General features: G+C 46.5%; 53 protein-coding genes, 1 pseudogene and 3 riboswitches (1 of these 57 running past the window's edge). Of the genes and pseudogenes, 15 read left to right on the top strand and 39 right to left on the bottom strand.

The genetic code is table 11. From position 1 onward, the window contains the following. Positions 1-228 carry the start of a glutamate--tRNA ligase gene (gene gltX / locus ACZMB2_RS02370; RefSeq protein ID WP_487595335.1) on the bottom strand. Its footprint begins 1,224 nt before the window's first position, so only the first 228 of its 1,452 coding nucleotides appear in the window; it begins with the start codon at positions 226-228; its stop codon lies off the left edge, out of view. Between the two features lie 192 nt (positions 229-420). Between gltX and ACZMB2_RS02365 the strand changes: the two genes are divergently transcribed. Further along, entirely contained in the window at positions 421-1,086 is a 666-nt protein-coding gene (locus ACZMB2_RS02365; RefSeq protein WP_487595334.1) for a site-2 protease family protein, read from the top strand. 44 nt (positions 1,087-1,130) lie between these two features. Here ACZMB2_RS02365 and ACZMB2_RS02360 read toward each other — a convergent pair whose 3' ends face one another. After that, on the bottom strand, positions 1,131-1,895 hold the full coding sequence (locus ACZMB2_RS02360; protein WP_308460163.1) for a type III pantothenate kinase: 765 nt from the start codon (positions 1,893-1,895) through the stop codon (positions 1,131-1,133). Positions 1,896-2,017: 122 nt separating this feature from the next. On the opposite strand from ACZMB2_RS02360, the gene coaBC reads away from it, so the two are divergent. Beyond that, positions 2,018-3,202, top strand: coding sequence for a bifunctional phosphopantothenoylcysteine decarboxylase/phosphopantothenate--cysteine ligase CoaBC (gene coaBC, locus ACZMB2_RS02355; protein ID WP_487595333.1), 1,185 nt, complete (start codon positions 2,018-2,020; stop codon positions 3,200-3,202). Positions 3,203-3,242: 40 nt separating this feature from the next. Here the strand turns inward: coaBC and ACZMB2_RS02350 are convergent, their stop codons facing one another. The 3 genes from ACZMB2_RS02350 to fucO all read right to left on the bottom strand — a co-directional run bounded on the left by ACZMB2_RS02350 (position 3,243) and on the right by fucO (position 6,153). Further along, the gene (locus ACZMB2_RS02350; RefSeq protein ID WP_487595332.1) at positions 3,243-3,950 is read right to left on the bottom strand and encodes a hypothetical protein; all 708 of its coding nucleotides are present in this window, start codon (positions 3,948-3,950) and stop codon (positions 3,243-3,245) included. 1 nt (position 3,951) lies between these two features. After that, positions 3,952-4,833, bottom strand: coding sequence for a ComEC/Rec2 family competence protein (locus ACZMB2_RS02345; RefSeq protein WP_487595331.1), 882 nt, complete (start codon positions 4,831-4,833; stop codon positions 3,952-3,954). A gap of 171 nt (positions 4,834-5,004) precedes the next feature. Beyond that, positions 5,005-6,153, bottom strand: coding sequence for a lactaldehyde reductase (fucO, locus tag ACZMB2_RS02340; RefSeq protein ID WP_118769739.1), 1,149 nt, complete (start codon positions 6,151-6,153; stop codon positions 5,005-5,007). 196 nt (positions 6,154-6,349) lie between these two features. Then, a riboswitch (THF riboswitch) is annotated at positions 6,350-6,447 on the top strand. A gap of 118 nt (positions 6,448-6,565) precedes the next feature. Here fucO and ACZMB2_RS02335 point away from each other — a divergent pair. Further along, positions 6,566-7,120, top strand: coding sequence for a folate family ECF transporter S component (locus ACZMB2_RS02335; RefSeq protein WP_487595330.1), 555 nt, complete (start codon positions 6,566-6,568; stop codon positions 7,118-7,120). 78 nt (positions 7,121-7,198) lie between these two features. Here the strand turns inward: ACZMB2_RS02335 and ACZMB2_RS02330 are convergent, their stop codons facing one another. The 8 genes from ACZMB2_RS02330 to ACZMB2_RS02295 form a co-directional block, all read right to left on the bottom strand. Beyond that, positions 7,199-7,531: a DUF1622 domain-containing protein gene (locus ACZMB2_RS02330; protein WP_487595329.1), complete on the bottom strand. Its 333-nt coding sequence runs from the start codon at positions 7,529-7,531 to the stop codon at positions 7,199-7,201. 1 nt (position 7,532) lies between these two features. Next, complete coding sequence (locus ACZMB2_RS02325) at positions 7,533-8,888, bottom strand: AAA family ATPase (protein WP_118769736.1); 1,356 nt, start codon at positions 8,886-8,888, stop codon at positions 7,533-7,535. Then, on the bottom strand, positions 8,885-10,195 hold the full coding sequence (locus tag ACZMB2_RS02320) for a vWA domain-containing protein (RefSeq protein WP_487595328.1): 1,311 nt from the start codon (positions 10,193-10,195) through the stop codon (positions 8,885-8,887). Before ACZMB2_RS02320 ends, ACZMB2_RS02325 begins: the two co-directional genes overlap by 4 nt. Before the next feature lie 17 nt (positions 10,196-10,212). Further along, positions 10,213-11,184 (bottom strand): leucine-rich repeat protein, encoded by a 972-nt coding sequence (locus ACZMB2_RS02315; protein ID WP_487595327.1) that lies wholly within the window; start codon positions 11,182-11,184, stop codon positions 10,213-10,215. 3 nt (positions 11,185-11,187) lie between these two features. Continuing rightward, positions 11,188-12,351, bottom strand: coding sequence for a CdaR family transcriptional regulator (locus ACZMB2_RS02310; protein ID WP_487595326.1), 1,164 nt, complete (start codon positions 12,349-12,351; stop codon positions 11,188-11,190). A gap of 39 nt (positions 12,352-12,390) precedes the next feature. Beyond that, the gene (locus ACZMB2_RS02305; protein WP_487595461.1) at positions 12,391-13,176 is read right to left on the bottom strand and encodes a sirohydrochlorin cobaltochelatase; all 786 of its coding nucleotides are present in this window, start codon (positions 13,174-13,176) and stop codon (positions 12,391-12,393) included. Between the two features lie 165 nt (positions 13,177-13,341). Beyond that, on the bottom strand, positions 13,342-13,704 hold the full coding sequence (locus tag ACZMB2_RS02300) for a DUF6465 family protein (protein ID WP_118769733.1): 363 nt from the start codon (positions 13,702-13,704) through the stop codon (positions 13,342-13,344). 100 nt (positions 13,705-13,804) lie between these two features. Next, entirely contained in the window at positions 13,805-14,692 is an 888-nt protein-coding gene (locus tag ACZMB2_RS02295) for an AraC family transcriptional regulator (protein WP_487595325.1), read from the bottom strand. Between the two features lie 148 nt (positions 14,693-14,840). On the opposite strand from ACZMB2_RS02295, the gene ACZMB2_RS02290 reads away from it, so the two are divergent. From ACZMB2_RS02290 to ACZMB2_RS02275, 4 genes are all read left to right on the top strand, one after another. Further along, on the top strand, positions 14,841-16,016 hold the full coding sequence (locus ACZMB2_RS02290; protein ID WP_487595324.1) for a galactokinase: 1,176 nt from the start codon (positions 14,841-14,843) through the stop codon (positions 16,014-16,016). Between the two features lie 46 nt (positions 16,017-16,062). Next, positions 16,063-17,553, top strand: coding sequence for a UDP-glucose--hexose-1-phosphate uridylyltransferase (gene galT, locus ACZMB2_RS02285; RefSeq protein ID WP_487595323.1), 1,491 nt, complete (start codon positions 16,063-16,065; stop codon positions 17,551-17,553). Between the two features lie 110 nt (positions 17,554-17,663). Continuing rightward, positions 17,664-17,764, top strand: a riboswitch (ZMP/ZTP riboswitch). 68 nt (positions 17,765-17,832) lie between these two features. Beyond that, positions 17,833-18,546 (top strand): IMP cyclohydrolase, encoded by a 714-nt coding sequence (locus ACZMB2_RS02280; protein WP_118769730.1) that lies wholly within the window; start codon positions 17,833-17,835, stop codon positions 18,544-18,546. Between the two features lie 17 nt (positions 18,547-18,563). Further along, on the top strand, positions 18,564-19,742 hold the full coding sequence (locus ACZMB2_RS02275; RefSeq protein ID WP_487595322.1) for a phosphoribosylaminoimidazolecarboxamide formyltransferase: 1,179 nt from the start codon (positions 18,564-18,566) through the stop codon (positions 19,740-19,742). A 65-nt stretch (positions 19,743-19,807) separates the two neighbouring features. Here ACZMB2_RS02275 and ACZMB2_RS02270 read toward each other — a convergent pair whose 3' ends face one another. From ACZMB2_RS02270 to ACZMB2_RS02255, 4 genes and pseudogenes are all read right to left on the bottom strand, one after another. Further along, entirely contained in the window at positions 19,808-20,827 is a 1,020-nt protein-coding gene (locus tag ACZMB2_RS02270) for an alpha-hydroxy-acid oxidizing protein (RefSeq protein WP_487595321.1), read from the bottom strand. A 24-nt stretch (positions 20,828-20,851) separates the two neighbouring features. Then, positions 20,852-21,436 (bottom strand): DNA-deoxyinosine glycosylase, encoded by a 585-nt coding sequence (locus ACZMB2_RS02265; protein ID WP_487595460.1) that lies wholly within the window; start codon positions 21,434-21,436, stop codon positions 20,852-20,854. A 312-nt stretch (positions 21,437-21,748) separates the two neighbouring features. Then, positions 21,749-22,243, bottom strand: a pseudogene (locus tag ACZMB2_RS02260) (glycosyltransferase family 2 protein); the annotation flags it as partial. A gap of 15 nt (positions 22,244-22,258) precedes the next feature. Beyond that, a complete protein-coding gene (locus tag ACZMB2_RS02255) occupies positions 22,259-22,441 on the bottom strand; it encodes a DUF6472 family protein (protein ID WP_118769726.1) in 183 nt (60 codons plus the stop codon). 125 nt (positions 22,442-22,566) lie between these two features. On the opposite strand from ACZMB2_RS02255, the gene ACZMB2_RS02250 reads away from it, so the two are divergent. Then, positions 22,567-23,370, top strand: a complete 804-nt coding sequence (locus tag ACZMB2_RS02250) for an aldose 1-epimerase family protein (protein ID WP_487595320.1) — start codon at positions 22,567-22,569, stop codon at positions 23,368-23,370. A 50-nt stretch (positions 23,371-23,420) separates the two neighbouring features. On the opposite strand, the gene ACZMB2_RS02245 is transcribed toward ACZMB2_RS02250, so the two are convergent. The 8 genes from ACZMB2_RS02245 to tgt form a co-directional block, all read right to left on the bottom strand. After that, a complete protein-coding gene (locus ACZMB2_RS02245) occupies positions 23,421-24,659 on the bottom strand; it encodes a DUF1015 domain-containing protein (RefSeq protein WP_487595319.1) in 1,239 nt (412 codons plus the stop codon). After that, complete coding sequence (locus ACZMB2_RS02240; RefSeq protein WP_487595318.1) at positions 24,659-25,822, bottom strand: phosphoglycerate dehydrogenase; 1,164 nt, start codon at positions 25,820-25,822, stop codon at positions 24,659-24,661. The genes ACZMB2_RS02245 and ACZMB2_RS02240 overlap by 1 nt, the downstream gene beginning before the upstream one ends. Before the next feature lies 1 nt (position 25,823). Beyond that, complete coding sequence (gene serC / locus ACZMB2_RS02235) at positions 25,824-26,906, bottom strand: 3-phosphoserine/phosphohydroxythreonine transaminase (RefSeq protein WP_487595317.1); 1,083 nt, start codon at positions 26,904-26,906, stop codon at positions 25,824-25,826. Positions 26,907-26,984: 78 nt separating this feature from the next. Beyond that, complete coding sequence (gene ilvB, locus ACZMB2_RS02230; protein ID WP_487595316.1) at positions 26,985-28,667, bottom strand: biosynthetic-type acetolactate synthase large subunit; 1,683 nt, start codon at positions 28,665-28,667, stop codon at positions 26,985-26,987. 18 nt (positions 28,668-28,685) lie between these two features. Continuing rightward, complete coding sequence (gene ilvD / locus ACZMB2_RS02225) at positions 28,686-30,353, bottom strand: dihydroxy-acid dehydratase (RefSeq protein WP_487595315.1); 1,668 nt, start codon at positions 30,351-30,353, stop codon at positions 28,686-28,688. A 58-nt stretch (positions 30,354-30,411) separates the two neighbouring features. Continuing rightward, complete coding sequence (gene leuB / locus ACZMB2_RS02220; protein WP_487595314.1) at positions 30,412-31,494, bottom strand: 3-isopropylmalate dehydrogenase; 1,083 nt, start codon at positions 31,492-31,494, stop codon at positions 30,412-30,414. Positions 31,495-31,561: 67 nt separating this feature from the next. Then, the gene (gene yajC, locus ACZMB2_RS02215) at positions 31,562-31,855 is read right to left on the bottom strand and encodes a preprotein translocase subunit YajC (protein ID WP_487595313.1); all 294 of its coding nucleotides are present in this window, start codon (positions 31,853-31,855) and stop codon (positions 31,562-31,564) included. Positions 31,856-31,957: 102 nt separating this feature from the next. Continuing rightward, positions 31,958-33,088, bottom strand: a complete 1,131-nt coding sequence (tgt, locus tag ACZMB2_RS02210) for a tRNA guanosine(34) transglycosylase Tgt (RefSeq protein ID WP_487595312.1) — start codon at positions 33,086-33,088, stop codon at positions 31,958-31,960. Positions 33,089-33,273: 185 nt separating this feature from the next. Here tgt and aroC point away from each other — a divergent pair, with 185 nt between their 5' ends. Then, positions 33,274-34,392, top strand: a complete 1,119-nt coding sequence (gene aroC, locus ACZMB2_RS02205; protein ID WP_487595311.1) for a chorismate synthase — start codon at positions 33,274-33,276, stop codon at positions 34,390-34,392. 214 nt (positions 34,393-34,606) lie between these two features. Here the strand turns inward: aroC and ACZMB2_RS02200 are convergent, their stop codons facing one another. After that, on the bottom strand, positions 34,607-36,280 hold the full coding sequence (locus ACZMB2_RS02200; RefSeq protein WP_487595459.1) for an alpha-amylase family glycosyl hydrolase: 1,674 nt from the start codon (positions 36,278-36,280) through the stop codon (positions 34,607-34,609). A 282-nt stretch (positions 36,281-36,562) separates the two neighbouring features. Between ACZMB2_RS02200 and cobI the strand changes: the two genes are divergently transcribed. From cobI to ACZMB2_RS02180, 4 genes are read left to right on the top strand one after another with little or no spacing between them, the layout of a single operon-like run. Beyond that, positions 36,563-37,255: a precorrin-2 C(20)-methyltransferase gene (gene cobI, locus ACZMB2_RS02195; protein WP_487595310.1), complete on the top strand. Its 693-nt coding sequence runs from the start codon at positions 36,563-36,565 to the stop codon at positions 37,253-37,255. Next, complete coding sequence (locus ACZMB2_RS02190; protein ID WP_487595309.1) at positions 37,248-38,090, top strand: ABC transporter ATP-binding protein; 843 nt, start codon at positions 37,248-37,250, stop codon at positions 38,088-38,090. The genes cobI and ACZMB2_RS02190 overlap by 8 nt, the downstream gene beginning before the upstream one ends. Beyond that, positions 38,090-38,824: an ABC transporter permease gene (locus tag ACZMB2_RS02185; protein ID WP_487595308.1), complete on the top strand. Its 735-nt coding sequence runs from the start codon at positions 38,090-38,092 to the stop codon at positions 38,822-38,824. Before ACZMB2_RS02190 ends, ACZMB2_RS02185 begins: the two co-directional genes overlap by 1 nt. A 32-nt stretch (positions 38,825-38,856) precedes the next feature. Beyond that, positions 38,857-39,417, top strand: a complete 561-nt coding sequence (locus ACZMB2_RS02180) for a hypothetical protein (protein WP_487595307.1) — start codon at positions 38,857-38,859, stop codon at positions 39,415-39,417. A 66-nt stretch (positions 39,418-39,483) separates the two neighbouring features. On the opposite strand, the gene ACZMB2_RS02175 is transcribed toward ACZMB2_RS02180, so the two are convergent. From ACZMB2_RS02175 to ACZMB2_RS02120, 12 genes are all read right to left on the bottom strand, one after another. After that, positions 39,484-40,581 carry an ABC transporter ATP-binding protein gene (locus tag ACZMB2_RS02175; protein ID WP_118769710.1) on the bottom strand — a complete coding sequence of 366 codons (1,098 nt, stop codon included), beginning with the start codon at positions 40,579-40,581 and terminating at the stop codon, positions 39,484-39,486. 4 nt (positions 40,582-40,585) lie between these two features. Further along, on the bottom strand, positions 40,586-41,605 hold the full coding sequence (locus ACZMB2_RS02170) for a FecCD family ABC transporter permease (RefSeq protein WP_487595306.1): 1,020 nt from the start codon (positions 41,603-41,605) through the stop codon (positions 40,586-40,588). 4 nt (positions 41,606-41,609) lie between these two features. Beyond that, positions 41,610-42,749 carry an ABC transporter substrate-binding protein gene (locus ACZMB2_RS02165; protein WP_118769708.1) on the bottom strand — a complete coding sequence of 380 codons (1,140 nt, stop codon included), beginning with the start codon at positions 42,747-42,749 and terminating at the stop codon, positions 41,610-41,612. Then, positions 42,749-43,300 (bottom strand): hypothetical protein, encoded by a 552-nt coding sequence (locus ACZMB2_RS02160; RefSeq protein ID WP_487595305.1) that lies wholly within the window; start codon positions 43,298-43,300, stop codon positions 42,749-42,751. Before ACZMB2_RS02160 ends, ACZMB2_RS02165 begins: the two co-directional genes overlap by 1 nt. Before the next feature lie 64 nt (positions 43,301-43,364). After that, positions 43,365-43,955, bottom strand: a complete 591-nt coding sequence (locus tag ACZMB2_RS02155) for a hypothetical protein (protein ID WP_118769707.1) — start codon at positions 43,953-43,955, stop codon at positions 43,365-43,367. Between the two features lie 25 nt (positions 43,956-43,980). Further along, positions 43,981-45,237: a sirohydrochlorin cobaltochelatase gene (locus ACZMB2_RS02150; RefSeq protein WP_118770082.1), complete on the bottom strand. Its 1,257-nt coding sequence runs from the start codon at positions 45,235-45,237 to the stop codon at positions 43,981-43,983. Positions 45,238-45,408: 171 nt separating this feature from the next. Further along, positions 45,409-45,595: riboswitch (cobalamin riboswitch) on the bottom strand. A 107-nt stretch (positions 45,596-45,702) separates the two neighbouring features. Further along, positions 45,703-45,960 carry a spore coat protein gene (locus tag ACZMB2_RS02145; RefSeq protein WP_118770081.1) on the bottom strand — a complete coding sequence of 86 codons (258 nt, stop codon included), beginning with the start codon at positions 45,958-45,960 and terminating at the stop codon, positions 45,703-45,705. A gap of 16 nt (positions 45,961-45,976) precedes the next feature. Continuing rightward, on the bottom strand, positions 45,977-46,162 hold the full coding sequence (locus ACZMB2_RS02140) for a hypothetical protein (RefSeq protein WP_118769706.1): 186 nt from the start codon (positions 46,160-46,162) through the stop codon (positions 45,977-45,979). Between the two features lie 85 nt (positions 46,163-46,247). Continuing rightward, on the bottom strand, positions 46,248-47,684 hold the full coding sequence (gene glgA, locus ACZMB2_RS02135) for a glycogen synthase GlgA (RefSeq protein ID WP_487595304.1): 1,437 nt from the start codon (positions 47,682-47,684) through the stop codon (positions 46,248-46,250). A 77-nt stretch (positions 47,685-47,761) separates the two neighbouring features. Next, on the bottom strand, positions 47,762-48,562 hold the full coding sequence (spo0A, locus tag ACZMB2_RS02130; protein WP_487595303.1) for a sporulation transcription factor Spo0A: 801 nt from the start codon (positions 48,560-48,562) through the stop codon (positions 47,762-47,764). Between the two features lie 220 nt (positions 48,563-48,782). Beyond that, positions 48,783-51,836 (bottom strand): efflux RND transporter permease subunit, encoded by a 3,054-nt coding sequence (locus ACZMB2_RS02125; protein ID WP_487595302.1) that lies wholly within the window; start codon positions 51,834-51,836, stop codon positions 48,783-48,785. Beyond that, the gene (locus ACZMB2_RS02120) at positions 51,836-53,488 is read right to left on the bottom strand and encodes an efflux RND transporter periplasmic adaptor subunit (RefSeq protein WP_487595301.1); all 1,653 of its coding nucleotides are present in this window, start codon (positions 53,486-53,488) and stop codon (positions 51,836-51,838) included. The genes ACZMB2_RS02125 and ACZMB2_RS02120 overlap by 1 nt, the downstream gene beginning before the upstream one ends. 184 nt (positions 53,489-53,672) lie before the next feature. Between ACZMB2_RS02120 and ACZMB2_RS02115 the strand changes: the two genes are divergently transcribed. Next, positions 53,673-54,347 carry a response regulator transcription factor gene (locus tag ACZMB2_RS02115; protein WP_308459924.1) on the top strand — a complete coding sequence of 225 codons (675 nt, stop codon included), beginning with the start codon at positions 53,673-53,675 and terminating at the stop codon, positions 54,345-54,347. Next, a complete protein-coding gene (locus ACZMB2_RS02110) occupies positions 54,344-55,420 on the top strand; it encodes a HAMP domain-containing sensor histidine kinase (RefSeq protein WP_487595300.1) in 1,077 nt (358 codons plus the stop codon). Before ACZMB2_RS02115 ends, ACZMB2_RS02110 begins: the two co-directional genes overlap by 4 nt. Here the strand turns inward: ACZMB2_RS02110 and glgB are convergent. Then, complete coding sequence (gene glgB, locus ACZMB2_RS02105; RefSeq protein WP_487595299.1) at positions 55,359-57,212, bottom strand: 1,4-alpha-glucan branching protein GlgB; 1,854 nt, start codon at positions 57,210-57,212, stop codon at positions 55,359-55,361. The genes ACZMB2_RS02110 and glgB overlap by 62 nt on opposite strands. Between the last annotated feature and the right edge of the window lie 459 nt (positions 57,213-57,671).

Raw genomic sequence — 57,671 nt, 5'->3', positions numbered from 1 at the left:
TTTGTCAGGACCCTCGTCATGGACAAGACCGGTTGCCTGCATGGTGCGGTAAATAATATCGACCGCTCCCTCTACCAGACGCTCCTGGTCAGTATCCTCAATACGGAGAAGGAAATCTCCTCCCTCATGTTTTGCGATCAAATATGCATACAGCGCCGTTCTTAAATTTCCTACGTGCATACGCCCGGTCGGGCTCGGCGCGAATCTTGTACGAATCTTATCAGCCATCTTTCTTCTTATCTCCTTGTTTCTTAACTATCATTAGGGCAGATGCCCATATTGATCTATATTATAAACGATTGATTCAGGATTTACAAGAGCCGGGAAAGTGGAACTTTTCTTTTCATCAGAAATAAGGTAGAATAATACGATAACCCGCTGTACATTTCTGGCGGAAATTTTGTGAAAGAAGGAAATTTTATGCTGCGTTATTATATTGCCCAGCTGCAGGTGATCCTCTATGTGGCACCTGTCATGCTGTTGGCCATTATCTGTCACGAATGTGCCCACGGCTTCGTCTCCGACCGCCTGGGTGATCCAACGCCACGGATGTCAGGCCGCCTGACTCTAAATCCGCTCAAACATCTGGATCCCATAGGTACCTTGTGTCTTCTGTTCTTCCATATGGGATGGGCCAATCCAGTGCCCATCAATCCCTACTATTATAAGGATCGGAAGAAAGGCATTATCCTGGTCTCCCTGGCTGGTCCTGCTGTCAATCTGCTGCTGGCTTTTGTGTCCCTGTTTATCGAAGGACTGTTTATGCTCTACGGTTCCTCCAGCTCCTCCATTGTACAGACAGCCATGAGCCTTGCTTACTATTCCGCCGTTCTGAACATTGGTCTTGGCATTTTTAACCTGATTCCGGTACCGCCCCTGGACGGTTCCCACGTGTTGGGAGAGCTGTCTCCAAAGGCTGCAGAACTTTATGGACGCTATGCCCGTTACTGGGGACTCGCTCTGATTCTTCTCCTGGCATCCGGTGCCTTGAGCCGCCCCCTTGGTTTCTTAAATGATGCGGTTTTAAACGGTATGTGGAGCATCATCCGCATGATTCTTCTGCGGCTCCCTCAACCTATGATTTAAGGCAGAACAGGCAGCCTGGTATTTTGTAACCGGCTGCCCGTTTTTTATTTATTCTTCTCGTAGATGATCTTCAGACCTTTCAACAGCAGAGCGTCATCCAGAATGATGTCATGCTTACAATAAGGAATCAGTGCCTTTGCCAGCCCGCCAGTCGCGATAATGGTAAGCTTCTGTCCCATCTCTTCTTCGATCTTATCCAGCATTCCATCAATCAGAGCTACATTTCCATAGAACACACCACTCTTCATACAATCTACCGTATTTTTACCAATGAGCTTCGCCGGTGCCTCCAGACTGATCTTTGGAAGCTGGGCAGTTCTGGCAGTTAAAGTATCTGCCGCAATCCGCATACCCGGAATGATGGCTCCGCCAATGTAATTCTTTTTACCATCCACCACGCAGATGGTGGTCGCTGTTCCCATATCGATGATTGCCGCCGGAACCGGATACTCATGTACCACTGCCACCGCATTGACGATACGATCACTTCCCACCTGGCGCGGATCATCCATCAGCACATTCAGTCCGGTCTTTACACCCGGCCCAATGAGCATCACTTTCTGATTCAGAATCTTCTCCATGGAATGCTTCACAATGTTCGTCACCGGAGGAACTACCGAAGAAATGATACCGCCATCCAGCTCTTCAATGCTGACACCGTACATTTCCAGCACGTTCTTAAAACTAATGGCATATTCCAGTTCCGTTCGGGTGGATACCGTAGACAGGCGCTCCACAAAACAGATCTCCTCGCCGTGAATGCAGCCCACCACAATGTTTGTATTTCCAATATCTACTGCTAATATCATATTTTTATCCCTCATTTCGTTATAATCAAATGCCAAATTATTTCTTATTTTACCATCTTTTCCTTTACTTTTCCATGGCTTTATGCCATATTTATGATGATTACAAACCATGGAGGTTTTCTATGTTAAAGAATAAATGCGTAGTTCTCGGTGTGACCGGGAGTATCGCCGCTTATAAAATTGCATCTTTAGCCAGTGCCCTGAAAAAGCAGCACTGCGATGTGCAGGTCATTATGACCAGAAATGCAGCACAATTTATCACACCGGTGACCTTTGAGACCCTCACTGGAAATAAATGTCTCATCGATACCTTTGACCGGAATTTCACTTTCGAGGTGGAACATATTTCCGTAGCAAAGAAAGCGGATCTGGTACTGGTTGCCCCGGCTTCCGCCAATATCATTGGAAAGCTTGCTCACGGCATTGCCGACGATATGCTCACCACCACCATCCTGGCCTGCAAATGCCCGAAGCTTCTGTCTCCGGCCATGAACACTGCCATGTTTGAAAATCCGGTCGTTCAGGATAACCTGTCCATCCTCAAAAAGTACGGTTGGGAAGTGATCAAGCCTGCCAGCGGATATCTGGCATGCGGTGACACCGGTGCAGGTAAAATGCCGGAACCGGAAGTACTTCTCTCCTATATTGAGCAGCATCTGGCATGCGAAAAAGATCTGCTCGGTAAGAAAGTGCTGGTCACTGCCGGACCTACCCAGGAGGCATTGGATCCGGTCCGCTATCTTACCAACCATTCCACCGGAAAGATGGGATATGCCATCGCCCATGCCGCTTCACTTCGCGGTGCAGATGTCACCCTGGTATCCGGTCCCGTCTCCATTGCTCCACCGCCCTTTGTGAACGTAATCCCCATCACATCTGCGCAGGATATGTTCGAGGCAGTGTCTGCTCACGCAGCCGAACAGGATGCCATCATCAAAGCGGCCGCTGTAGCTGACTACACCCCTGCCGACGTCAGCTCCGAAAAGGTAAAGAAAAAAGACGGAGACATGAGTATTCCGCTGAAACGAACCACCGATATTTTAAAATATCTGGGCGAGCACAAACACGACGGTCAGTTTCTGTGCGGCTTCTCCATGGAAACGGAGCATATGCTGGAAAATTCCACTGCCAAGCTTACGAAAAAGAATGTGGATATGATTGTGGCGAATAACCTGAAAACCACCGGTGCAGGCTTTGGCACCGATACCAATGTAGTCACCCTGATCACCAGAGAAGGCGCGGAAGAACTGCCGCTTATGAGTAAAGAAGAAGTGGCGCATCAGATTTTGAATAGAATTTTTAAGTAAAATAATCCCCGGCAGTTTATACGCTGCCGGGGATTTCACATTACTCTAGGATCATCACTTTCTGTACCTGATTCTGATCGTCATACCAGATGGCGCATGCGGTTCCTTTCTGTACATCCTGCATCTTCACAATATTTTTGGTAAGATACGGCACTACCTGGGCATCTTCTGTCACTTCATAAACCGTTCCGTCAGTTGCCTTCAGTGTCCAGATGCCGTTCGTTTCTGTCGGGTCTTCAGCTGCCACAGCGTAGGCCGGCATGGCAATGTCTTCCGGAACATTTACAAATACGATATCCGGTGTATTCTGCGGCGGAAGGGACATGGTCATAGCATCCCCAAGATAAGCTTCAAAGCTGTCTCCTGCCTGTACATCCTTCACATCCACCGGAAGTCCGGTTGATGCATCCAGAAGATACGTATGATCCGGGTCAATCATCAGGATGATCTCACCTTCTGAAGAAACACCGGACTGATTATCTACTATAATTTCATTTTCACCTACATCGGTGATGACTCCAAATACAGCTGCAGACGTTTCTTCAGAATCTACACCAAATTCCGGGTCCATTTCCATATCCTCATCCGGTATAGCAGCTTCTTCAGAACCCGCTGCCTGATCTTCTGTATTTTCTGCCTGCTCGGTATTTTCGGTCTGTTCTGCGGTATCTTTCTGTCCGCATCCTGTCATCATTGCTGCGCTCAATGCTACAGCCATCATCCATACTGCCAGTTGTTTTTTCTTCATATTATTCATTCTCCTGTCTGATTTCTATTTTCTTTCCATCGGTTATAGTTTCCACCAGGCCATTTTCTGTCTCCCAGCTGTAAATTTTTCTCTTTTGAAGTGCTTCCATCGTCTTATCTTCCACCGGTTGTTCCTCTGCATCACAGATCACTGCATAAGTCGGTTTTACCGCTTCCAGCAGTTTTTCTGTCTTTTTCTGATAACGGCCGTGATGCGGCATCTTGATCCAGTCCGCCGTCCAGTCCACACCAGAGTCCAGCATCTGACGGATTCTGGTCTTTTCAATATCACCGGTAAATAAAAATTTCCGTTCGCCACAGGTAACTTTTGCAACCAGAGACATGTCATTGTCATATTCACCGTCTGTATCCTGAATTTCTTCCGGATCATCCGCCGCATAAATCGCAAGAGATGTGTTCACCGATCCTGCAGGAATTTCCAGTGTTTCCGTTCCAGTTATCCGCTGTACCTCCGTCTCCGGATGTGCCTCCAATGCCGACAGAAATGCCGCATACTCGGGTCTTGTTCCTTCATAATCCGGCATCAGTACCTGATCCGCTCCAAGCGTCCCCAGAAGCTCTGCCGCACTGCCCACATGATCCTTATCAAAATGAGTGACCAGCAGAAGATTCAGGTGATCAATGCCTGCCGCCTCCAGTGTCTCACGGATATAGGAACCATCCCTTTCCTCTCCGGTGTCAATCATGGCCGCCCAGTCATCCGTCTTAAGAATCAGTGCATCTGCCTTTCCTACCGGCAGCGCCGTAATCGTAAGCGCCGGATGTGTGATCTGCTCCGTTCCGGACAGCTGCCGTACCCCCAGCCATACCGCTGCCAGTGCCGCCAGAAGGATACCCACTGCTATTATTCTTTTCTTTTCCATTTACAATTATGCTCCTCCTGTGCCGCCTATTGTATCAGATTTACGGAATAAATCAAATGAAGATTTTCTTAAGTTTCCAGAAACATGAAAATGCCGCTTTACCGTCTTGGTAAACGGCATAGCGGCATTTCCATATCGTATATAGGAAGTATGTAATGGCGGATAACGTCTTTACAGAAGTTTGCGGTACAGCATCTCAATATCTTCCAGAGTTGCCTCTTTCGGGTTACCCGGTGCGCAGGCATCTGCCACTGCACTTTCACTTAAGAACCGTACATCCTCTTCTTTTGCAATTCCTTTCAGGTCTTTCGGAATGCCAACATCGGAAGCCAGTTTGCGGACCGCATCAACGGCTGCTTTCCGGTATTCTTCCTGACTCATAGTCTCTGTTCCCTGAACGCCCATTGCCTTTGCAATGTCTCTATATTTCTCTCCGGTCGCATCTGCGTTAAATTCCATAACCGTCGGAAGCAGAATTGCATTTGCCACGCCATGCGGAGTGTCATAGACAGCCCCCAGTGCGTGTGCCATGGAATGTACAATTCCAAGTCCTACGTTGGAAAATCCCATTCCTGCAACGTACTGGCCAAGCGCCATTCCTTCCCGGCCTTCCGGTGTATTCTCAACTGCACCTCTTAAGGAAGAAGAAATCAGCTCAATGGCTTTCAGATGGAACATATCCGTCATCTCCCATGCTGCCTTGGTAATGTATCCTTCAATAGCGTGGGTCAGCGCGTCCATGCCGGTTGCTGCCGTCAGTCCCTTCGGCATAGAAGACATCATATCCGGGTCAACCACTGCCACAATCGGAATATCATGGGTATCAACACATACGAATTTTCTTCTCTTTTCGGTGTCGGTAATGACATAGTTAATGGTAATCTCTGATGCAGTACCTGCTGTGGTCGGAACTGCAATAATCGGAACCGACGGATTCTTGGTCGGTGCTACACCTTCCAGACTTCTCACATCCTCGAACTCCGGGTTATTGATGATAATTCCGATTGCCTTTGCCGTATCCATGGGAGAACCACCTCCCAGTGCTACGATAAAGTCTGCTCCGGATGCTTTGTATGCTTTCACACCATCCTGCACATTCTCAATGGTCGGGTTCTCTTTAATATTGGTATAAACCTCGTAAGGACATCCTGCCTGCTCCAGTACATCGGTCACTTTCTTGGTTACCCCATGCTTATAAAGGGTCGGACCCGAACATACAAATGCCTTTCGGAAGCCTCTGCGGGTTACTTCTCCTGCGATCTCCTGAATGGCTCCTTTCCCATGATAAGATGTTTCATTTAAAACGATTCTGTTTGCCATCTTTTCAATCCTCCATTCTGCTGATAGTTGAAATTGTTTTTTCTTTCACAATCTTTACTATACACCTATTTTCAGGATAGTCAATGGGTTTGTTATATTTTTGACATATTAATTTGGAATATATCTGGTGCAAAATATTTTGTTAAACACTTGACGCAATTCCAGAAACTGCTATAATGGAAATCAAGTAAATAATAGCGAAGTAGAATCTTACGCGTTAAGTGCCCGTGGATGGGGAGTTGTCACGGGACGAAAAGCCCAAAGGCTTACGGTGTCTGATTCGCACCCGTTGCTACATATGAGGATACATCTCAGATGTGGTGCCTGAAAGATATTATTTATGAGTCACTTATCATTCAGCGAAGGACTGGTTCCTTCACCCCTGCATTTCATCTATGGAGGTGTATTTTTTATGCAGATTTCAAAAGAAGCGCTGGATCTCAAATACCAGCTGCAGGAACTGTGCAAAGTACAGAACTTATGTATCTGTGGTTTCTTCATTGCACTGTACGTGGTACTGTCATTCTTCAACATTCCGATCTCTTCTATCGTTGAGATCCGTATCGGATTCCTGGCATTTATTGCTGCCGGTATGATGGGCGGCCCGGTGATGGGCTTCACGGTTGGATTCCTTGGCGACATGCTGAACTGCTTTGTCAGAGGATTTTCCTATTTTCCGGGATTTTCCTTAAGCTATGCTCTGGTTGGCGCACTTTGCGGACTGATTCTGTATCGTTCCAAAATCACCAAGCTCCGCGCTGTTGCCTGTGCACTGGTGGAATTCGTTATCAGCATTACGCTGACATCCACCTGGCTGTACCTGATGTACGGCACCCCGCTTCAGGTACTTCTGACCACCAGAATCATTAAATGTACCATGAACTTCTTTGTAAATATCGTCATCATCTATGTATTTCTGGAAGCATTCCAGAAAGTGGTACGCGTGGCATTACCTGCCCGCAGATAATTACATTTGAACTCCCAAAAAGCCGCCATCCATCTGGCATCTACTGCCAGCGGATGACGGCTCTTTTGATCTTTATGCTTAATGCATTTCTTTTTCTTCTTCTTTGATTTCCCAGTGAATGAGGAAGGTCAATGCTGCACGTAAAGCGATAATTCCTGCTACGGTGCCGATCTCTTTCCAGTCCCGGACAATCACCGTTCTTAAGATCTCGCTTCCAAGCTTAAACTCCAGACCCATAGCCAGACCTTTGGCCAGAGTCAGCTTTGTCTCCAGCGACCGTTTCAGATACAGCCAGAATCCACGGAGGCCAGAGAAAATAATAATTCCCACGCCGATAAATTCAAAGATCAGAATGGCAATTTCCACCAGATGATCCATGCAAAATTCCAGTACCTTCAGAATATCCGCCATCCTACTGTCCTCCTTCTCTTCTTTCCATCCGGTCACGGAGAGCATCCATATCATCGAGGATTCCCTGCCGGCCTTCCCGGAATAAGAGTCCTTTATTGTATTTGTAATAGCGGTCGCAGCCATTTTCACTGATAAACCAGGAACTGTAGGGATTGATCGTAAGCTCCGTGACAAAGACTACCAGCTCCTGTCCCTCTCCGAATGCAGTCTCGCAGAAATCAAAGGCGCATTCCAGATTTTCCGCAGCTTCCTCCACCATCTGCTCTCTTCTGCTCACCTGAGCTTCAAAATCTGCCCGGATTGCTTCATCCAGTTCCCCTTCCAACGCTTTCTTCGCTTTCAGCTGCTCATATACCTCTGTGACCTGCTCATCCACAGCCTGTACCTGGGAAAAGATCTCGCCCAGACGGCTGATGAGAAGCCCCACCACACTGAGCCGCTCATCGAAAGCGGCAAATTTAAGTTTCTCAATGGCGGACGGTTTCCACACGCCTTTTAAGATACCGTCAATCTGGTAATCGGTCTTGTATTTTGCATAGAGGTCGAGATACGCCGCAAAGTCCTTGGCAATTCTGCCATGCTGGAGATACTGTCCCACCACTTCCTGGTCCACCGGAATATCCAGTGCCTCGTAAACCTGCAAAATTTCTGAAAGATCCTGCCAGCCTCTGGCCGTCACAAAACGTTTCCCGTCCACAGTCGTCTCGATCTGATAAAAATTGTCCGGTTTAATATCCAGATACGAAATGATGGCGCCATGAATCTTCTGCTCATAGGCAAATTCTTTCCACACCTGATAGTCTGCCTCTATCTCAATCTTCTTCACACGGTCCAAGGTAACAATATCGAACTCCCGGACGGATTTGTTATATTCCGGCGGGTTGCCTGCTGCCACAATGATCCATCCTTCCGGCACCTGCTGGTTACCGAAGGTCTTACACTGCAGGAACTGAAGCATGGTGGGTGCCAGTGTCTCAGACACGCAGTTGATCTCATCGATAAAGAGGATTCCTTCCTGCTGCCCTGTCTCCTCCATCTTCTCATAGACCGCGGAAATGATCTCACTCATGGTATATTCCGTCACAGAATGCATCTTTCCCTGATATTCTTTTTCCCTGATAAAAGGAAGGCCAATGGCACTCTGGCGGGTATGATGGGTGATGGTGTAGGAAAGAAGAGGCAGTCCGCACTCTTCGGCCACCTGCTCCATAATCTGGGTCTTACCGATACCTGGCGGTCCCATGAGCAGCACCGGGCGCTGGCGGATCACCGGAATCCGGTACTTTCCGTCCGCTCCCCGCAGGTGGTATGCATCAATGGTATGTTTGATTTCTTCTTTTGCTCGCTTGATATTCATAAGTCTTCTTCGTCCAGCATCAGGCGGATTGCCCAAGGCGGAACACTTACCTCCTTATAATCTTCCCTGAATAAAATGAACGCCGCATCATAGGGCGGCCTCTTCCGCGGGAAGGTTCCTTTTCCATCGGTGAAATACAATAATCCTTTCAGATTTTTAAATTCACCCTGGTCGATGAGCTGCTGCACATAGGTGAATGCGGGGCGGAAATCCGTTCCTCCATCTCCATAGAGCTGCAGATGATCCATGTACTGTTTCAGTTCTTCTCCTGTTGTAATCAGCTGATCTGCACGTACTGCATCATCACATTGCAGAATCCGGATATGTACTTTCCGAAAGAAGCTCTCCGTCTCAGCCAGGATGTGATACGTCTCCTCCAGAAATTTTCTCACCAGATCGCCGCTGCAGGACATGGATGTGTCAATCACAATGACGAATTCTTCAATTTTATGAGTTTCTTTCCATTCCTGTGGTTCAATAAGCGGCATATTGCCATACATCCGGAGACCGTAGCTGTAAAATACATAATCAAAAGAATCCGGATCGATCTGCATTTCTTCTTTTAAGACTGCAAATTTCTTCAGAAACGTCCGGTAATCATAACGCTCCCGGTTCTCCACCGCCAGTTCATCAGACAGGTCTCCGTCCTCTGTTCCCGCTTCTCTTCCGATAGAAAGCTCCGTCTGCATCCGGTCGCTGACATCCTTCCAGTGCTTCTTAAGCTTTGCCATCAGAGGTGACGGCGGCTTCGGACCTTCCTCCTCCGGCGGAGCCGGCCAGTATGTATGGTCATCGATACAGAATTCCTGTACCATCCTTGCCCTCTGCTCCGGACGGTAATCCGCTTTCTTCAGTTCCCGGTAAATGCCTTCTGCCGTCAGCACTTTCAGAGTTTTCCGCAGTTCGTCATAGACTGCACGCCGGAACGGATGGACGCCCATGCGGATGCTTCGGTGATGCATCCCGTCGATGAGCGCTTCCACTGCCATATCACAGGACAGATTCCACAGCTCCCGGTCTTCCGGACAAGGCCGGAACAGATGCCGAAAAATGCAGTGAAACACCATATGAAGATACACCCGGTTCACCAGCATGGGATTTTCCCGATAGAGATCTGCCAGATAATGGGGTTCGTATGCAATTTTTAATCCGTCCGTGCCAATGCGCGGAATGTCTGTGGTAATCTCCCAGGCAAGGCTTGATAATGCCACATCCAGATATCGCATATTGATATACAGGGCATTTCTGGAGCTCTCCAGAATTTTCCTGCAGATATTTTCAAACCCGGCCTCGATTTCGTATGCCATGGCTTACGCCTTTCTGTCTACAATTCAAATGTTTTTTTCCGTCTTCCGCTGTGCCGTCTCCGATAGTCCATAAGAAAACTGCCCACTTCTGCTGCACCGCGCTCTGCCGCATACGATGTGGCAAATGCGGTCAGTTCTTCACTGAGAAGTCCTTGCTCTTCCATCAGGACAAGCAAATCCGGATCTTCTTTCTGTACTGCACGCTTCACCAGTTCTTTTCCATGATCTGCCAGAAATTTTCTGTACTGTCCTGCTGCCTCTTCGGTGAGACTTAAGGGATATTTCAACCGGTTCAGCGCCAGCTGCAGGCAGGTGTCCGGCAGCTCATTGGCCACGGCATAAGGAAATAATCTGTCATATCCGCCCAGATCCAGTTTGCGTTCCGGGAAACACTGGCGGTATTTGTAACCGGAGCCATGCCAGTGAGTATCGATAATCCGGGCCGGCGTATTTTCCACGGATTCTTCATAGTACTCCGGGAAAGTCAGAGTAAGCGTTGTTCCGTCCGCAAAAAAAAGCGACGCTTCCAGTTCCTGTGTAAACTCTGAGAGGACGTTGTAAACGACTTTGTTTTCCCATGGAATATTTCGAAAGATCAGACGGTTCAATCCCTTGCACCACATAAAGGCGCCGCCCTCGATATCTTCCAGTTCTCCCTGCACATGAAGGATTTTTAATTGCCTGCAAAAATAAAAGGCATAGGTGCCGATCCTTTTCAGATGTCTCGGAAGATAAACTTCTGTTAATAATTCTCCTGCAATCTCCTGTTCTTCTCCAGGCAGCTTCTCCTCTTCATGAAGTACGGTCTCCTGAATCTCGTATTTCTTCCACCGGTCTCCCGGATCTGATGAAGAGCAGGCATAGGGAGCCAGTTCCGTCACCGGACGCCCCATCAGTTCATCCGGGATCACCAGTGTCTGCTCATATCCATAGCAGCGGAGGACGCAGATTCCATTTTCTGTCTCCGCATATTTCACTCTCAGATACATTGTTTACTCCTCATACAGCAGTCCCCTGATTTCTCTGTAAAAATCGATGGCAATCAGGAACAGAGCTGAATAGCGGAGGGAACGAGGATCGTATCCAGTCCGCTCATAAATTCGTTTTAATTTGTACTGCAATGTATTTTTATGCATATGCAGCGCCTCGGAAGCCGCTGTAATGGAGCCTTCCGTCTCATAGAGCACTTCCAGCACACCAATCACCTCTGCCAGCTCCTCATGCCGGTAACCTGGGAACAGCTTCTGTACATATTCCTTTTTGGACAAATCCGAAATCTCATCCGTAAAAATTTCCAGATTGATCTCATTATAGAAGCGAATGTCTTTTCCATGGGCTCGCATGCAGGCTTGCAGTGCTTTGTAGGCCTTTGTATAAGAAATATGTGTCATCGTGTAAAGTCTGCAGCGGTCATCAATACCGATGGCAAGGCGGACGCCTGGCTGCTTTTCCGCCGCTTCTTTTAAGTTTTCTGCCAGATGTTCCAGTTCCCGATCTGCGCGGTTCGCCACCCCGCAGATCAGGCAGGAAGAAGATTTCAAATACACACTGTCCTTGTCAAGCCGTTTCAAAAGATTTTTAATCCGGTTTTCCGCAGACTCCACACTCCGCATCTCATCCAGAGAATCACTGTAGCATTCCGACACATGGACAGCAATCACCATGATTCTTCTGGGCAGCGTAATGTCGAGATGCATCCGTTTTCCACGATCCACAAAATTTTTGTTGATCATGACTGTATCACTTAACAGCCATTCACTTAAGAAACGGTTCCGCAAATTCTCATCCATATCTTTCTGCTCTTTGATGGACAGCTCCTGCATAAGAATCTCCGTCATCTTCCGGGTGATCTGTCCATACTTTGCCACTTCCTGCACCGGTCCCGTGATTCCCACAACCCCAATGACCTCGCCGCCAATCATAATCGGATAATTGACTCCTTCCAGACTGCCCTCATAGACGTCTTCCGGACGAATAACCAGTTCTTCCAGATTCTGCTCAATGATTTTCCGGGCACCCTCATGAATCTGTCCCACACGTTCCTGATCCGTGCTTGCAATAATGATTCCTTCTTCATTCATCATGTTCACACTCTGGTCAATAACTGTATTCAATTCCTTGACAATTTTCTCAGCATTTGTCCTTGACAGCCGCATAATGCTCTTCTCACTTCCTGTATATTTCCATTCTGATGATTATGGTTCCAGAAGTTCTGCCTGTCTGGCATGTTCCGCATAAAGCTTCTGTATTCCTTTGTATTCTCCCAGTCCTTTGAGAACACAGGTGACTTCATATCCTTCTGCTTCCAAAAGACTCTTCCAGGAGTCTTCTTCTCCACCTGCCATATCATTCATGGCATGATCACCTGCCACCACCATAAAAGGTGCCAGCCGCACTTTCTTCACATCGGATGCCTTCACCAGTCGAAGTACAGATGCAAAAGAAGGATAGGCTTCCACCGTTCCCACATGGACATTTTCATACCCAAGATCCTTGAACATATAGTCAAGTGCCGCATAAACCGGATTCACATGATGCTCTGTTCCATGTCCCATAAACACCAGTGCTTCCTGCTCCTCCAGATCTTCCTGTTCCTCCATCACCGCCTCGATTACTTTCCGAAAATCTTCCTCACTGGAAAGCAGGGGTTCTCCTACACTGATCTTTTCGAAATGCTCTGAAAATGAGCGGATTTCCTCCATCATCTGTTCATTTTCGATTCCTTTGATCACATGGGTAGGCTGAACCATCACTTCCGTGATCCCATCTGCGAGCATCCGTGCAAAAGCTTCTTTTACCGTATCAATCTGCACCTGGTCCCGCTGTTTCAGTTTTCGGATAATCATACGGCTGGTCCATGCCCGGTACAGCTGACAATCCGGACATGCGGCTGCAAGCTCCCGTTCAATTGCATCAATGGTTTTCTCTCTTGTCTCATTTACACTGGTTCCAAAGCTGACTGCCAGTAATCCTTTTTTCATCTGATTCATGAATTTTCCTTCCTGCAGTTACCCGTTTTTCATACATGTCTGTCCCTATTTTATATGGAGAAACCAAAAGATGCAACACCCGTTTTGGACACACAAAAAATGAGAAGAAACCGTGATGCACGATCTCTTCCCATCTTTCACATTCATTCTTCGATCTTATAAAGCCTTCAGATCTACTTTGTAGCTCTCGCCACCCTGTCCATCTACCGTATAATAAGCAGCCTGCTCATTTGCATTTACATAGATCTTCAGTTCAGAAGCTTCCAGTCCCTGTGCTTTCACAGCAGCCTTTACTGCGGACTGAATATCTGCAACTGCAACGCTTAATCCATTCATCTCTACGCATACGCTGGTCTTGCAGGTTTTTCTTGTGGTGGTCTTTGCAGCAGTTTTAGCAACTTCCTTTACTTCTGCTACTACTTTCTCCTGTGCCTTTACTGCAGTTGCTTTTGCTTCAGCAGCAGCATCTTTTACCGCTTTCACTGCAGCAGTCTTGGTGTGTTTCGCCGGTCTTGCCATATTTCATTTCCTCCTCATAACGCTTTATGCCTATATGTATCTCTTTTGTAAGTCTTTAAATTTGTGTCAAGAGATATTATAGGAAGAAATAACCAATTTGTCAACTTTCCCTCCGGTTTTTTCTGTACTGGAGGGGGGTACATCCCATCTTTCGACGAAAAATCCGGGCATAATAGCCAGGATTGGTAAATCCGCAGTTTCCCGCGATACCGGTTACATCAAGATCCGTATGCCGTAATAATTCCAGACTTCGTTCCACCCGGTAAGCCAGCAGGTAATCAAATAAAGATTCTTTCATATAACGTTTGAAGAGACGGCAGCTTTCACTTTTACAGAGATGAATCTGATCTGCCAGTTCCTCCAGCGTTACCTTCTCCCCATAATGTTTCTGCATATATTCCATAAGAGTACGGATGCGTTCGATATCTCTGCCGTTTTCCTCTGGTTCTTCCGGGCAGTCCGCATGTTCATATATCCTGAGCCAGATTTCCATCAGTGCAATCTGCATCTGCAGTTCCCGGCTGTCCGGTCCTTTATCCCGCAAATGATGAATCTCTTCCATCTGTTCCAGAATCTCCCGCTGCCAGGACACATCCGGTGTAAAATGAATGGAGGACAGAGTCGGACTTTGCAGAATTCTTTCCATATATTTACTCTGCATGAGACTGGATGTGTAGCCATAGAGAAGGCGCGGATGAAAGGTAATGGATAAATAACTGCAGTCTTCCGCATCGTAATGTCTTCCGGAATGGAGCACGTTGGTATTGCAGAAAAGCCCTTCTCCTGCCCTCAGTATGTATTCATTATCATTGACCAGATAGGTCATGTTTCCATCCAGTACAATCGTCAGCTCAATCTCAGGATGCCAGTGCCAGGGAAATTCTCCCGTATCAAACCAGGAAAGACGCTCATCACTGACCAGCACCGGAAATGCATAATTTCCATGGGCTTTCAGTTCTTTGTGTTCTTTATCAATATTCAGCCGCATATTTCTCAATATCCTTCACTTTTATGCAAATATACTTGTTGAATTGTCCTCTGTTTCTCATTATATTGATATTATAAACAATGTCAAGATTCCATCCGGGCAGAAGACATACCGGAGGTATCATTCAGCAAAAAGGGGGATATTACTTATGGAATTCACTATGCAGCAGTTACAGGACAAATTTGCAGAACTCTACGGCACAGAAGGTGAACCGAAAGCTTATTTTGCACCGGGACGTGTCAATCTGATTGGTGAACATACCGATTACAATGGCGGTCATGTATTTCCATGCGCACTAACCATCGGAACTTACGGGCTGATCCGTCCGCGCAAGGACCGTACTGTCCGCTTCTACTCCATGAATTTTGACACGATGGGTGTTGTCACCACTTCTCTTGATGATCTGGTGCCGAACGACGAAGCCGGATGGACGAATTATCCGAAGGGAGTTATGTGGACCTTTGAAAAGAGAGGTTTCCAGCTTCCGGCAGGTGCTGATATTCTCATCTACGGAGACATTCCGGCAGGCAGCGGACTTTCCTCTTCTGCTTCTCTGGAAGTGCTGACCGGAATTATGCTGCGTGATACTTTTGGATTCGACATTTCCATGGTGGATCTGGCACTCATCGGACAGTATTCCGAAAATAATTTTAATGGTATGAACTGCGGTATTATGGACCAGTTTGCATCCGCCATGGGGAAAAAGGACTGTGCGATTTTCCTGGACACCAATACGCTTCATTATGAATATGCACCGGTAAAGCTTCCGGATGCCCGCATTGTCATCACCAACAGCAAAGTAAAACACAGTCTGGTATCTTCTGCTTACAATGACAGAAGACGGGAAAGTGAGACTGCCCTCAAGGATCTTCAGACCGTTATGGATATTAAAACACTTGGTGATCTGACCGAGGAGCAGTTTGAAGCCCACAAGGATGCCATCAAGGATCCCATCTGCCAGAAACGGGCAAAACATGCAGTTTACGAAAACCAGAGAACGATCCATGCAGTAGAAGCACTGAAAGCAAATGATATTGTCACCTTCGGAAAGCTGATCAATGAATCCCATATTTCTCTGCGAGATGACTATGAAACTTCCTGTGAGGAAACCGATATTCTTGCTGAACTGGCATGGCAGATTCCGGGTGTCTATGGTTCCCGTATCACCGGCGGCGGATTCGGCGGATGTACCGTCAGCATTGTGAAAAATGATGCTATTGATACCTTTATCGACAAGGTAGGTACCGCATATAAAGAAAAAACCGGACACACGGCAGAATTTTATGTAGTAGACATCGGAGACGGTGCCCGTCCACTGAACTAATCTGGTTGACGTATTCATTCAGTCTATGGCAGGAGGAAAAACCATCATGAAATTATACGAACTGATCGCAGCTCTGGTACAGTACGGCATTGACACCGGTCTTACCCCGGCCTGCGAAAAAATCTACACTACCAATCTTCTACTGGACCAGTTCCACGAAGACGATTACGAAGAACCGGATGCCATCCCTTCTCTTTCCCTGGAAGAGATTCTGGAAGGACTTCTCGACGAAGCCTGCAGACGGGAATTGATTCCGGACAGCATCACTTATCGGGATCTTTTTGACACCCGGCTTATGAACTGCCTGATGCCAAGACCTTCCCAGATTCAGGAAACCTTCCGCGAGAAATATGCCGTTTCCCCGAAGGAAGCAACGGACTATTTTTACAAACTGTCTCAGGACAGCAACTATATCCGCCGCTACCGGGTCTGCAAAGACCAGAAATGGAAAGTGCCCAGTATCTACGGCGACATTGACATCACCATCAACCTGTCAAAGCCGGAGAAAGATCCGAAAGCCATCGCAGCCGCTGGAAAAGCAAAGGCAAGTGCTTATCCGAAATGCCAGCTCTGTATGGAAAATGAAGGCTATGCCGGCCGCGTCAACCATCCGGCCAGAGAGAACCACCGGATCATTCCGCTGACCATCAACGACAGCCAGTGGGGATTCCAGTACTCTCCTTATGTATACTATAATGAACACTGCATCGTTTTTAATGGACAGCACACTCCTATGAAGATTGACCGTGCAGCATTCCGGAAACTGTTTGATTTTGTAAAACAGTTCCCCCATTATTTCCTTGGCTCCAACGCAGACCTTCCGATTGTAGGCGGTTCCATCTTAAGCCACGATCATTTCCAGGGCGGAAATTATACCTTTGCCATGGCGAAGGCTCCTATCGAACTCCCGGTTACCATTCCTAGTTATGATGATGTGGAAGCCGGTATTGTGAAATGGCCTTTGTCAGTGCTTCGTATCCGTCACAAAGACGAGAACCGGCTCATCGACCTTGCCACCCATGTGCTGGACTGCTGGAGATCTTATACCGACGAAGATGCCTTCATCTTTGCCTGTACAGATGGAGAGCCGCACAATACCATTACCCCGATTGCAAGGAAAGTGGGTGACACTTACGAGCTGGACCTGACTCTCCGGAACAATATTACCACGGAAGAGCATCCTCTGGGAGTCTACCATCCACATGCAAAGCTTCATCACATCAAGAAAGAAAATATCGGTCTCATCGAAGTTATGGGACTGGCTGTCCTTCCTTCCCGCCTGAAACAGGAAATGGCACTTCTGAAAGATGCCATTCTCACCGGCAGCGATCTGAAAAAAAACGAAGTGCTTCAGAAGCATGCAGAATGGGTAGCAGAATTCCTGCCATCCTATCCGGAGATCAATGGGGAAAATATCGATGAAATTCTCCGCCAGGAAATCGGCAAAGTCTTTGTTCAGGTACTGGAAGACGCTGGTGTCTATAAATGTACGCCAGAAGGACGGGAAGCCTTCCTGAAGTTTGTAAAAACATTATAGTTTGCCGTTGACTAAGTGACCGGGAGTGACAGCATGTCACTTTCGGTCACTTATATTGAAAACCGTAAATTGGGACTTGCCAAAACCTGAAAGATCGGATAATATGAAGAAAGGAACTGCACGACTGGCGGAAAAGCAGACACAGTCTGTGGTAGGGCGACCTACAGGGAGTGCAGAAGTAAAAGAATTGCCGACCGCCTGGGCGCATTGCGGAACCGCTGTGCACTCAGGCGGTCTTCTGTGTTTATCTACTTATTTACCAGAAAGAGAGGAACAAGAATGAAAGCTTTATCCCTGGAACAGGAACTGAAATCCAACGCATATCCCGGACGTGGAATTGTCATTGGCCGCACCCCGGACGGCACACATGCTGTGACTGCTTATTTTATTATGGGCCGCAGTACCAACAGCCGCAACCGCGTCTTTGTAGAGGACGGAGAAGGCATCCGCACCCAGGCATTTGATCCTTCCAAGCTCACTGACCCGAGTCTTATCATCTATGCTCCGGTACGTGTTCTTGGCAATAAAACCATCGTTACCAACGGTGACCAGACGGATACCATCTACGAGGGTATGGATCATCAGATGACCTTTGAACAGTCCTTACGTTCCCGTAAATTCGAGCCGGACGGACCGAACTACACACCGAGAATTTCCGGTATTTTACATCTTGAGAATGGATCCTACAATTATGCCATGTCCATCTTAAAGAGCAATGACGGAGATCCGGATTCCTGCCACCGTTACACCTTTGCTTATGAAAATCCGAAAGCGGGCCAGGGTCATTTCATTCATACCTATATGCATGATGGAGATCCCCTTCCCAGCTTCGAAGGCGAGCCGAAACTGGTAGAAATCTCCGATGATATGGACGCATTTACGGATATGCTCTGGAACAGTCTGAACGAGGACAACAAAGTATCCCTGTTCGTTCGTTATATTGATATCCAGACCGGAACTTATGAAACAAAGATCATCAATAAAAATAATTAATTCAGGAGAATACGAACATGAAAGAACTTCAGTTAAAATATGGATGTAACCCGAACCAGAAACCGTCCCGCATCTTTATGGAAAATGGTGCCGATCTTCCGGTCACCGTTCTCAACGGACGTCCTGGCTACATTAATTTTCTCGATGCATTCAATGGCTGGCAGCTGGTCAGTGAATTAAAAAAAGCTACCGGTCTTCCTGCTGCCACTTCTTTCAAGCATGTATCCCCGGCAGGAGCTGCGGTGGGTCTTCCACTGACCGATACACTCGCAAAAATCTACTGGGTTGATGATCTCGGCGAACTCTCCCCGCTGGCATGTGCTTATGCAAGAGCAAGAGGCGCTGACAGAATGTCTTCCTTTGGTGATTTCATCGCATTATCCGACATCTGTGACGCGGATACCGCAAAGCTCATCAAACGTGAGGTTTCCGACGGTGTCATTGCTCCAGGATATACAGAAGAAGCACTTGAAATTCTGAAACAGAAGAAAAAAGGCAACTACAATGTCATCGAAATCGACCCGTCCTACGTACCGGATCCCCTGGAGAAAAAGCAGGTATTCGGCATTACTTTTGAACAGGGCCGCAATGAGCTTGACGTGAACGGTGATCTTCTCTCCAATATCGTAACAAAGAAGAAAGAGATTCCTGCTGAGGCGCTGATGGATATGAAAATCTCCCTCATCACCCTGAAATATACCCAGTCCAACTCTGTATGCTATGTTAAGGGCGGACAGGCCATCGGTATCGGTGCCGGACAGCAGTCCCGTGTTCACTGTACCAGACTGGCAGGCAACAAAGCTGACAACTGGTTCCTCCGTCAGTCTCCGCAGGTTCTGGGACTTCAGTTTGTGGATACCCTCGGCCGTGCAGAGCGTGACAATGCGATCGATGTTTATATCGGTGATGAATATATGGATGTGCTGGCTGACGGTGCATGGGAAAAGATCTTTAAAGTAAAACCTGAAGTCTTCACCCGCGAAGCCAAACGCGCATGGCTCGACCAGATGACTGATGTTACGCTTGGTTCTGATGCTTTCTTCCCCTTTGCAGACAATATTGAGCGTGCTCACAAGAGCGGTGTCAAATACATTGCCCAGCCGGGTGGAAGTGTCCGTGATGACCTGGTGATCGAGTGCTGTGATAAATATGACATGGCGATGGCATTTACCGGAATCCGGTTATTCCATCACTAAGAACCACACAAAATGACCGGCTGTGATTTACTTTTTCACAGCCGGTCATTTTTTTATGATATTCTTTATGCTCTCCACACCATATCTCTGGTAATTTCTTTCAGGTTTGCCGCACCACACATGGTCATGGTATCGGAAAGTTCTGCACCGATCTTATCGATATAAGCCTGCACACCCTCTCCTGCGCCTCCATAGACTGCGGTTACAAACGGGCGGGCAATCAGAACTGCGTCTGCACCCATAGCCAGTGCTTTGAATACATCTACACCGGAACGGATACCGCCATCAACGATGATCTTTGCTTTTCCATCCACAGCCTTTACGATATCTTCCAGCACCTCTGCAGTTGCCGGACACTGATCCAGCACACGACCTCCATGATTGGATACGATGATCGCAGATGCACCTGCCTCTACTGCTTTCAGTGCTCCTTTTCTGGTCATGATACCTTTTACAATAAACGGAACCCCTGCCATCTCTGCCACTTCATGAAGTTCTTCCACGGTCTTGCTTCCAGCAGGCGGCATAAGGTTTTTCAGGAACGGAAGTCCTGCACCGTCAATATCCATAGCAACGGCAAATGCTCCGGACTCTTTCACCATCTTCATTTTTTCTTTGATGGTCTCCAGATTCCACGGTTTTACAGTCGGGATACCTGCCCCGCCTGCTGCCTTAATCGCTGCGGTTGCACCGATCATCACCTTCTCATTGGTTCCGTCGCCGGTAAATGCGGCAATTCCGCCTTTTGCACAGGCATCTACCAGAATATTATTGTAAGTCAGGTCATCATATTTATCCCCATAATGCAGGGTCATGGCTCCTACCGGGCCTGCAAAGAACGGGTATTTGAAAGTCTTTCCAAAGAGTTCCAGAGAGGTATCCACCGGACCATTCTCGTGAATCGTGTCCATATTCACTCTGATCTCCTGCCATTTCTGGTAATTGCGGACCGCATTGTCTCCCACACCCTTGGCACCCGGTCCCGGCATCTGGTTTTTACATGCCCGTCCATCACATACCGGACAGACCTTACAGTAGGGTCCCATATTTCCTCTTGCTGCATCCATTACATCTTTGAAATTCATCTGTATCTCCTCTCCGGGGACGAATCACACCGTACCCTTAACGCTTTCGTTTTCTTCTGTTCTGCCGAAAATTTCCGCACCCCAGCTCTCCATCAGACGATCCAGGGTGAAAATTGCATTCGCCGGACTGGTGGAAGGTAGTTTTTCTGCCTTCTTTCCTGTCTCTTTTTCGCAGTATTTTTTATACAGGCGGTACGCCTTGTCTCCATTGGTATAAATTCTCTGTACAGAACTTTCTTTTAGAATCTTTGCAATATTTGCCGGAACCACATTTTTAATACTGCTGTCACTGGAACCGATGATATCACAGCTCTGCACCACATCCCATATGGCAATGTGATGTTTCAAAAGCAGAGCCTTCTTTTCCTCTATCGTCTCCGGCACCGGTTCTTTAGTAAGCCCTGCTATCAGCTTCCAGAACCGGTTCTGGGGATGTCCATAATAGAAATTATTTTCTCTGGATTTCACCGATGGGAAAGTACCCAGAATCAAAATCTCGGAATTTTCATCATAGACTGGTTCAAATGTATGCTCTACATGCTGATACCCCGGTTTCTCTTTATCCGGAATCACATTCTCCGGAGACAGCTTTTTACTTTTTGGGGTCATCACTCCTGCTGCTCCATCTTTTGCAACTGCCAGTATATAGGAATTAATCTTCAATTTATGCTCTTCATAAAGGCCTATACTCTGATATAGATCCCTATATTTTTCCAGCAGTTCGAACTTCACCTTCACAGCTTCTGTCGAGACAGCTTCTGTCGATACCAGGCTGCCTTTTCGTTTCATATAATAATAGATCGGCTTCTGCAGTGCCCGGAAACGCTCTGCATGGCGGATCATCTGAAGATTCAGTACGAAATCCTCACACCAGTTCATGGAGGTATCACACTGAATCTGATGTTCCAGAAGAATGCTTTTCCGGTATAATTTGTTCCACATAACACCGTAGTAAAAATCCGCCGGATCCTCTGCCATCTCCATGGCAAATTCTTCCCTGGTCATAACATGGGTCTTTTTAATGTGCTTTTTCTCTACGTAACGCTTTCCATTTACCCGGTAGAAATCTGCCACTACCAGGTCACAGTCATCGGCTCTGGCTGCTTCCGCCAGACTCTCTGTTGCATCCGGTGTCAGCCAGTCATCGCTGTCCAGAAACTGCAGATAAGTTCCTCTGGCCAGCAGCATTGCCTGATTTCTTGTATCTGATACACCCGTATTTTCCTTATCGATCGTCCGGAAACGGAGATCCTTTTCCTCGTATTCCCGGCAGATAGCAAGACTTCCATCCGTGCTTCCGTCATTCATCAGCAGTACTTCCATATCTGCATAAGTCTGCTCCATCACACTGTCCAGACATCTTCTCAGATAACGCTCCGCATTATAAATGGGTATAATCAATGTCACAAACGGCATTTATTTTCATGCTCCTTACATCTGTTTTCGTACAATCAGATATTCATTATCCAACTGATAATAGGGGCAGCTCTGCACGGAACTGGTCAGGAACCGATACATCTCATCCTCGTCCAGATCCATCTCACACACATAATATTCATAATCCTCATCATACACATAATTTCTGCAGGTATCGCAGCTTGTAGCCGTACTCATCTCTTCACGCCCCTTTCCGTCATAAGTATAGCACTATTTCACCTGGAAGGTAAAGACCGTACTTGCAAGCATCCTCGAAATCTTCTATACTGTTATCAGAATAACCACCAAGGGGGATTTTTATCATGAACATTACCATTCAGAATGCAGAAGCCACCGTCACCTGCCGCACCCACGGTGCAGAGCTCCTGTCCTATAAAACCGTTGCCGGTAAAGAATATATGTGGCAGAAAGATCCGGCTTACTGGGCAAAAACCTCACCAGTACTTTTCCCGTACATCGGTGCTGTACCGGAGACCGTCACCATTCATGGTACAGAATATGCCATTCCACGCCATGGCTTTGTGAAAGATGTAGAATTTGATGTTGCAGAACAGGGTGACGACTATGTGGTACTCTCTACTGGGACCAGTGACTTCACGAAACCCATCTATCCTTATGATTTCCGGTTCACGGTTACCTTCCGCCTAAAGGGTTCGACACTGGAAGTGACCTACAGTGTCTTCAACCTTGGTAATGAAGAAATGCCATTTCTCATCGGTGGACATCCTGCTTTCTTCTGTCCTATGGAAGATGGTGAGCAGTTCACTGACTATATGCTCCGCTTTGAAGATGAGAATGTTCCGGATCTGCACCTCCAGTATCCCATGTTTGATCATGACGCCATCCTCTATGAGAATCTTACCCACCGCACAGTCAGACTCATCAGTTCCAAAACAGAAAAGGGCATCCAGTTTGATTTCCCGGGATACGAAAGCGTGGCTTTCTGGACTCCCATCAAAAAAGATGCCCCCTTCCTCTGCATCGAACCGTGGTGTGGCGGAACCATGGATCAGGTTTCCTGCACGGATATGCTGAAGAAAAAATATGTACAGTTCCTGGATGGCGGCAAAGCAAGAGACTATGTCTTCCGCTTCCGGCCCTGCTAACAAATACCAAACTGCCCTTGAGGTTTCATCCCAGGGGCAGTCTTTTTTACTTATTTCTCAATCTCATGAATAAACAGTCCGCTCCGAAGCTTCGGCTCGAACCAGGTGGATTTAGGCGGCATCAGAACTCCTTCATCTGCTACTTCAAAGAGCTCCTGAATGGAGGTGGGATACATGGCAAATGCCACCTCACAGTCGCTGTCCGCCCTTCGTTCCAGTTCAGATAATCCACGGATTCCTCCGATGAAATCAATCCGATCGTCAGTTCGCGGATCACCGATGCCTAGCACCGGCTCCAGCAGCTCCCTCTGAAGGAAAGAGACGTCCAGTGCCTCCACCGGGTCTGTTTTTTTATAAATATCTCTTGCTTTCAGAAGATACCAGCTGCCATGTAGATACATGGTCATCTGTCCCTTTTCTTCCGGTTTCGCCTGCTGTGTGAGTTTCCGGGTTTCAAACTTTTCCGAGACTTTTGCTAAAAATTCTGCTTCGGACAGACCGTTCAGATCTTTGACTACCCGGTTATAATCCATGATCAGCAGTTCCTCATCCGGGAACAGCACAGAAAGGAAATAGTTGAATTCTTCGGTTCCGTCGTAATCCGGATGCTCTGCACGGCGTTTTAAGCCTACTTTCACCGCAGATGCAGCTCTATGGTGGCCATCCGCGATATAAATACTGCCGATCTTTGAAAAGGCCTGCTCAATCTGCTGTACTTCTTCCTGATTGCTGATCTTCCAGCCTCTGTGTCCGATTCCATCTTCCGATACAAAAGCAAATTCCGGTTCTGTTGCTTTTACTCTGGCCGTCAGTTTTCGGAGTACTTCATTAGAACGGTATGCCAGAAATATAGGGCCGGTCTGGGCACTGCAGACATCTACGTGGCGGATACGATCCTGTTCCTTCTCTTCTCTGGTATTTTCATGCTTCTTAATGACTTTGTTAAGATAATCATCCACGGAAGCACAGGCCACGATTCCCGTCTGGGAACGGTCGTCCATGGTCAGCTCATAGAGATAATAGACCGGCATCTCTTCCTGTACAAAGCTGCCCTCTGTCCTCATCTGCTGCAGACGGTTTGCTGCAGCTTTGTAGACCTCTGGCGCATACATATCCTGTTCCGGAGCAAACATGGTCTCCGGACGGTCAATATTCAGAAAAGAGAGGGGTTTTCCTTCTACCGCATTCCGTGCCTCTTCCCGGCTATAAACATCATAGGGAAGAGCAGCAATCTGCTCTTCCCTGCCATTTGCCGGATGAATGCACCGAAACGGTTTTACAGCCGCCATTATTTCATGGTCCGGACTCTTAATACACCTTCGATAGCCCGGATCTTTTCGATTTCTTCTTCATCAGCTACATTTCCCAGATCGATGATAACATAACCGTACTCACCTCTGGTGACATTGGTCAGCTTCTCGATATTGATACCCAGATCACCGAATGCAGCGGTAAATTTGGTCAGCATGTTCGGAATGTTGCGATGGATGATAGTAACACGCATAGCATCTTTGCATACACCCATATCACAGTTCGGATAGTTGACAGAATTGTGAATATTTCCGTTCTCCAGATAATCCTGGATCTCTTTGACTGCCATAACCGCACAGTTGTCCTCGGACTCCTTGGTGGATGCTCCCAGATGCGGAATCACAATGGCATTTTTCAGGTTTGCCAGATCTGTAGTCGGGAAATCCGTTACATATTTTTGAATGCGGTTGGTTTTCAATGCCTCTACAATGGCTTTCTGATCTACCAGGGGACCTCTTGCAAAATTCAGTACAACAACACTCGGTTTCATCAGCGCAATCGCATCTGCTCCGATCATTCCCTTGGTGCTGTCCATCAGCGGTACATGAATGGTGATGTAGTCACACTCACGATAAATCTCGTTAACATCGGTGGTGTGGTGTACATCTCTGGAAAGCTTCCATGCTGCTTCTACAGAGATAAACGGGTCATAACCGTATACTTCCATGCCAAGGGCTACAGCTGCATTTGCTACCAGAATACCGATGGCTCCAAGACCGATGATACCCAGTTTCTTTCCTTTGATCTCACCGCCTGCAAACTGTTTCTTCTGCTTCTCGGCAAGCTTCTCAATCTCTTCGTTCTGACGCTCAGACTGTACCCAGTGAATACCTCCTACAATATCTCTGGATGCCAGCAGAAGTCCTGCGATCACCAGCTCTTTTACACCATTTGCATTGGCACCCGGTGTATTGAAGACTGCAATACCCTGCTCAGAGCATTTTCCAAGAGGAATATTATTTACTCCTGCTCCTGCTCTTCCGATCACACAGAGCTTCTCCGGCAGATCCATGTCATGCATGACAGCACTTCTTACCAGCACTGCGTCCGCATCCTCAATCTTATCTGTTTTTGCATAATTTCCGTTAAAATTCTTCAGTCCGACCTCTGCAATCGGATTCAGGCAATGATACTGATACATCTTACGCGTTCTCCTCTTCAAATTTCTTCATGAATGCCACCAGGGCTTCCACACCTTCCTTCGGCATTGCATTATAAATGCTTGCTCTCATACCGCCTACGGTTCTGTGTCCTTTCAGATTCACAAGACCTGCTGCTGTAGCTTCTTTTACAAATTTGGCATCCAGATCTTTATCACCGGTTACAAACGGTACATTCATAAGAGAACGGTCTTCCTTGCGGACAGTTCCGTGGAACATCTTGCTGTTATCCAGATAATCATACAGGATGGCAGCTTTCTCTTCATTGCGCTGCTTCATTACTTCCAGACCACCCATATTTTTCAGCCATTTGAAGACTTTTCCGCACACATAGATGCAGTAGCAGTTCGGCGTATTATAAAGGGAATTGGCATCTGCCTGGGTCTTATATTTCATAATGGTCGGTGTGCAGGGCATAACATCATCGCGGATCAGATCCTCACGGATCACTGCGATGACCATACCAGCCGGTCCAATGTTCTTCTGCACGCCGCCATAGAACATTCCATATTTGGTCACATCCATCGGCTCAGACAGGAAACAGGAAGATACATCTGCCACCAGTTCTTTTCCTTTGGTATTCGGGAGGGTCTTGAATTTGGTTCCATAAATGGTGTTGTTTTCACAAATATATACATAATCTGCATTCTCGCTGACTGGCAGGTCGGAGCAGTCCGGAATGTAGGAAAATGTCTGATCCTCACTGGAAGCGATTTTATTGGCAGTACCGTATTTCTGCGCCTCTGCGAATGCTTTCTTTGCCCACTGTCCGGTAATAATATAATCTGCCACTCCATTTTTCATCAGGTTCATGGGAACTGCAGCAAACTGGTGATGAGCGCCGCCTGACAGGAACAGTACTTTGTAATTATCCGGAATCTTTAAGAGATCACGAAAATCCTGTTCTGCCGTATTCAGAATCTCTTCAAATACTTTGGATCTGTGACTCATTTCCATAACAGACATGCCGCTTCCATTGTAATCCAGCATCTCCGCTGCCACTTCCTTTAATACTTCCTCCGGTAATACTGCCGGTCCTGCAGAAAAATTGTAAACTCTGCTCATTTTTCACACACTCCTCTTCCTCTGAAGTCATTTATACACACCGAGGGAAAGGTTTCCCTTTCCCCCATTGTATGCGTTTTACTTGTTTTTGTTCAGATCGTCTTCGTCAAAGACTTCATCGATTGCTGCCCCTGCCGGAACCATCGGGAATACTTTGTCATCCTGATCGATCTGGCAGTCCAGAACTACCGGTCCGCCGTAAGCAATTGCTTCTTCCAGCGCCGGCCCTACTTCTTCTTTTTTCGTAATGCGGATGGCTTTGCATCCAAGTCCTTCTGCTACTTTGACAAAATCTACCTTGTCATCAAGAACGGTTGCTGAATATCTTCCGCCATAGAACAGGGTCTGCCACTGACGTACCATACCCAGTACATGGTTGTTAATTACAACTTCCACAATCGGAATATTATAACGGGAAGCTGTCGCCAGCTCGTTTAAGTTCATACGAAAACATCCGTCTCCTGCTACATTGATAACCGTCTTCTCTGGTCTTGCAATCTTGGCTCCCATGGATGCCCCCAATCCATAACCCATGGTTCCCAGTCCGCCGGATGTCAGCAGAGTACGCGGTTTGCTGTATTTATAATACTGTGCAGCCCACATCTGATGCTGTCCTACCTCGGTGCAGATAATCGCGTCTCCCTTTGTCACACGATAAATCTCTTCGATAATATAGGGACCGGTCAGACCTTCCTGATTGTATTTCAGCGGAAATCTTTTCTTCAGATCCTCGATATGTGCTACCCACGCATCATGATTCTGCTGATCAAGCAGCGGATTCAGGCGTTTCAGCACCTCTTTCACATCTCCGATAATGCTGGCGCTGGTGATAATATTTTTATTAATTTCAGCCGGATCCACATCAATCTGCAGTACCTTTGCATGCTGTGCAAATTTGGATGCATTTCCGAATACACGGTCACTGAAACGGGAACCCACCGTAATCAGAAGGTCGCAGTCAGCGACTCCCAGGTTCGCATATTTGGTTCCGTGCATACCCAGCATCCCCGCATAGAGTGCATGGGTACCCGGAAAGGCGCCCTTGCCCATCAGGGAATCACATACCGGTGCATGAACCTTCTCGGCAAACTCCAGAAGTTCTGCGCTGGCATCTGCTGCGATCGCACCACCGCCCACAAAGATCATTGGCTTCTCTGCCTCGCGAATCAGAGTTGCTGCCTGTTCCAGATCAGCATCGGTGATACATGCCGTATCCGGAAGGATCACATCCGGAACCTCCTCAATATACTCTGCCTGATTAGCAGTCGCATCCTTAGTAATATCCACCAGAACCGGACCCGGACGTCCGCTCTTTGCAATACGGAACGCACGGCGCATGACTTTTGCCAGGTCTCTTGCATCTTTAACAATGAAGTTGTGTTTGGTGATCGGCATGGTAATGCCGGTAATATCCACCTCCTGGAAACTGTCTTTTCCAAGAAGAGAAGTACCTACGTTACAGGTAATTGCCACCAGCGGAACGGAATCCATGTAAGCAGTTGCAATACCGGTAACCAGGTTAGTAGCACCAGGACCGGAAGTGGCAATACATACGCCTACTTTTCCGGTTGCTCTTGCATAACCGTCTGCTGCATGGGACGCTCCCTGCTCGTGAGAGGTCAGCACATGTCTGATCTCATCACAGTGTTTGTATAATGCATCATAAATATTTAAGATTGCTCCGCCCGGATAACCAAATACCGTATCTACTCCCTGTTCCTTCAGGCAGGCAACAACGATTTCTGCTCCTGTCATCATCATAAGTCAGCATCCCCCTTTTTAGTCCTGAATCTCAAGAATTGCTCCGCGGTTTCCGGAAGTAACCAGATGCGCGTAGCGAGCCAGATAACCGGTAGTTACCTTCGGCTCTCTAGGCTGCCATTTTGCACGTCTTGCAGCCATCTCTTCATCAGAAATATCCACATTCAGCGTATTTGCCGGAATATCGATCTTAATGATATCTCCCTCTTCCACCAGGGCAATCGGTCCGCCTACTGCTGCTTCCGGTGATACATGTCCGATGGAAGCCCCGCGGCTTGCTCCGCTGAAACGACCATCTGTAATAAGGGCTACGGAAGATCCAAGTCCCATACCTGCGATAGCGGAAGTCGGGTTCAGCATCTCTCTCATACCCGGGCCGCCTTTCGGTCCTTCGTAACGGATAACAACCACATCACCTGCCACGATCTTACCGCCTTTGATAGCTGCAATCGCATCCTCTTCACAGTCGAAGACACGTGCCGGTCCTTCATGTACCAGCATCTCCGGTGCGACTGCGGAACGTTTTACAACACCGCTGTCCGGTGCCAGGTTTCCTTTCAGGATTGCAATACCGCCGGTCTGGCTGTAGGGGTTGTCGATGGTACGGATCACTTCCGGATTCTTATTGATGCAGTTCTTAATATTCTCTCCAACAGTCTTACCGGTTACTGTCATGCAGTCCAGATTCAGAAGATTCTTCTTGGACAGCTCATTCATGACTGCATATACACCGCCTGCTTCGTTCAGGTCTTCCATGTAGGTCGGACCTGCCGGTGCCAGATGGCAAAGGTTCGGTGTTCTTGCACTGACTTCATTGGCAATGTCTACATTCAACTCCACACCTGCCTCGTGAGCAATTGCCGGAAGGTGCAGCATACTGTTGGTGGAGCATCCCAGTGCCATATCTACGGTCAGGGCATTCATAAATGCCTCTTTGGTCATGATATCTCTCGGACGGATATTTTTCTCCAGCATCTCCATCACCTTCATACCGGCTCTCTTTGCCAGTTTGATACGCTCGGAGTAAACAGCCGGGATCGTTCCGTTACCCTGAAGTCCCATACCAAGAACTTCTGTCAGACAGTTCATGCTGTTCGCGGTATACATACCGGAGCAGGAACCGCAAGTCGGACAAACCTTATTTTCAAATTCTTTCACGTCATCTTCTGTCATGGTACCTGCCGCATAGGAACCAACTGCCTCAAACATACTGGAAAGGCTTCTCTTCTGTCCTTTTACATGTCCGGCCAACATCGGACCGCCGCTGACAAATACAGTCGGGACATTGACTCTGGCTGCTGCCATCAGAAGACCTGGTACATTCTTATCACAGTTCGGAACCATAACCAGTGCATCAAACTGATGTGCCATGGCCATAGCCTCGGTGGAATCTGCGATCAGATCACGGGTAACCAGGGAATATTTCATTCCGGTATGTCCCATGGCAATACCATCACATACAGCAATGGCCGGGAACATAATCGGAGTTCCGCCTGCCATGGCAACTCCCATCTTCACTGCCTGAACAATTTTGTCCAGATTCATATGTCCCGGTACGATCTCATTGTAGGAACTTACGATACCTACCAACGGACGATTCATTTCTTCTTCTGTTAATCCAAGGGCATTAAATAATGATCTGTGCGGTGCCTGCTGCATACCCTTTTTTACTGCATCACTTCTCATGACGTGATTTCCTCCTGTTGCATATAAATTTTTAAATGTGTTTGCTTTTATTTATTGGTTATACTCTTTCTGCGATAAGAGTTCCCATCTCTTTTGTGCCTACCTGTGTACATCCATCTGACATGATGTCACCAGTGCGGTAGCCTTCTTTTAATACCTGACGGACTGCTGCCTCCACTGCATCTGCCTCTTTGTCCAGATCCAGAGAGTAGCGGAGCATCATGGCTGCAGAAAGGATCGTTGCAATCGGGTTTGCCTTATCCTGTCCTGCAATATCCGGTGCAGAACCATGGCTCGGCTCGTAGAGACCAAACTTGGTTTCATTTAAACTTGCACTGGACAACATTCCGATGGAGCCGGTTACCATGGACGCCTCATCGGATAAAATATCACCAAACATGTTCTCTGTAAGAATCACATCGAACTGTGCCGGATTCATAACCAGCTGCATCGCACAGTTGTCTACGTACATGTGGGAAAGAGCCACTTCCGGATAATCCTTCGCCACCTCTTCCACCACCTGTCTCCACAGGCGGGAAGAATCAAGAACATTTGCCTTATCCACGCTGCAGACCTTTTTGCGGCGTTTCATGGCAATATCAAATGCACGCTTTGCAATGCGGCGGATCTCATTTTCATTGTAGGAAAGAGTGTCGGTAGCAGTTCTAATGCCATCCACCTCTTCTGTTTTTCTGGCCCCGAAATAAAGACCTCCTGTCAGCTCTCTCATGATCAGCATATCAAAGCCTTCTGCACTGATGTCATCGCGAAGCGGGCATGCGGCACGAAGCTCATCATAAAGGTATGCCGGTCTTAAGTTTGCAAAAAGATTCAGTGCCTTACGGATACCAAGAAGTCCTGCTTCCGGACGTTTAGATGGCTCCAGTTTATACCATGGAGAAGTTTTTGCATCTCCGCCAATGGAACCCATCAGCACTGCGTCGCACTTTTTAGCCTCCTCAATCGTCTCATCCGTCAAAGGTACACCGTGCACATCAATGGATGCTCCACCAAGAAGAAGATCCGTGTAAGTAAATTCATGTCCATATTTTTTGCAGACAGCATCCAGAACTTTCCGTGCTTCTCTGACAATCTCCGGTCCGATTCCATCACCGGAAATGGCTCCAATCTTGTAATTCATATCTGTCTCTCCTCATTTGCAGAAAGGGGACGGAAGAATTCTCCCGCCCCCTGCTTGCATCTTTGCATTAGTCCTGTTTTTCCACTTCCTGGATAGCCGACTTCTTCATAGGAATACGGCAGTTGCGGTTGCTTCCGAACTCTACGATTACATCATCATCTGTAATGTCAATCAGCACACCATAAAATCCGCTGGTCGTTACGACTACGTCGCCTACTTCCATAGATGAGAGCATCGCTTTTACTCTGTTCTGCTCTTTTTTCTGCGGTCTCCACATCATGAAATACATAATTGCTCCGAAAGCCACCAGCCAAATAATGAGCATGGTTGTCTGGCTTCCTGCGCTTGCAGTTGCTAACATATTCTTTCTTTCCTCCTGAAAAATAACTTACTGTACATTTTACACAATATTTGCTCATAGAGCAAGCTTTTTGTTAATTTTTTTGCATACTTTTCGCAGAAATTAGATTCCTTCTTCCATGCCGGAAAGTTTCTGGCGTTTGTACTCCTGATATCTGCCCTGCTCGATAGCTTCACGGATTTCTTCCATCATATGGTTATAGAAATACAGGTTATGAAGTACGCACAGACGCATGCCCAGCATCTCCTTTGCTTTCAGAAGATGACGGATATAGCCTCTGCTGTAACGGCGGCAGGCCGGGCACTGACAGCCCTCCTCAATCGGATTCTCATCCAGTTCAAATCTGGCATTGAAAAGATTTAATTTGCCATGATTGGTGTAAACATGTCCATGACGTCCATTACGGCTTGGATATACACAATCGAAGAAATCTACACCACGATCCACCGCTTCCAGAATATTTGCCGGAGTTCCAACTCCCATCAGATAGGTTGGCTTCTCAACCGGCAGATACGGAACCACTGCCTCAATAATCCGGTACATTTCTTCGTGACTTTCTCCCACTGCCAGTCCGCCAATGGCATATCCCGGAAGATCAAGCTCCGTGATCTGTTTTGCATGCTCAATACGGATATCTTCGTAGATAGCGCCCTGGTTAATACCAAAGAGCAGCTGATTTTTATTAATCGTATCTTCCAGACTGTTCAGGCGATCCATCTCGGTCTTGCAGCGTTTCAGCCAGCGCACCGTACGATCCACGGAATTCTGCACATAGGATCTGTCGGCCAGACTTGGCGGGCATTCATCAAAGGCCATAGCAATGGTGGAAGCCAGATTGGACTGAATCTGCATACTCTCTTCCGGCCCCATGAAAATCTTTCTTCCATCAATATGGGAATTGAAACAGACACCCTCTTCTTTGATCTTTCTTAATCCTGCCAGGGAAAATACCTGGAATCCGCCGGAATCGGTCAGAATCGGCTTGTTCCATGACATGAATTTATGTAAGCCTCCCATCTTCTTGACCACCTGGTCGCCCGGACGCACATGAAGATGATAGGTGTTGGATAGCTCTACCTGGGTTCCGATACCTTCCAGATCCTCTGTGGATACCGCACCCTTAATGGCTGCTGCCGTTCCCACATTCATAAATACCGGCGTCTGAATGACACCGTGCACGGTATGAAATTCACCGCGTTTGGCATCGCCGTCTTTTTTGATCAGTTTATACACGCTCTATTTTACCTCCAATAGTAATACTCAAAAAATGATTTACAGCATTTAGTATATTCTATATAATATGTGTTAGTCAAGCTGTTACCGTTCACAAGCAGCTCAATAAGTGAAAGTAACAGACTTTCATTTGATCGTTTTGCACCTGTGAACTGTAATATGTCGAAAAAAGGAGTACCAACATTATGGCAGGTTCTACATTAGGAACAATATTTTCCGTCTCAACCTGGGGCGAGTCCCATGGAAAGGGTGTCGGTGTCGTTATCGATGGCTGCCCGGCAGGACTTTCCCTGACAGAGCAGGATATTCAGATCTATTTAAATAGAAGAAAGCCGGGTCAGTCCCGCTTTACCACCCCTCGAAAAGAGGATGATACCGTTGAAATTTTATCCGGTGTTTTTGAAGGACGCACTACCGGTACCCCCATCTCCCTGATGGTGCGGAACACTTCCCAACGTTCCAAAGATTACAGTGAGATTGCTTCCTACTACCGTCCGGGACATGCAGATTATACTTATGATTGCAAATACGGCTTCCGGGATTACACCGGGGGCGGACGTTCTTCCGGCCGCGAGACCATCGGACGAGTGGCAGCCGGTGCTGTTGCTGCAAAGGTCCTGCAGGAAATGGGCATCACCATTACCGCTTACACCAAATCCATCGGACCGGTGGAGATCGATTATAACCGCTTCGATCTTAACCAGATGGAAGAAAATGCGGTCAACATGCCGGACCCACTGGCTGCAGAACTTGCCATGGCACATCTCGACGTCTGCCGTGCCAAAGAGGATTCCTGCGGAGGCGTGGTAGAATGTGTCATCAAAGGGGTTCCCGCTGGTGTGGGCGAGCCCTGCTTCGATAAATTAAGTGCTAATCTGGCAAAGGCCATCTTCTCCATCGGAGCTGTCAAAGGTTTTGAATTAGGAGATGGATTTGACGTAGCGAAAATGCATGGAAGTGAGAATAACGACTCCTTCGGTATGGAAGATGGACATGTAAAGAAGCTTTCCAACCATTCCGGCGGTACCTTGGGGGGTATCAGCGACGGAAGTGATATCCTCTTCCGGGCCGCTTTCAAGCCAACCCCGTCCATCAGCCAGGAGCAGCACACGGTCAACAAATCCGGCGAAGAAATCTCTATCTCCATCAAAGGCCGCCACGACCCGATTATCGTACCGCGAGCGGTGGTCGTCGTCGAGTGCATGGCAGCCCTTACTGTGCTGGACCTTATGATGGTAGGCATGACATCCAGATTAGACCGGATGAAAAATTTCTGGTCAGAGCCGCTGATGCCGGAGAAATAGATAATCGTAAAACGGTAAGCGACCTGCTGGGTCTATATCAAAAATCAGCCCCAATAGTTCCACTTTTTCTTTACAATTGCGCTTATAAAAACAATAAATGGGTCTATGCATCAGAAAATGAACTTTTGTTCCTGCATTTTTTCTTTTTGCGGGAACATTTTTCAACTTTTCTGTACATAGACCCATCTTCATTTTCAGAAACAAAGTGATAACACTATCGGAAACTCTTCACCCAGTTCACCAGAGAATCATGGTAGACATTGTCTGCCACATCTTTTTTCATCTGATCAGTTACCGGGCCGTTCTTCGCAAGCTTCTGAAGGACGGCCTGCTGGAGTTCTTCCACGGTCATCTCTTCGTACGGTTTGTCCGGTACCGAAACCGGTACTTTTTCTTTCGGAGCAGCTGCAGGTTTTGCTGTCTCCTGCGGTGCGGTTGCTGGTTTTACTGTCTCCTGCGGTGCAGCTGTTGGTTTTGCTGCCTCCTGCGGTGCAGCCGGCGTCTCCTTGATAGCTTCCAGTTCCACCGGCGCCAGATCTTTGTCTGCTTCCTCTGCCGGAATCCAGATCTCTCCGCTGTTGCCGTCGATCTGCACCCGCAACTGACCATCTGCATTTACCTTTCTTCCCGACAAAGCTCCTATATAAATTCCACCTGCCGGAACAGAAAATTCCGCACCGTTATCATCATTATTCACCATGACAATGACGCTCTTTCCATCAAGACTTCTGGAGAACGCATATTGGCGGTTCTGAAGCATCAGTTCCTTATAATCTCCGTAAGAGAGTTCCTTCGTATGCTGACGGATACGGCCCAGAGCTGCGATGAGCTTTGTACACGGATTCTCTTCCGCTGCATTTGCATAGTCTGCAAGATTCAGTGCCGGACGGATGGAATCGTCGGAATACCGCTCCTTCTTTCCCTCAATGCCGAACTCAGAGCCGTAGTAAACAGACGGCACTCCCGGCAAGGTATAAAGCAATACATGAACCGGCGTGAAATGCGCTTTGTTCTGAAGCTTCGTGTAGATACGCTCCACATCATGATTGTCCACAAAATTGTAGAGTTTCAGTCCCTCCGGACGATTGCCGCCCATCTCATAGAGACGTTTTACCGTATGGGCAATCTCAAAATAGTTGTGATCATTATGACCGGAATACAGCGCCTTGTGGAGCTGATAGTTCGTGACAGAATGCAGCGTTCCTTCATTGACCCAGCGGCTGTAATCCCCGTGAATCACTTCACCCATAAGCCAGAACTCCGGCTTCACTTCATTTGCGGTCCGGCGCAGCGCTTTCATATATTCAAAATCCAGCACGTCCGCTGCATCCAGACGAATACCATCTACATCAAACTCGCTGACCCAGAACCGGATCACATCACAGATATAATCCCGGACTGCCGGATTGTGCTGATTTAATTTGACCAGCAGGTTATAGCCACCCCAGTTCTCGTAGGAAAATCCATCGTTATATTCATTGTTTCCCCCAAAATTCACATTGCAATACCAGTCCTTATAGGGAGACTGCTCCCGGTTTTTCTGCAGGTCTTTGAACGCGAAAAAGTCACGGCCTGTATGGTTGAACACACCGTCAAAGATCACGCGAATCCCCTGCTCATGACATTCCTTCACAAATGCTTTCAGATCCTCATTCGTGCCCAGACGGCTGTCCAGTTTTTTATAATCGGTGGTCTCATATCCGTGTCCCACAGACTCAAACAACGGTCCGATATAAAGTGCGTTAAATCCTGTTTCTTTTATATGTTTCACCCAGGGCAGCAGTGTATTCAGCCGATGTACAGGCTCCCCGTAATCGTTTGTTTTCGGGGCTCCTGTCAGTCCCAACGGATAAATGTGATAAAATACTGCCTCGTCATACCATGCCATACAATCATATCCCTCCAGATCTATCATGTTGTCAGATGACAATTCCGGCTCCAGAACTGTCACTTTTATAGCATACCACATTTTTCAAAAATATAACAGAGCTTTTGAGCATTTTGTATAATTTTATTCCTTTTTTTGCTCCATAACTAGTAATTTCGACTTTTTGTTATAGCAGCAATAACAAACACACACTCTAAGTAATAGTTGAATACATTTTCTTTCTATGATAAAATAAGAATTTAGGTTAATAAAACTCAAAAAAAAGGAAGGATTACATTATTTATGAACGGAACATTATATGGTGTAGGTGTCGGCCCGGGGGATCCGAGACTTATGACTTATCTTGCAGTAGATACCATCAAAAACTGCCCGGTCATTGCCGTACCTGCAGACGGTAAGGAAAAGGCAGTTGCTTACAAGATTGCCAGCGGTATCGTGGATGGCATTGATGAAAAAGAATGCCTCAATCTCTCCACTCCCATGACAAAGGACAAGGCAGTCTTAGATGCCGCTTATCAGGCAGCTGCTGAGGCAATTATTGAAAAATTAAAAGAGGGCAAAGATGTGGCTTGTCTGACTCTTGGCGATCCCACGATCTACAGCACCTATATTTATATCCATCGTCTGGTAAAAGCACAGGGATATGCTACACAGATCATCAACGGTATCCCCTCTTTCTGCGCTGTCAGTGCAAAGCTTGGTGACAGCCTGGTGGACCGTTCTGAGCAGCTTCACATCATCCCGTCTACCTACGATATCGAAGACGGATTAAAGCTTCCTGGCACTAAGGTCCTTATGAAGGCCGCTTCAAAAATGCATCTCGTCAAAGAAACCTTGCAGCGTAATGAGCTGAAAGGTTCCATGATTGAAAACTGTGGTATGCCGGAAGAACACATCTATCACGGGGTAGATGAGATTCCGGATCAGGCAAGCTATTATTCGATTATTGTCGTGAAAGAAGATCATCATGATTGAATTAAGGAATCTGTCCAAGAAATATGATCATTTTCTGGCAGTAGACAATTTGAATCTGACCATTGAGACCGGCGAATTCTTCGGTCTCCTTGGTCCTAATGGTGCCGGAAAGACTACCACGATCGGTATGCTTTCCACTCTTCTTCTTCCTACAGAGGGAGAAGTTCTGATTGACGGTGAAAAGTTAAGCCGTCAAAACAACCAGCTGAAACGAAAACTGAGTGTTGTCACTCAGGAATATTCCATGCGTCAGGATATGACCATGGATGAAGTGATGGAGTATCAGGGAAGACTTTATTACATGCCCCTGAAAAAGATCCGGGAACGTTCTGAAGAATTATTGGAATTCTGCGGTCTGATTGATTTCCGGAGGAGAACCGTCCGTAAACTGTCCGGCGGAATGAAGCGTAAGCTTATGGTCTGCCGCGCACTGCTCACAGAGCCGGAAATTCTTCTTCTGGACGAACCTACCGCCGGCATGGATGCACTGGCCAGACGCCAGATGTGGAATCTCCTGAAACAGCTGAACCAGCAGAAGCTGACGATTCTGCTTACCACGCATTATATGGAAGAAGCAGAAACCCTCTGTGACCGGGTCGGATTCATGTGCGACGGTGTTCTGGAGGAAACCGATGCGCCTCGTTCCATGATTGAAATGCTGGGACGCTATACCGTGGACGAAGTCTGTCCGGGCGGTATGAAAAACCACTATTTCCATAGAAAGGAGGACGCGATTCAGTTTCTGTCCGACTGTCCACAGGAAACTTCACTTCGCAGCACTACGCTGGAGGATGTCTTTCTTGAAAAAGTTGGCCGACAGCTGGAACGCAAATAATGATGGGAATCCTTACTGTATTATGGGAAAAATGGGTGGAATTCCGCAGAGATTTTTATAAAATTACTCTGGCGGCCATGATTGCGCCACTCCTCTACATTCTGGTATTCGGCATGGGAATCCAGACCATGTCTCACGGTCAATCCTATTTAAACTTCCTGATTCCAGGCGTGATTGCCCTGACTACCATGAATGGAAGCTTTAATGCCATTGCCCAGAACCTGAATGTACAGCGTCTTTATGAGAAGGCCTTCGACCAGGTTATGATCTCCCCGACACCTCTCTGGCAATTCATTGCAGGACAGGTTATCGGAGGAAGTCTCCGGGGACTTTATGCCGGAATCATTATCATCTTACTGGTGCTTCCCATCGGAACCGGACTTTGCTTCAATGGCTGGTCCTTCCTTCTGATGTTTTTAAACGGAGCTGTCTTCTCCACCATTGGAGTTGTCGTCTCCTTCTATGCGAAAAACCATACGGATGTACCACGTTTTTCCAACTATGTCATCATGCCGATGGCTTACCTTTGCAACACTTTCTTTTCTTCCAAGTCCATGCCTGACGGGATCAGACAGCTGGTAGAATTTCTTCCGCTGTCCCAGACCAGCGCTGCTCTGCGAAGCATTGCCAACCACGAAACATTCTCCTATACCAGTATTGGTATACTGGCTCTCTATCTGGTCTGCTTTGCTGCCGCCGCCTCCTGGTTCCTGTATAAAAAGAAAAACTTGTAAGCATCTTTGAGCAAAGGAAAGGAAAATTGATCATGAAAAAAATATTACTCAGTGTCCTGCTGGCACTGGGATGCTGCACATCTGCAGCAATTCCTGTACTGGCTTCTGAACAGTCTGCTGTCAGTGAATCCCTCTCCTTAGAGGATGGTGAATATGCCATTGATGTTACCATGACCGGAGGAAGCGGCAAGGCGACTGTCCAAAGTCCGACACTTTTGACTGTAACGGATGGTGTTGCCTATGCTTCTATTACCTGGAGCAGCACCAATTATGATTACATGATTGTCGATGGGCAGAAATATCTGAATGAGAGTGGAGAAGGTTCCAATTCTCATTTTACGATTCCGGTACCGGATCTTACCACGGATCTTCCGATTATCGCAGATACTCTTGCCATGGGAACACCTCATGAAATCAAGTATACGCTTACTTTTGACCCATCCTCCATCGATTCCAAAAGCAGCCTGCCGCAGGAAGGAGCCAAACGGGTTCTTATAATGGCAGCCATTATCATCATCGGCGGCGGAATCCTCAATCATTTCGTCAATGAGCGCAGAAAAATGGACTACACCGGAAAACGGAAAACAAGATAATAACAAAAACAGCATGTGAAACCTCTTTATAAAGATTTCACATGCTGTTCTTTTTATCGTATAGAATTATAGTTTACCAAGCTTCAAGGCATATTCTTTTAATTCTCTCAACCCTTCTCCAAGACTTCCCAGGTTTTCTGTATCCAGTGTACAGATCACTTGCTCACAGTTGTCAATCAACTGCTTTGCACGTTCCATATGTACCTCTGAGAATGTTGTAAATGCTTTCTCTGACACCACTTCGGCTGCCAGTGCTTTTGCCGAAGGATAGTCAAGATCATTTTCCCACAGAATTCCTGCCGCAAAAGGTATCCCTTCTCTTTGCAGACGCCGGAATACACCGGTTCCGGTACCGTTTCCGGTCAAAACAAACACCTTTGGTTCGCCCTGTACCGCCGGAAGCTCCAGATCACCGGTCAGTTCATCATAGGAGCCGGTGGTCATCTGATACAGTTTCGGAATGTAACCTTCCGTGAAAATCTCCTCCGGTGTTCCGAAGCGGTCCACCCGGTCGCCGCGGACACAGGCAATCTTATCGGAAATCCGTCCTGCCAGATCCAGTTCATGAAGGGACATGATGACCGACAGTTTTCTTGTCCGGGACATATTTTGTATAATGGAAAGAAATTCCAGCTTATAGCGGATGTCCAGAAAAGAAGTCGGTTCATCCAGGACGATGATATCCGGCTGCTGGCAAAGTGCTCTGGCGAGCATAACCCGTTGTTTCTGTCCGTCACTGGTTTTCGTAAAATCCCGCTCCGCCAATTCTTCAATATGAACCAGCCTCATGGATTCGTCTACGATCTTCCAGTCTTCCTCAGAAAGGACGCCAAATTTTCCCGTATAGGGATACCGTCCCGTAGACACCACATCTCTGCAGTTCATCATCTCCGGCCGAACCCGCTCTGTCAGTACCACAGACAGCTTCTTAGAAAGCTCTCTGCCGCTTAATTCTTCCATGTTACTTCCATCCAGCACAGCCACACCTCCAAGAGGTTTTAACTGCCGGATAATATTTTTCAGAATCGTCGTCTTACCTGCTCCGTTAGGTCCAATCAGCGTCAGAATCTCTCCTTTTTTCACGCTGAGTTCAATGTCTTTGATTAACGGTACTCCGTGATAGCCAACGGTCAGTCCTTTGGTATAAAAATAAAATTCTTCCATGATCCTACTCCGCCTTCTCTTTCTTCCGGTGAATCATAATATAGATCACCACCGGAGCACCGAATACTGCCGTCACTGTACTGATGGACAACTCTGTAGGGGCAAACATGGTTCTCGCCAGCAAATCGCAGAAAAGACAGAATGTCGCACCCCCCAGAAAGCAGGCAGGAATCATAAGAATGGGTTTTGCCGTTCCAAACAGATTCTTTACCAGATGAGGCACTGCAATTCCCACGAAGGATACGGGACCTGCAAATGCCGTCACACAGGCAGATAATACGCTGGATAAAAGCACCAGAAGAATCCGGAACATCTGCACATTAAGGCCCATATTTCTCGCATAGGATTCTCCCATCTGATAGGCACTTAATGGCTTGGACAGCAGGAAAATCCAAATCAAAGTGACACCTGTCACAATTGCCATAATTGACACATTATTCCAGGTAATGCCGGAAAAACTTCCCTTGGACCAGTTATGTAAATTCACAATGTCCGCGTCATCTGCAAAGGTGACAATAAAATCCGTAATAGCCGAGCAGATATAACCAATCATAACACCGCTGACAATGAGCATGGACATCTGATCCATCACCCTCGACATAAGGATGACAAATCCCATACAGATCATAGCTCCCACAAATGCGGCAATAATCATGAGCCAGGAGCTTAATTTCAGAGCATTTCCAAGAGATGCCACCATGACTAAAGACACCATCAGCTTTGCGCCAGAGGAAATTCCCAAAGTAAAAGGTCCCGCAATGGGGTTATGAAAAAAGGTCTGCAGAAGATAACCAGACAGCGCCAGACCGCCACCCAGGATTGCTGCCGCCAGCGCTCTCGGGAAACGGATACCCATCACAATATCCGTATAAACATCATCTGCTCCATTTCCAAACAAAATCTTCGGAATTTCTGACACCGGAATGTTCACACTTCCAATGCATACATTCAACACCAGAAACACCAATACCAGTACCAGCAAAATTGCAAATGCGGCAGTATATCTGCCCTGTCTTTTCTTCATAGTATCACTCCAGTTTATAGAGATAAGTAAGATCTGCATCATCCCCGATCAGCATCTTGTGAATATCCGAGGTAATGGTTCCCAGCTCCATCGTGGACTGGTACAAATTCTTCGTCGTACAGTATACATTTCCATCCTGTACCGCTTTGAACTTCTCCAGCATAGGACTCTTCCCTGTCAGATCTGACAGAGTCTGCATGCTTCCATCAATAGTACTGTTATAGATAATATAGTCTGCATCCTTCGCCCCTGCATAGAACTCTTCCATCTGCATGGACATGGTGGAAGCCACGTCATCTTCATCACCCAGTTTATCAAAAATGTATTTGCCGCCTGCCAGTTCAATCATCTTTGGCAGATAATCCGCAGACTTCCTGACATTGACCTCTCCGTTGGTCGTAATATAGAAAAATGCAACGGTCTTTCCGGTCTCTTCCTCCTCACCGATGGATGCAAAGGCTTCATTTTCTGCTGCGAAAGCCTCCTCCGCTTCCTTTTCATGTCCCGTCAGAAGTCCATAAAGTTTCACCCATTCTGTCCGTCCAAGTGGATTTTTCTCATAACTGGAGTGATCTGTCAAGACCGGAACGCCAAATTTTTCCAGCTGTTCCTTCACTTCCGGTGTATGGGAAATCATGGTATTTTCAATGGCAAGCTCACAGTTTTCTGACAGAATCTGCTCATAGTCCGGTGCAGAGTATTTTCCTGCATAGAGAATATCTCCTGCCTCCATCGCCTCTTTTGCCGCTTCAATGTACCAGGAGTCTGTTTTTAATGCGCTGAACCGTACACTATCCAGAGCATCCAGTGACACAAACATATCCATAACAGAAGATGCCACCAGATATATATTATGTAATGGCTGCTGAAGTACTGTAATATCTTTGGAAAGGTCATCCGGTGCGGTTTTTCCTTCCGGCACCACCAGATACTGTCCGTCATCCGCAATCGTTACCAACGCATATCCATCCTGATAATAATCCACGGAAAACTCTTCCGCATACTCCAGTTCCATACTGTGGTCATATTCAAGTTCTTTGCTGATCTCTGTATTCTTCTCTGACATTCTGCCTGCAGAACCACAGGCCGTCAGTGAAATTGCCAGTACCGCACTTACGATACCTGCCGCTATTTTCTTCTTCATCACATTTTCTTCGCTTTCTTCTTTTTAACCAGAACAATCGTCACAGCTGCTGCAACGATCACCACCAACATGATGATTCTCTGTTGGGTTACCACTGATTTTTCTGATTTCAAAGAGGCGCTGTTAAAAGTCAGTGTATATTCGATTTCATGTGGAACGCTCATGGCTGTCGTATCCGCAACTATTTCCATGGGTTCATCAAATACGGTCACCGGAATCTGAAAAACGGAATTGCCCTCCTCATTGACCGGGTCATACTGTACATCTCCCACTTTCATATAATCGTAATGAGAACTGCTCCACTCAATCCGGGCCGTTGCCTGTCCATTTTCAACGGTCAGGATAGCCGGAGAACTGATTGTTGCACGACCACTGCCGCCTTCCAGTGTTACATCTACTGCATATTTTCCATCTGCGAGATCAGATGAGACGGATTCTGCACTGCTTTCCGCAGCCTGAACCGCCATATTCTGTGATCCGGCACCTGTTGCAAGAAGAACTGCTGCCAGCAGAATTCCTGCCGTTTTTGTCAAAATAGTTTTCATTTTCATACTTTTTCCTCCATAGCACAACGACCCGGGCTAGGCCCGGGCCGTCGGTATCACAGTTCTTTTGCTACTGTTCTTCTATTTTTTCCGGATTGGAAACACTTACTTTATGATCATACCAGGTTCCTTTCGTTCCGATCAATGCCAGATCAAACTCTTCATCGAGCGCTGGAACCGGAACATCAAACCCGTTCACTTCTTCGGTCATACCATCGCTGTAGGTAACCGTATCTGTGGTCGGCTGCAGAAGTTCTGCGCCTTCCTTCTGAGCATCCTCTGCAAGTCCCGGATAGAGATTCACAATATTCTTGGACGGCATTGATACATGAATCGTCATAATGCCATCTTTTACCGTCAGAGTTCCTTTTCCTTCACATGCTTCATTTACATGGAACATGCTGCTGTCTGTATCAAATTCTGCTGTATAGGTTCCATCTTCCAGTACTGCTGCTGCAGTCTTTTCTTCCGTTTCTTCCTGAGCATCCGCCTCGTCCGATGTCTGCTCCTCCGTCAGAGCATCCGTGCCTTCCTGCTCCTCTGCAGGTGCCTCGGTCGCCGCTTCACTCTCTGCCGCCGGCGTCTTACTGCCTCCGCAGCCTGTCACCAGTGCGCAGCTCATTACCGTCATTCCTAATAATGCGATGATTTTCTTCTTCATTTCCAGTCTTCTTTCCTAGTTCTGATTACTCGTTAATGGCTGCTGCCGTATGAGCAACATAGAGTTCCTGAACAGCCGGAATCTCACCAAGGCCAGCGATCTGAGTATCTACGCTTTCAAATTTTCCGGAAGCCTCAAACTGGCTCTTCCAGGAATCATCATCATCGCCTGCCATATCGTTGTTTGCATGATCGCCTGCTACTACCATCAGCGGACGAAGAATTACTTTGGTGTAACCTGCATCGGCAACTGCCTGAATAACGTTCTCACAAGCAGTCTCTTCCGGCTCACCCTCTACAGTTCCGATAAATACGTTCTCATAGCCAAGTTCTCCCATCTGGGACTGCATCTGGCTGTAGGAAACTTTTGCAGTATGGGAAGTACCATGTCCCATGAATACAAATGCAACACCGTCTTCTTTTGCAGCGTCAAGGCTGTCATAACCTGCAGTCTTTACTGCCTCAGCAGTGATATCTTCTGCAACTGCTTTTTTATCATCATTCACTACGGTAGCGTCATCTCCAACTTCACCAAGCAACGGCTCAGCAACTTTTACAGACTCAAATTTATCTTCGTATGCTGCAACTGCCTCGCACAGCTCATCATACTCTGCACCATGCATCAGATGGGTCGGCTGAACAACCAGGTTCTTAACACCGTTTGCTACTGCGCGATCCAGTGCCTGATCCATATTATCAATAGCTTCGCCATCACGTGCCTGTACATGGTTGATGATGATCTGAGCGGTAAATGCTCTTCTTACAGACCAGTCCGGATTTGCTTCCTGAAGGGCATCCTCGACACCTTTGATATCAGCTACACGACTGTCATTGAAGGAAGTTCCGAAGCTTGCCACCAGAATCTCATTCTCACCGATCTCATCCTGGTTACGCGGATCGTCTTTGGAAGCATCACCGGTGTCACGTCCGAAGTAGTCCGGATCTGCGTTCTCGCCCTCGACCAGTTCTTTCTGTGCGTCGGTCAGAGCATCCCATGCTTCTTTGGCTGCCTTGCAGTCTTCGTCAGTAGTATCGGTTCTCTCCTGAACGTAGATTTTGTCAATCAGAGCTGCTACATTGTCAGCTGCTGCCTGATCTGCATCCTCGTCTGCTGCTTCTGCAGTATCGTCTGCCTCAGTGGTCTCCTCTGCTGCAGTATCATCTGCTGCCTCAGTAGTCTCCTCTGCTGCAGTATCCGTTGCCGTACTGCTGCTTCCACATCCATTTACCATGGTTGCTGTCATTGCTGCTACGCAAAGCATTACTACAAGTTTCTTTTTCATCTTAATCTCTCCCTTATGATAAGATATTTTTTTGTAAGTAATTGAAAGTTCGAACATACTCGGGAGAAATAAAAAATCCAACGCATGAGAATGCAGCTGGATTGTATAGAAAAATATATTTTTCGGTACAATCAAACCTCGTGACCTGGAGTTAAAAAACGTTTTTGTTTCTTTCCCGTACCGCAGCTGGCAGGTCTCCTGGCTTTCAGCTTTTCCGCACCGATCGTCTTCCCAAGTCCATGACTGACCCAGTGACATTATGATCATGCAACGCTGTATACAGTGACGAGCTCCGCACAGGCTTTTCACCTGTTTCCCTATTCTCCGTAAAAACGGCACCAACTACTTCTTATTCTATTTTCGAATCACTTAACTATATGTACTATACCACTTTATCTCAGATACAGCAACCTCTTTTTTCGCGGCAGGATATTCTCCTGCCGCTGCTCTATTCTGCAATGAAAATTACAGCATACTCTCCGGCTTAAAAAGAGATTTTACATGATCAATCTCTTCTTTTGATGCCTTTTTCGCCGGAACATAATAAGATTTTTCCCGGGCAATCTGATATAACTGCTCCTGTGCGGTCTCTGCCTTGTTCCTCATCTGTTTGAGGGTCTGTTTTAACTGCGGATCCTCACTTTGGGAAATATATTCCGCATACATTTTCAATTCTCCATTGATGCCGGTCAGCGCATCACTGACCATGGTTTTTTCATTCATCATCCTGTACGCCCTCCTAATTTAAAAATCCCATCAACTGCTGTTTATTCTCTTTTGCTGACTGAGCTGCCTGCTGGAAATACTGTTTCACACGGCTGTCAGTTGCATTTTCCGCGTAAGTCTCAAATTTTGCCTTACAGGTTTCGCTTCCGCCGATGAGATGGCGAAGATTCTGGACATCCAGTTCTGATAACTGTGACATAAAAAATACCTCCTTGTTTTCCATACTCCTGACTACGATTCCAGTATGTGAAAACAGAGAGGTATTTATACCTGACAAATACAGGTTACAGTTCGTCGTAGAGACGCTCATACTGCTTTGCAGAACTCTCCCAGGAGAAATCTGCCTGCATGGCCCGTTCTACTATTTTATTCCAGGAACGTTTTCTGTCATAATAAATTTCTTCTGCATAGCGAATTGCCTCCAGCATTTCGTGGGCATTATAATTTGTAAAGGAAAATCCGGTTCCGGTTTCCTCATATTCATTGTATGGTTCTACTGTATCCTTCAGTCCACCGGTCTCCCGTACGATCGGGAGCGTTCCGTAACGCAGACTCATCAATTGACTTAACCCGCAGGGCTCAAACAGGGACGGCATCAGAAATGCATCACTGGCTGCATATATTTTATGTGCCATGGCATCGGAATAATAGATGCATGCAGCCACCTTATCTCCGTATTTCCAGGCAAAGTGACGGAACATATTTTCATATCGTTCCTCACCTGTGCCAAGCACCACTATCTGCACTGCATCCTGACACAATTCATCCATAATGCAGTCAATCAAATCAAATCCTTTCTGATCCGTCAGACGGGAAACAATTCCGATCATCATAACTTTCTTATCTTCCGGGAGTCCCAGTTCCTTCTGAAGTACCAGCTTGTTCTTCCCTTTATTCAGTCTGAAATTTCCAACACTGTAATGATCTTTGATGAGGGGATCTTTCTGCGGATTCCACTCGTTATAATCCAATCCATTTATAATTCCGGTGAGTTCTCCCGCTCTGGCACGCATGAGACCATCCAAATGCTCTCCATAAAACGGAGTCTTGATTTCCTCCGCATAGGTACGGCTGACCGTCGTGATACGGTCTGCATAAACGATTCCACCCTTCAGGTAATTTGCATCCCCGAATGCCTCCAGTTTGTCCGGTGTAAAATAAGACATGTCAAGACCTGTAGCATCCTGTACCGTATCAATATTCCATACCCCCTGAAACTTCAGATTATGAATCGTCATAATTGATTTCATATTGGCGTAGAATTCACTCTCATGGAAGCTGTCCTTTAAGTATACCGGCACCAACCCTGTCTGCCAGTCATGACAATGTACAATATCCGGCTGATATCCAACCACCGGAAGAATTGACAGCGCTGCCTTAGAGAAAAAAGCAAATTTTTCCACATCCTCATGAATATATCCATAGGGTTTGTCACCTGCAAAATAATATTCGTTATCTATAAAGTAATACTGGATTCCTTCGTATTCCATCTCCATAATTCCCACATACTGGCTCCGCCATGCCATATCCATATAGAAATTTGTGACGAAATTCATTCGTTCCTTCCATTCAGGTTTGATACATTTGTAATTCGGAATAATGACTCTTACTTCATATTTATCTTTATCAAAATATTTCGGCAGTGTTCCCGTTACATCCGCAAGACCACCGGTCTTAACAAACGGTGCACACTCTGATGCAATAAACAGTACCTTCTTCATACTTTCCCCTCCAGTTCTTGGCTGTATACATTTTATTATACATCACTGCTGAACTGTTTAAAAGCAGAATTAAAAAATTACGCCTGTTTTTTGTATTCCAGCCGGATTTTGTCTGCAATTAGTGCAATAAATTCCGAATTTGTAGGCTTTCCCTTGCCTACACTGACTGTATAACCAAAAAGCTCGTCAATCGTGTCCATCTTACCTCTTCCCCATGCGACTTCAATCGCATGCCGAATGGCCCGTTCCACACGACTGGGTGTGGTATGATGGTTTTTCGCAATGGTCGGATACAGAACCTTTGTAATGGCATTGAGCATGTTCATATCTTCCACTGCCATCATAATTGCATCTCTCAGATACTGATATCCTTTGATATGTGCCGGTACTCCGATCTCGTGGATCATGTTCGTCACGTCCGTCTCCAAATTCCGTTTCTGATAAACATTTCTCGTTTCGTAGGGTATTACCTGACGAATTTCCGCCTTACGGCTCTGTTCTGTTTCTTTCAGACTCTGGATCCGGCTAAGCAGCATATCATGGTCGAAGGGCTTCATGATATAGTAACTGGCTCCCAGCAGAAATGCATTTTCTGTAATTCGCTCCTGACCAATCGCAGAAATTATTACAAATTCAGGTTTTTTCTGAATGTCAGGATCCTGTTCGATTCTCTCCATCACGGAAAGGCCGTCAATCTTTGGCATAATAATGTCAAGCAGCATAATATCCGGTCCTTTTTCCTTGATAAGCAGACAGGCTTCCTCGCCGTTGCGTGCCAATCCGACCACTTCCAGATCAGAATCCTGCTTCATAATACCGTCCAAAATTTCCAACATTCGTTCGTTATCATCAGCAATCGCCACGCTCCATTTTTTCATTCATACCCCTCCTTCGATTTTTTACTCTCTTCTCTTTGTCTTTTGTGAAAAAATGGTTTTTTCTGGCGCCATACAAAAATTATAGGAAATTTTCCCCTGTCTTACAAGTCCATTATTTCCTATTATTTCGACATTTTTGCTAAATTTTTGCTAAATTTCCGCTAAGATTTCAAAAAAAGACAGGTAGTCGCATCTGACAACCTGTCTTTTTTCTGTTCATTTATGACTGTTCCTGCGGAACCTCTTTTTTCTTTTTCCAGAAATAAAATCTATGCCAGCGCTCTTTACGCGTCTTCTTACTGGTACCGTATACCATCAGGTAGAATACCGGCATCAGAAGGAGAATCAGCAATGTGGAAGCCACAAGACCTCCGATAATAACCAGCGCCATTCCCTGCATCATAACAGCGCTTTCGCCACCAATACCAAGGGCACTTGGTGTCATGGAAATAATGGTGGTCAGGGTTGTGATCAGAATCGGGCGAAGTCTCGTCTTACCGGATTCAATCAGGGCATCCTCAATATCCATTCTGCGGCGCAGCATATTCACACCATCGACATAGAGAATACCATTATTTACAACCGTACCAACCAAAGTCAGCACACCCATCAAACCTACCATACTGAAGTCTGTACCACTTAAGAATACTAATCCAAATGCACCGATCAGACTGAATGGGATACTTAACATAACCATCAAAGAGAACTTTGGAGACTCAAACTGCATGGCCATAACAAGGAATACCAGGAATAATGCCGTTGCAATGGCTTTTCCCATATCTCCGAACATATCATCCTGCATCTTATCCATCATGGTCTCTGCCTCACCTACACTGTCCGGCAGATCCAGCGTATTCAGGAACTCATCCATGGCATCCTGGATATCTGCTTTGTCATCAGAAAGGCAGGTAGCACTTACTGTAACGGTGTATTTTCCATCCATCTTCATAATAGTCTGGGCTGCATCTGTATATTCCAGTGTTGCCATTTCAGAAAGGGGCACGCCTGCTACCTCTGTATCCAACAGCTGGGTGGCATTATCATAGGTTCCTTCCGGGAAAGAAAGATCTACATCATATTCTTCCCCATCCGATGTAACAGTCATGGCTTTTGTACCACTTAAGGTACTGTAAAGCATTCCGCCTACCTGCGTCGGTGTCAGTCCATGACTCATGGCACTTAACGGATCCACTACCACCCGAAGCTGTGTCGTAGACGCTCCTGCATCGGTAGACACATTCAGTACACCTGGAATATTCCATGCTGCATCCTGAATCATTTCTGATGCATCTTTCACATCTTCCAGATTCACAGAACCAACGGTCAGAGTTGCACCGGAACCTGTCGTACTGCTGCCCATGGACATGGAACTGGACATGGTGATATCAAGCTGCATATCCGAAACATTCTTCGTATCCTGCACCCATTGATCGACAACTTCCTGAGTCGTCATCTTTCTGTCATCTTTCAAGGTTGCGGAAATGGTTGCAGAACCTGCGGAAGCCGTCAACGTATAGCTTTCCACATTTTCATCTGCTGCCACCAGATCTTCAATCTGGACGATTTGCTCATTGACTACCTCGACACGGGTTCCCGGCCGGAACGTAGCAGTCACAGAGATCATTCCTTCATCCATGGTCGGCATGGAAACAATATTTGTCATGCTCAGAATCCAGAAAGAAGCCACTAGCAGAAGCACAGCTGTCAGAAGGCAGGTTTTCTTCTTATGCAGAAGTTTCCGCTCCACATGATCGTATTTTTCTTTGATTTTATCAAGGAAGACATTCAGCCGCAGTTCCTTTTTCTGTGTTGGTTTATACAGTTTAAAGAACAGCGGAACCAGTGTAATCGCAGAAATCAGGGAAGCTACCATCGAAAATACAATGGTCAGACCCAGCTGCATGAAAATCTGTCCTGTCATACCGCCCGAGAAGCAAAGAGGCAGATAAACAACAACGGTTGTAATCGTAGATGCCACGATGGATGCTACTACCTCCGTCGTACCCTGCAGCGCTGCTTCTGAAAAATCCGGTACCCGGTCATTAGCACGGAAACAGCTCTCAATCACGACACTGGAACTGTCGACCATCATACCGATGGCAATTACCAGACCTCCCAGCGTCATGATATTCAGGGAAAATCCCATCGTTGACATGACAATCACTGTCATCAGCAACGAGATCGGCATGGAGCATCCGACGATAATCGACGCTTTCCAATCTCCGAAAAAGATAAACAGTACAATCATGGAAAGGATAACACCCAGTGCCAAAGTGCTTCCAACGGAACTAAGAGATTCCATAATCATATCGGAGGCATCATAGGTAGCCGCAACTACAATGTTATCATTTTGCTCCTGAATATCATTCATGGTTTCTTTTACAGAATTTACCATGCCGATAGTGCTGGCACTCTGGTTCTTGGTCATGCTGACCGTTACTGTATCTTCTCCGTTGTATCTTGCAATACTGTCGGCATCTTTCACAGCCCATTCTACATCTGCCACATCAGACAGCTGAATCAGGCTTCCCGTTGCCGTGCGCAACGGAATCTTCCGGAGTGCCTGCACGGTATCTGTATCAGCTGTACTGATCACACTGATGGACTGACTGCCCTGATCTACAGAACCAAGGGGGATCGTAAAGTCAGAGGCTTTCATGTACTGGGCAATGGAGTTCATATCCAGTCCGTACTGATTCATCTCGTCTCTATTAAGTTCTACCTTTATATGCTGTTCCTGACCTCCAGATACGGTTACCTGCGCCACCGTACTCAGTGCTTCCAGTTCCGGAACCACATCCTGCTTTACAAATGCAAGTGCATCTGTTCCATCCGTCGTGCTGACAGAATAAGAAATACTTGGCATAGAATCCATGTTCATCTCGATGATCATCGGATCCTGCGCATCATCCGGCAGATCTCCCTTTACCTGGTCAAGTGCTGCCCTCAAATCAAGATAGGCATCATTCACATTCTGGTCATAATCATACTGCAGAAGAACCATAGAAACATTTTCCATGGAACGCGAAGTAATAGATTTTACACCACTTAAACTTCCTGCCTTATCCTCAATAATACTGGTAACCAGATCATCTACCGACTCGGAATCCGCACCTGGATAGACCGTATATACGATCTTCATCGGCATCTCCATATCCGGCATCAGTTCCAGACGAAGCCCCATCAGAGATGAAAATCCGAAAACAAACAGTGCCAGAACCGCCAGAAGTGTGGATACAGGTCGTTTTAATACTAACCTCGTCAATCGATTCATTATTCAGCAGCCTCCTCATCTGAAGCACTGTTGTCAGTTTTCTCATTTTCAGCCGCTGCATCTGCGGGTGTATCCTCTGTAGCCTCTTCTTCCTGCTCCGGTGATGCCACCGCTTCGCCGTTCAGAGACACGATCTCGGCATCTGCACCATTTCTCAGCTTGGAAGACCAGTTGCTGACTACCAGGCTGTCTGCGTCAAGGCCATCTTCGATAATTGCATGGTCATCATCCATAAGGCCTACCGTGACCGAAGTACGCACCAGTTTATTATCTACCACACAGTAAACATAGGCATCTCCGCCGGAAAAATACAGGGCATCGAAGGGAACCAGCGTACTGCCATCTTCTTTCTCGGTAGTTGCACTGACTTTCACGGATACACCGTTCGGAAGTTTATCCCCCGCTCCCGGAATGGTTGCTTTCACCTGGAAGAGCTTCGTCTGCTGTCCTGCCATGGTGCCAATCTCTGTGATAGTACCGTCAAAAGTCTCTCCATTTCTCTCTACGGTCACATGGTCACCTACATTCATCGTATTCTTTGCCTTTTCTGTTACATTGAAGGTAACCGTCATGGAATCTTTATTGGAAATAATGTAAGCCGGATTTCCAGCTGCTGCCATATCTTCTTTCTTTACATTGGCTGCCTCTACCACACCACTGATCGGTGCTTTCACCGTATAGAAATCTAACTGCATCTTTGCAGAATCCACGCCAACAGATGCTGCCTGAAGCTGTGCGGCGTATGTAGCGTCGGTTTCCGGGTAAACTTCGTTCTGGGTAATGGAGTAGGTCTGCTCTGCAGTCGTCAAATTGTCGCGGATCGTATCTTTGCCATTTTCAATCTGGCTAATGCTGGACTTCAACTGGGTCTTGCTTGCTTCCACACTCTGGATCTGGCTGTTTAACTGATCTACTGCGGACTGGGCCTGATCCATTGCTTTTTTGTAACCATCCAGCTCTGCTGCCACACCCTTCTTCTGATCCGTCAAATCTGAAATCTGTTTCTTTGTTTCTTCACTATCTGCATTTTCACCAGATGACAAATCATTGATCTGATTCTGAATATCGGTCATTTTCTTTTCCAAATCAGTTTTCTGATTATAATATGCATCTGTTGCTGCATCCAATCCAGCCTGTGCCTGATCTTTCGCCGTGCCCAATTTTCCACGGGCATCTCTTAAATCTCCCAGATTATCTTCCAGATCATCAATATTGTTTTCTGCATCATCCAGACTGTCCTTTAACTGCTGAATGGAACGCTCTGTCTGATAATTCTGCAGATCTCGTGATCCACTGGTAGCTGCGGTCACTCCTGCCTGTGCCTGGCTATAAGAAGCTTCTGCACTCTTCATCTGAAGCTGCGCTGCCTCATCATCAATTTTAAACAGCACATCGCCTTCCTTTACCGTATCTCCCACCTCAAAATAGGCAGCAGTAACTGTTCCGGATACTTTCGGAGTCACATATACCTGCTGCTGCGGTTCTACCGTTCCTATGTAAGTTGTATCATTTGTCAGCTCTCCTGTCGTAGGATTTTCCACCTCTACGGCAACCTTGCTGATCTCTGTCTTTTCTTCTTTTTTACCACAGGCAACTGTGGACATACTCAGAGTCATAATGATTCCCATTGCTATGAGTCTTTTTCTATTCATTCTCGTCATTCCTCCTTGTTTGTTATTTTAGCCTCGCCCAGATTATACCAGTTTTTTTAACAAAATATAAATTTATGTCACATAAAATTCTTTTTTTTATTCATACTCCGTTCACAATCCTTCTATATGATATTGTACAATTGTTAAACTGCAATTTATAAATCATTTTAAGTGAGGTGTATCTATGTTTCATATTTTAGTTGTCGAAGACGATCAGGCCCTGAACAAATTAATCTGCAGGGTTTTAAATAAAAATGGCTATGAAACTTCCGTTGCTTTTGATGGAGAGCAGGCACTCGAAATGCTGGATCAGACCTATATTGATCTCATTGTCACTGATCTGATGATGCCGCGCATGGATGGATATGATCTGACCAAAGCACTCCGTGACAGCGGTTATCAGCTCCCGATTCTGGTCGTGACTGCCAAAGATACTTTTCCGGATAAGGCAAAAGGATTTAAACTCGGTATTGACGACTACATGGTAAAACCCATTGATGTTAATGAACTGCTGCTCCGTGTGGAGGCACTCCTCCGCCGGGCAAAAATTATCTATGAAAAAAAGCTGGAGTTCGACCACGTCTGCCTGGATTATATTAACCTGACCGTTACGATCGATGAAAAATCCCAGATTCTTCCACAGAAAGAGTTTCAGCTTCTTTATAAACTGCTCTCTTTCCCGAACCATACTTTTACCAGACAACAGATTATGGACGAGCTGTGGGGTTACGATTCTGAAACGGATATCCGTACGGTAGATGTGCATATCAACCGTCTGCGGGATCGTTTCCGGGATATTCCTTATTTTCAGATTCAGACCGTCCGTGGTCTTGGATATAAGGGGATCATCGAGAAATGAAAAAGAATTTTTATTCCATCTGGATGAGAGTTGTTCTCTGCTGTTTCTGGGTGATGATCTGTACTTTCCTGATTATCGGATTTACCATCCATCTTATGAACCGGTTAAATATATGGAATTCATTTCCACTCCCAATCACCGGTCTGCATTTCATTATCCTGCTGGCTCTTGTTGCACTGGTTCTCGGAATGTTTATCAGCGTGTTCATTTTCCGCTATGCGCTGAATCCCGTTTCCGAGCTTTCGAAAGCTATGCAGAAAGTGGCCGACGGTGATTATACGGTAAAATTGGATGTTCCAGGAAACAAAAGCGAGATTTACGAACTTTTAAACAATTTTAATGTGATGGTACAGGAGCTGAATAGTACGGAAACATTGCATTCTGACTTTATCTCTAATGTTTCCCATGAGTTCAAGACCCCCCTTGCCACCATCAGCGGCTATGCGACTCTCCTGCAGGACGACACCCTCACGCCCCAGGAACGGAATGAATATATAGAAACCATCATTACCAGTGCAAGAGAGCTTTCCAAAATGACAGGAAATATTTTGAGCCTTTCCCGCCTGGAAAATCAGACTATTATCACTGATCAGGAAGATTTCCGGGTGGATGAACAGATCCGTTGGATCATCTTAAGAGCTGAATCCGCCTGGTCTGCAAAGAATCTGGTTCTTGAACCGGAGCTTGATAAAATCACATGGTATGGAAATCAGGAACTGACTTCCCATATCTGGAGTAATCTCATTGATAATGCTATCAAATTCACTCCAGCAGGTGGGGAAATTACCATCAAAGCCTCCATGGATGAAGAATGGCTGACGGTCAGTGTGCAGGATTCCGGTATCGGTATCCCACCGGATATTCAGTCCCGGATTTTCGACAAGTTTTATCAGGGTGATACGTCCCATAAGAAAAAGGGCAACGGTCTGGGACTTGCACTTGTCCATCAGATCGTCACCCTTTACGGTGGTCATATAACATTAGAAAGCATTCCGGATCTTGGCAGTACCTTCACCGTCTGCCTGCCGGCACATCCTTCTTCTGAGCAGGAGTCTTCACTCCCTTTACCTTAAACATTCTCGCAGTAAACGGCGGCAGATCTGCATACAGGGTCTGCGGCCGTTTTCTGTGTTCTTCATCTACAATACGGAAATTCTGATCCTCTGGTGATGTATTTCCGCCAAATTCCTTCCAGTCCGTGTTAAGCAGTTCTTCCAGTTCGTAATACATAGGCAGACCCACCGGAAAATCCTTCCAGAACTGATCTGACAGATTCATCACTGTCACAATGGTCTCTCCACCAGCCCGGCGTTCCCATGCATAGGTCACATAATCTGCCGCATCTACTTCCAGCCATTCAAAACAGTCCTGATTATATTCTCCATCATACAGTGCCCGTTCCTCCAGATAAAGATGCGCAAGCTTCGCATAAAAATGATGGAAGGCATCATGAAGCGGATACTTCAGGATATCCCAGTCCTGCTCCCTTGTCTCATCCCATTCACGAAACTGTGCGAATTCATTGCCCATGAAATTCAGCTTCTTTCCGGGATGTGCATAGACATAGGTATAAAATGCCTTTGCCTGCGGGAATTTATTCTCATAATCTCCCCACATTTTCTGAATAATCGTGGCCTTGCCGTGTACTACTTCATCATGAGAGAAGGGCAGCAGGAACAGATCACTGTAAAAATACATCATGGAAAAGCTGAGTTTGTGATAGTCATAAGGGCGATACACCGGAGCTGTCTGGAAGAAGCGCAGTGTATCATTCATAAATCCCATATCCCATTTATAATCAAATCCCAGGCCATCGTATTCTGTCGGTGCCGTTACTTTCGGAAAATCTGTGGAATCCTCTGCCATCAGAATAGCAGACGGATGCAGCTTATGGAGGCCTGCATTCATATTTCTCAAAAATTCCACTGCACGCTCATTGACACCTCTTGCCGGATCACCATTCCAGTAAATGGCACGGCTGATGGCATCCATACGGATTCCGTCAAAATGAAATTCTGTCAGCCAGTAATTCGCGGCACTCTGCAGAAAACTTCTGACTTCTCCACGACTGTGCATAAAATTCATCGTTCCCCACTCACTGTAGGCGGTATCCGGATGGGGAAACTCATACAGAGGCGTTCCGTCAAAATTCAAAAGACCATAATCATCCATAGCGAAGTGTACCGGCACAAAATCTGTAAACACACCTATTCCATTTTCATGACAGAGTTCTACCAGTTTTTTCAACTGCTGTGGCGTTCCATAACGGGACGTCGGTGCAAAAAATCCAGTATTCTGATATCCCCAGGAACAATCCGCCGGATGTTCCGATAATGGCAGAAATTCAATATAATTGAATCCCATTTTCTTCAGATAAGGAATCAGTTCTTCTGCCAGTTCTTCATAATTATACCAGCTGCCATCCTCTTTTTGTTTCCAGGAGCCTGCATGCAGCTCATAGATATTCATAGGATTATTATAGTTCTTTTCCGTATTCTGGTTGTTAGTCCACTCATCATCTGCAAATTTCCAGTTTTCATCTACAATCCTGGATGCAAAACCCGGTCGCAGTTCCATCAGCATCCCATAAGGATCACAGTGATACACCACGTTACCCTGTGCATCCGTGATTGCATATTTGTAATACATACCCGCTTCTGCATTCTGCACGGTTACTTCAAACACTCCGGGATTCTCTTTCTGTTTCATCTCCAGCAGTTCCCATCCGCTGAAATCTCCCTGCAGCTCCACCTTTGCTGCATTGGGTGCATAGACCCGGAATATGGCACCCTTCTTTAATAGATGTGTACCAAAATATTTGTAGGCATCAAATACCTTTCCCTGTAAAAATTCCTGAAAATTCATACTTTTCCCCCGTATGAGCTTTTCTTTTATTGTATCGAAAATAATGGGGATATACAAGATACAAAGACAGGATTTTCGTCTTATTCCTGCAGAGCATTTCGAATGGGCTTCCGGCTCGCCTCCTGTTTCCCGTATGAGGATTTGAGCCTTCCGCTGATGATAGAATACCAAAGATTTCCGTTAAGAACTATCATGATCAGGTGAATTCACTTGACACTCCCCATAGCTGATGCTCATGTTCGGTAAAGAAGCAAACAGAAAAAAACAAGAGATAGACTACCAGCCCCAAAACTATTCCATACAGTAAAGGGACAAGTTATACACTCCTTGTATTTAATGATTACGATAGAGAAAGCATAGAATAAATGATATAATTTTAAATGCCTTTATATGAACACTTAAAGTGCAGAAAAACAAGCAATTTCATAAATGTTATTATTTTGAGCGCAAATGTAAAGC

It is taken from the genome of Hominiventricola sp., assembly GCF_057604405.1.
Note: the sequence above shows the minus strand (reverse complement) of the source record. Positions and strands in the feature narration are given on the sequence as shown.

What these genes read in the sequence shown, in the direction of transcription:
- ACZMB2_RS02165 (WP_118769708.1), bottom strand. Translation starts at nt 42,749, where the DNA reads ATGAAGAAGAAAATAGCGGCAGGTATCGTAAGTGCGGTACTGGCAATT.
- galT (WP_487595323.1), top strand. Translation starts at nt 16,063, where the DNA reads ATGAAATTATACGAACTGATCGCAGCTCTGGTACAGTACGGCATTGAC.
- ACZMB2_RS02325 (WP_118769736.1), bottom strand. Translation starts at nt 8,888, where the DNA reads ATGAATATCAAGCGAGCAAAAGAAGAAATCAAACATACCATTGATGCA.
- ACZMB2_RS02240 (WP_487595318.1), bottom strand. Translation starts at nt 25,822, where the DNA reads ATGTATCAGTATCATTGCCTGAATCCGATTGCAGAGGTCGGACTGAAG.
- ACZMB2_RS02330 (WP_487595329.1), bottom strand. Translation starts at nt 7,531, where the DNA reads ATGGCGGATATTCTGAAGGTACTGGAATTTTGCATGGATCATCTGGTG.
- ACZMB2_RS02110 (WP_487595300.1), top strand. Translation starts at nt 54,344, where the DNA reads ATGAAAAAGAATTTTTATTCCATCTGGATGAGAGTTGTTCTCTGCTGT.
- ACZMB2_RS02185 (WP_487595308.1), top strand. Translation starts at nt 38,090, where the DNA reads ATGATGGGAATCCTTACTGTATTATGGGAAAAATGGGTGGAATTCCGC.
- ACZMB2_RS02115 (WP_308459924.1), top strand. Translation starts at nt 53,673, where the DNA reads ATGTTTCATATTTTAGTTGTCGAAGACGATCAGGCCCTGAACAAATTA.
- ACZMB2_RS02350 (WP_487595332.1), bottom strand. Translation starts at nt 3,950, where the DNA reads ATGAAGAAAAAACAACTGGCAGTATGGATGATGGCTGTAGCATTGAGC.
- ACZMB2_RS02290 (WP_487595324.1), top strand. Translation starts at nt 14,841, where the DNA reads ATGGAATTCACTATGCAGCAGTTACAGGACAAATTTGCAGAACTCTAC.
- ACZMB2_RS02360 (WP_308460163.1), bottom strand. Translation starts at nt 1,895, where the DNA reads ATGATATTAGCAGTAGATATTGGAAATACAAACATTGTGGTGGGCTGC.
- fucO (WP_118769739.1), bottom strand. Translation starts at nt 6,153, where the DNA reads ATGGCAAACAGAATCGTTTTAAATGAAACATCTTATCATGGGAAAGGA.
- ACZMB2_RS02255 (WP_118769726.1), bottom strand. Translation starts at nt 22,441, where the DNA reads ATGAGTACGGCTACAAGCTGCGATACCTGCAGAAATTATGTGTATGAT.
- aroC (WP_487595311.1), top strand. Translation starts at nt 33,274, where the DNA reads ATGGCAGGTTCTACATTAGGAACAATATTTTCCGTCTCAACCTGGGGC.
- leuB (WP_487595314.1), bottom strand. Translation starts at nt 31,494, where the DNA reads ATGAATTACAAGATTGGAGCCATTTCCGGTGATGGAATCGGACCGGAG.
- ACZMB2_RS02180 (WP_487595307.1), top strand. Translation starts at nt 38,857, where the DNA reads ATGAAAAAAATATTACTCAGTGTCCTGCTGGCACTGGGATGCTGCACA.
- glgA (WP_487595304.1), bottom strand. Translation starts at nt 47,684, where the DNA reads ATGAAGAAGGTACTGTTTATTGCATCAGAGTGTGCACCGTTTGTTAAG.
- ACZMB2_RS02365 (WP_487595334.1), top strand. Translation starts at nt 421, where the DNA reads ATGCTGCGTTATTATATTGCCCAGCTGCAGGTGATCCTCTATGTGGCA.
- ilvD (WP_487595315.1), bottom strand. Translation starts at nt 30,353, where the DNA reads ATGAGAAGTGATGCAGTAAAAAAGGGTATGCAGCAGGCACCGCACAGA.
- serC (WP_487595317.1), bottom strand. Translation starts at nt 26,906, where the DNA reads ATGAGCAGAGTTTACAATTTTTCTGCAGGACCGGCAGTATTACCGGAG.
- ACZMB2_RS02145 (WP_118770081.1), bottom strand. Translation starts at nt 45,960, where the DNA reads ATGAATGAAAAAACCATGGTCAGTGATGCGCTGACCGGCATCAATGGA.
- ACZMB2_RS02295 (WP_487595325.1), bottom strand. Translation starts at nt 14,692, where the DNA reads ATGCGGCTGAATATTGATAAAGAACACAAAGAACTGAAAGCCCATGGA.
- cobI (WP_487595310.1), top strand. Translation starts at nt 36,563, where the DNA reads ATGAACGGAACATTATATGGTGTAGGTGTCGGCCCGGGGGATCCGAGA.
- ACZMB2_RS02300 (WP_118769733.1), bottom strand. Translation starts at nt 13,704, where the DNA reads ATGGCAAGACCGGCGAAACACACCAAGACTGCTGCAGTGAAAGCGGTA.
- ACZMB2_RS02335 (WP_487595330.1), top strand. Translation starts at nt 6,566, where the DNA reads ATGCAGATTTCAAAAGAAGCGCTGGATCTCAAATACCAGCTGCAGGAA.
- ACZMB2_RS02305 (WP_487595461.1), bottom strand. Translation starts at nt 13,176, where the DNA reads ATGAAAAAAGGATTACTGGCAGTCAGCTTTGGAACCAGTGTAAATGAG.
- ACZMB2_RS02155 (WP_118769707.1), bottom strand. Translation starts at nt 43,955, where the DNA reads ATGAAGAAGAAAATCATCGCATTATTAGGAATGACGGTAATGAGCTGC.
- ACZMB2_RS02345 (WP_487595331.1), bottom strand. Translation starts at nt 4,833, where the DNA reads ATGGAAAAGAAAAGAATAATAGCAGTGGGTATCCTTCTGGCGGCACTG.
- ACZMB2_RS02245 (WP_487595319.1), bottom strand. Translation starts at nt 24,659, where the DNA reads ATGGCGGCTGTAAAACCGTTTCGGTGCATTCATCCGGCAAATGGCAGG.
- spo0A (WP_487595303.1), bottom strand. Translation starts at nt 48,562, where the DNA reads ATGAAAAAATGGAGCGTGGCGATTGCTGATGATAACGAACGAATGTTG.
- ACZMB2_RS02160 (WP_487595305.1), bottom strand. Translation starts at nt 43,300, where the DNA reads ATGAAAATGAAAACTATTTTGACAAAAACGGCAGGAATTCTGCTGGCA.
- ACZMB2_RS02280 (WP_118769730.1), top strand. Translation starts at nt 17,833, where the DNA reads ATGAAAGCTTTATCCCTGGAACAGGAACTGAAATCCAACGCATATCCC.
- ACZMB2_RS02265 (WP_487595460.1), bottom strand. Translation starts at nt 21,436, where the DNA reads ATGACCCCAAAAAGTAAAAAGCTGTCTCCGGAGAATGTGATTCCGGAT.
- coaBC (WP_487595333.1), top strand. Translation starts at nt 2,018, where the DNA reads ATGTTAAAGAATAAATGCGTAGTTCTCGGTGTGACCGGGAGTATCGCC.
- yajC (WP_487595313.1), bottom strand. Translation starts at nt 31,855, where the DNA reads ATGTTAGCAACTGCAAGCGCAGGAAGCCAGACAACCATGCTCATTATT.
- ACZMB2_RS02275 (WP_487595322.1), top strand. Translation starts at nt 18,564, where the DNA reads ATGAAAGAACTTCAGTTAAAATATGGATGTAACCCGAACCAGAAACCG.
- glgB (WP_487595299.1), bottom strand. Translation starts at nt 57,212, where the DNA reads ATGAATTTTCAGGAATTTTTACAGGGAAAGGTATTTGATGCCTACAAA.
- ACZMB2_RS02175 (WP_118769710.1), bottom strand. Translation starts at nt 40,581, where the DNA reads ATGGAAGAATTTTATTTTTATACCAAAGGACTGACCGTTGGCTATCAC.
- ilvB (WP_487595316.1), bottom strand. Translation starts at nt 28,667, where the DNA reads ATGATGATGACAGGAGCAGAAATCGTTGTTGCCTGCCTGAAGGAACAG.
- ACZMB2_RS02125 (WP_487595302.1), bottom strand. Translation starts at nt 51,836, where the DNA reads ATGAATCGATTGACGAGGTTAGTATTAAAACGACCTGTATCCACACTT.
- ACZMB2_RS02120 (WP_487595301.1), bottom strand. Translation starts at nt 53,488, where the DNA reads ATGAATAGAAAAAGACTCATAGCAATGGGAATCATTATGACTCTGAGT.
- ACZMB2_RS02150 (WP_118770082.1), bottom strand. Translation starts at nt 45,237, where the DNA reads ATGAAAAAGAAACTTGTAGTAATGCTTTGCGTAGCAGCAATGACAGCA.
- ACZMB2_RS02190 (WP_487595309.1), top strand. Translation starts at nt 37,248, where the DNA reads ATGATTGAATTAAGGAATCTGTCCAAGAAATATGATCATTTTCTGGCA.
- ACZMB2_RS02310 (WP_487595326.1), bottom strand. Translation starts at nt 12,351, where the DNA reads ATGCGGCTGTCAAGGACAAATGCTGAGAAAATTGTCAAGGAATTGAAT.
- ACZMB2_RS02170 (WP_487595306.1), bottom strand. Translation starts at nt 41,605, where the DNA reads ATGAAGAAAAGACAGGGCAGATATACTGCCGCATTTGCAATTTTGCTG.
- ACZMB2_RS02315 (WP_487595327.1), bottom strand. Translation starts at nt 11,184, where the DNA reads ATGTATCTGAGAGTGAAATATGCGGAGACAGAAAATGGAATCTGCGTC.
- ACZMB2_RS02270 (WP_487595321.1), bottom strand. Translation starts at nt 20,827, where the DNA reads ATGAATTTCAAAGATGTAATGGATGCAGCAAGAGGAAATATGGGACCC.
- ACZMB2_RS02200 (WP_487595459.1), bottom strand. Translation starts at nt 36,280, where the DNA reads ATGGCATGGTATGACGAGGCAGTATTTTATCACATTTATCCGTTGGGA.
- ACZMB2_RS02250 (WP_487595320.1), top strand. Translation starts at nt 22,567, where the DNA reads ATGAACATTACCATTCAGAATGCAGAAGCCACCGTCACCTGCCGCACC.
- ACZMB2_RS02140 (WP_118769706.1), bottom strand. Translation starts at nt 46,162, where the DNA reads ATGTCACAGTTATCAGAACTGGATGTCCAGAATCTTCGCCATCTCATC.
- ACZMB2_RS02320 (WP_487595328.1), bottom strand. Translation starts at nt 10,195, where the DNA reads ATGGCATACGAAATCGAGGCCGGGTTTGAAAATATCTGCAGGAAAATT.